Below are 56,678 nucleotides of genomic sequence, written 5' to 3'. Positions count from 1 at the left end.
CATAATATGGCATTATGTCAAATTGAAATGGGTTGATTCTACACACAGCCAAATTAACTCAGATAACGAATTAGAGACGAGATTTGAAACGCAATTTATCCCAAAATGTTTTTCTACAAGCTCGTTATACGTAAATAATGATGCACGAATATCATAAGATTAAAAATGCAGTCGTAGAACTTATATCCCCCTTGGGCTACCAAGAGGATAAACCTGATACAGAGCTAGACTATTGCGGCTCAATGCATAGCATTTATGCATCAGGTGAAAAACGATTTATGATCCAGTGGGACGGCGAGGAAGGCTTCGGCTCAGTTGAAATTTGGCAAGGTAATAATACGTGGGTTCTATTAAAGCCCATAGTTCCTGAGGCAAAAGAAATAGATTTTAATAAAAACCTTACGGCTCTATGCCTTCAAATTAAGGCTCAGCTATGAGTCAACGTATAACAAGTTTAGGCAATATCGCCCTTCGGGCTGGACAGCCTACAGCGCGCTTCGCGCAGGCTGCCATTGCTAAAGGCGTTAAATGTACAACCCAGCACTCAAGGAGAGAAATGTGCAGTATGAAGAAATACCGTTTAATCACTATTTAAAAGATGGTGAGGAAACTCTCATTCGCTATGAAGAGTCTTGTGATTGGCTTGAGAGCTTAGGATTTAATTACAAGGCTTCTAGATATAATCAGTATAAGGATAGTATCGACAATCTTTCCAATGTATTGGAAGGAAGCCCTTCCGATAGTGATCTTGAAAAGTCATTCCATGCCTACTTGAATGCATATGCTGAGGCAATCGACCTTATTAGGGTTAAATCTGCGATGGATGGCGCTGACTTTGATTCATTCAAAGACAGGCTTAAAAAGGTAGTGTCAGGAAGTGCATTTAGAAACTCTTCAATGAAAGATCAGTCAAGAAACTTTTTATTTGAGCTAAACATAGCTGCAAGATTTATATCTGGCGGTTATGAAGTCGACCTCAATCATAAAGCAGATCTCGTTACATTTGTGGGGGATACAAAACTGTATGTAGAATGTAAACGAATACGCTCAATCAATAAAGTTTCAAGTAATATTAAAAAGGCTAACTCTCAAATACTTAATAGGCTAAAGAATGATAAATCTTCTAAATCTCGCGGTATGATAGCCATTAATGTTAATGATATTCTAAACCCCGACAATGATATGGTTGTTACAGAGAGCGTAGAAGACCTTCATAGGCTTAATTCGGAGCACTTAAATCAGTTCGTAGAATTCCATGAAGATAAGCTAAAGCCCAAGGAAAGCAAAAAAACGATTGGTGTATTCTGCGAATATATAAACCAAGCAATGGTAAATGAAAAAGATGAAATAAAGGCTTGTAACTGCCGGGGGGGAAAATTGTATCAATACCGAGAAGGCGGAATAAACGAGAAATTAGTTCGTGAAATTGCACAAAATATAGCTAATCAGCAACCTTGGAACTAGAGCATTTAACAAGTCAATCAATGTCGCCCCTTCGGGGCTGGACCTCCGCACTGCGTGCTCCGGCCCATTATTGAGGCGTTATAGGGCAAAGTGCTCCACCAATAGAGTGTCAAATAATTTATGAGCCACCCGTTATTTCCTATTATTGCAATCATTATCTTTGCTGTTGTATATGGTGCCGCAACGTTATTGGTTAAGCTGAGACCAAATGAGACAGAAAATTGGAAAGTGCTTACAGTAAGTCTCGCTATTTTTCTTATTATTATGTTTTCATGGAGGCATAGTGGAACTGCTCCACAGAGATGGGCTGTGGAGCAATGCAAAAATTCTAAATTAATAGTTTATGAAACTGTATTTGCGCAAGGATTTTACGAGTATTCGTTTAACATAAGTACTGATTTACTCAGAGCCATTATGGATGGCAGCTTTAGGTATGTGGAAGCGAAAGCGAAGCGAGAGTACTCCGATAAAACATTTGCTAAGTATTACATTTCAGACGTAGCGGATAAGAATTGCCAATCCACACTCTCAATAAAAATAACAGAAGGGGCTACCAGAAAAAGGCAGTATGCGCGTCGAAATTTGCCTTCACTAGAGAAAGGTCAATGTATAGCAGTTGAATTTAGTGATGAATTAGAGAGCAAATACGAGTATTACTCCAATACAAAAAATGCCTTCGGGAGGCCAGATCGAAGAGTAAGTACGAAACTGGTTAAGGAAATAGAAAGCAGAAAGGTTTTGGCTGAATGGAAGGGTTATTCAGGCAGCAGCATGTGGGGCGCATCTAAAAGCTGCGGATATATGGAAGAAGATCTCCCATTTAAAAAGGTACTTCTAATAGAGAGCGCGGCCTATAACAAGGCAAATCAGCAAGGGCCTGCGGCCGGGACGCGCTAACGCGCGCCCCTGTTTGCGGCGTTAAATGACCATGAAGAATCGAGCCATACTCATAATATTATCTCTGCTATTTCCACTTGTAGCCTGGGGTACTGTAACTTGGTCGGCCTATTGGCAAACCGTGACCATAACCGCGATAGGTCCAAAAACGGCAGGGACGATCACAGTTAAGGCCGCAAAGGATGAAAATGGATTCCTAAATCTCCATGTACAGTCAAATTATAGCGATAGTCTGTTTTCAGGAGAAATCAAAGATCCTCACATTGAATCCATCACAATCCATAGATACTCTGATTCAATTGAAGGCTACAAGGATCTATTCTATGTGTGCTTGTATTACGGTACGCGAGATAAAACAAATTATGGATCAGAAGAAAATCCATATATACAGTGGCAGTACAATAAAGTTGTTTATTCGTTCAGGTACAACAAAGTTGAAACAAAAATATTTAAAAATAATGAGCGTTGGTTCCCCTCCGATTGCATCCCGGGAAGCTTCATTTAACAAGGCTATCAAAAATCGTTCCGGCCAAAAAACGGCCTCCACTGGACGCGCTAACGCGCGCCTTTTATAGCGGCGTTATACCTAAATCATGAATAGACTAATTGCCAAATTATCAATCGCATTACTTTTAACAATAAGTATTGGTGCCGGCTGCTGGCTTACTGTTGGTGACTTTTTTTATGAATTGTCCGCTCAAGATAAAGAAAGCTCAGAGCAGCTATTCGAAATCGTACAAAAAATAGAAAGTGGCGAAATCACACTAACAAAAGATAAAGTCATATTCACATTAACTAATTTAGCTGAGTCAAACAAAGGTATGTCCCAAGCATCACTAAAGTTTCACGAAGAATTTGAACACTATCTTGGCTTTATCACTGGCATTGTTCTTATTCAGGCAGCGCTATTTATCAGCATATTTAGGTCAAGGTATAACAAAAATGGGCATGCAAGCCCTTCGGGCAGGACGGCTGCTGCGCAGCCGCCCATGCCATAAGCGTTATGTGTAAAACCCCTTAATCGTGCGAGCGCCGCCGATTATGGTCGCAGTAAAATTCATGCTCATCTTTCAACGTGCTACGTAGAAAAGCTGAGGCGGCGCAGGCAATATTGTGCCAAGCAATGTATGTGCAAAATTTTAATAGCAGTTTGTGCTGCTGAGGCAGCAAAAAAGTCAGTGCCAACACAGGGAAATACGTGCTAAATTTTACCCTCAATAAAATTAATAAAAGCCAGTGTGGTTCCACACATAACAAGGGTGGTCACACTCGTTACGTGCCTTCGGCACTCCACTGGACAAGCGGCTGCGCCGCTTGCCTGTGCCACCGGCGTTATGTATCTGGTGAGTAGAGAAAATTGAAAGCATTTTTGAAACACTCGGGTGGTTCGTTAGAAGATTCAACTGGGAGAGTGATTTTTTTCAGTATGGATAGATTTGTGTCTGATATCTGCCAAGGTGATTGCTGCTTCATGTGTGGCGCATCGCCAAATGATAAAGAATTTAACGAAGAGCATGTGATACCAAAGTGGATTCTCCGAATGCTAGATATCTATAAGTTATCTATTACTTTGCCAAATGATGCAAAAGTACGATACGACAAGTATACGGTGCCATGCTGCAAGGAATGCAATTCATTTCTAGGAAGTGAAGTTGAAGAAGAGATGAGGTCAGTAATTGACGGTGGCTTAAATTCCGTCAACTCATATATTCAAACAAATGGTCCGTGGAAGATATTTCTATGGTTATCCCTTATTTTCTTTAAGACACACCTTAAAGATAGTTATTTGCGAAAGAATTTGGATAAAAGATTGGGTGACGATCCAATATCCAGCGATTATGAATGGGGCTTACTACATCATATTCATTGCATGATTCGCGCTCTACAAAATGGAATTTCAATTAGTAATGAATGTCTTGGTTCTCTAATTGTTCTTCCAGCCAAAACTGCTGAGCACTTGGATAAATATGACTATAGAGATGTGTATGCCGCTAATACGATTCTGTTAAGAATTAATGATATTGCTTTTCTGGCGGTTCTGGACGATTCGTGCGCAGCGCTGAATTTCTTTTCGGATCATTTTAAACGTCTTTCGGCGCCATTGTCTCCTATACAGCTTCGAGAGGTGTTGTCTCATTTAACTCTATTAAACAGTAAGCTTAAATATCGCCCTAGCTACTCAACCAAGATTAACCCGACTACTGGTGAGGCAGTTATAATTGCTCAGTTGCCTGAGAGTATGGAGCTGGAAGATCATGCTAGAGAAGAACTTGGTGAGATATTGTATGCAAATGTTGCAGAATACGTCGAAAAAATGCCTAGTTCAGACAAAAATTTCACCAAAGAAAACGTGCTAAGTGGTTGTTACCATTTTCTATTCGATGAAAATCAAGAATTTATTTTAAACTCAATGGATTTAATTGAAATGGAAGCAATAGATAATAAGACACCCACTTTAATACCAAACTATAAAACACAAAAAATCACTATTGTTCACTAACAAGGATGTCGATATAAAAATATCATTAATGAAATCCTCAAAATCTGCTTAAAATAACCGCATCTACAATTTTCATGCAGCACAAATCTACCGTAACGGCATCGGTATTGATTAGAAGGGATCAACAGATAATAAGACACCAGCAACAGATAATAAGACACCCACTTTAATACCAACCTATAAAACACAAAATAATCTCTATAGTTCACTAACAAGGATGTCGATATAAAAATATCATTAATGAAACCCTCAAAATCTGCTTAAAATAACCGTATCTACAATTTTCATGCAGCACAAAATCTACCGTAACGGCATCGGTATTCATTAGAAGGGGGTTAGTTAAAACAAAGCAGCGCAATTCGCCAGACCTGGCGTGCGTTGGTAGCCCATAGCTGCGAGATAATAAGACACCCACTTTAATAACAGCCTATAAAACACAAATAAATCTCTATTGTTCACTAACAAGGATGTCGATATAAAAATATCATTAATGAAATCGTCAATATGCGATTAAAATAACCCCATCTACAATTTTCATGCAGCACAAATATGCCGTAACGGCATCGGTATTCATTAGAAGGGATTAGTTAAAACAAAGCAGCGCAATTCGCCAGACCTGGCGTGCGTTGGTAGCCCATAGCTAGGGCGATTTCTTTCAGTTTATTTTTAACACCCACTAAGCTTTTAAACCGACTTTCAAATTGTGTGCTTAACGTCAGCCATTGCTGAGGCTGTATTGCTAAGCGCTCAAGTATGGGCGGTAGCTGTTGGCTGATCGCCCCGCGTTTATCACTACGAATAATCCGCCCGGTCCAATCGACTAGTTCTATATAATCTTTTAGTTGAAAGGGGAGGCCTTGTGGCATGGGTTCTCTAGGGTTGCCAATAAACTTGGCTAGAGCTTTGGGTGGGCGTTGTTGCTGTTTCATAGCGCTTAGTCTTTTTTTAATGGAGGTGTGCTTTGATTGTTCTGGCGTCGCAGCTAGCTTGGCTCTTATGGGGTTAAGGTCCACATAGGCCATGCACGCGAGCAGGGCTTTTTCGTCTAGCAAAGCCTGTGATTTAAAGCGTGACTCCCAAAATCTGCCAGTACATTTATCTTCCGCATTGGCTAGCCTGGCAATTGGTTCATTGAGTGCTCGCATAAACCAACTGATATCACAAAGCTGGTTGCGCCATTGTTGTAATTTGTTATTAACAGAAGCCTGCTCAGCTTTAGTCAGTTTCTCGCCTCTGGCATAGCGTTGGGTCAGTAAGGTCCCTTTATACAATCTATGCCAGCGTTGGCAAACTGCCTTATTACTGAGTTGTTGTGACTGAATCTTATTGATGTGCAGCACTACATGGTGGTGGTTGCTCATCACGGCATAGGCACATACATCAATAGTAAAAATAGAGGCTAGCAATAAAATCCGTTGCTCAACCCATAGTCGGCGGTGCTCGTAACTTTTACCACTAAAGCTGTCAGTGCCGCATAAAAAAGCGCGCCGTACGCAGCGTGAGGTGCAGTGGTAATAAGGCGTTGCGTCTAAAGAGATCAGTTCCTTTCGGGGTTTAGGCATGATAACCGCTCCTTGGTTTATCAATATATTGGACTGTTTAAATATACAGTAATTTTGTTTGCTGTCAATTTTTATTGTGGGTGTCTTGATTAGATTTGTGGGTGTCTTAATAGAGGATAGTGGCTCTTATAGTGGGTGTCTCGATTAAAGAGGTGTCTGATATGGGTGTCTCAATTAGAGAGGGATATCTATGAAAAGGCCATTCAGGCCTTGTTCCAATCTTCTATTTGTTTACCAATATCACCCCAAAGCTAAGGTGCTTTGCACTTAAAGGAGATGGCACTTTTGCGCTTAAAGAGTTATAACTAGGAATAAGCGTCGCTGAGCGGCGCTCACTCATTTTTACAAGCTGTTACCAGGGTTGGTTTAGGTTTGTTGTTCTGCGTTCTCAAGCCTCTATGTAGTTCCCTGCTTTTTTAATACATCCAGTTGTATGCCAAAGCTAACGGGAGGCACTATGTTTAGTTATTTTAAGGACAATATAGGCACGATTGTTTTATTGGGTTTGTTTCTGATTATTGGGGCTGTGTTAGGTGTGTTGTGCAAGCCCGATTCGCAAGGGGTTTACATAACTTTTCATTATGAAAGCGGTGCCGAGTTATTTGCTTTAGGTAGAAACACTCAATCTGTTAAATCCATCGATGTGGCAACGCTGTCAGATGCCGAGGTCAGTGTTTTAATTTCCAAGATCGAAGCACTCAATAATACCCATAAGCTAGGCCGCAAGCTGCGCAATTTGGCCAAGCGTGAAGAGGGGCCTTTTCGGCCCATACCAGTAAATCTTAATATTCATTTTGTGGACGAACAAAACGTTACCGGTCCGGTGGCTAAAGCCTGCCGCGATACCCCATTGTTTGGCAATGCCTTGGTTGCCTATGAGGTGGCGCCACCCAATGCCAGCTTGGTCACTGCGCAGGGGCTAATGAATATACACGCAGCCCGCGAGCAACTCGCCAATTGTACAGGCCAAGAGCGCCCATTAGAGCACTATAACCTCTGGCTGAGTAAGCAGCATGTAGAGCAGTGGTTAGGGGCTAGTTTTGAGCAAAACAATATACTAGTTAAAGCCCGTATTGTTTTGGCCAGCATTACTATTTAAGCACTAAAACTTTAGAGGCTGATAATGATGAAAAAATTATTGATATTAGGGTTGTGGTTAAGCTTAACGGCCTATGCCCAGGCCGAGTGCTGGTACAACGGCCATATGTATCCAGTAGGTACGGTGATTGCTGGTTTGGCCTGTCACAGTGATGGCCGTTGGCGTTAATCATTAAATTACTGTAATAAGGAAATGAGTAATAAATATGAAAAAAAGAATAGTTATTTGTGCCGACGGCACTTGGAATAAACCCGAAGAAGACCCCAGTAAAGATTTCCCTACCAATGTGTTAAAGCTTGCCCGCGCTATCAAGCCGGTAGCTAAAAGTGGCCAGCTACTGGTGCCACAGCAGGTGTTTTATGATTGGGGCATAGGCTCATATCACGATGGCTTTGTGGCTGGTGCAACCGGGCGCGGCCTGCATAAAAATATTATGGATGATTATCGTTACATCGTACAAAACTACTCTCCCGGTGATGAGATATTTTTATTTGGCTTTAGTCGCGGGTCTTACACCATACGTTCGCTGTGCGGCTTGATAAATAATTGCGGTATCATCAAGCGCCCTGATGCCGCCCTTATACAAGAGGCTTTTAATCTGTATAAAAAAAGCGGTGCCGATTACGCACCCAGAGGCGTTAAAGCCATTGCCTTTAGGGAGCGGCATAGCCATCCTTCACGGGAGATCGCCTTTGTTGGCGTTTGGGATACGGTGGGGGCCATGGGTATACCCGTATCTTTTTTGGGTTTATTTGAAGATAAAGACGAGTTTTACGACACCAAAATAGGCAGCAATATACGTATTGCGCGCCACGCTATGGCCATAGATGAAAACCGTAGCGATTTTGAACCTACGGTGTGGCAGCCACAAGCTAACATGGACATGCAACAAGTGTGGTTTGCCGGCGCTCACAGCAACGTAGGTGGTAGTTATAAGCCCGATAAGGACGGCAGCTTATTGTCGGATACGCCGCTGTTGTGGATGCTACAAGAGGCTGCCAGAGCGGGCTTGGAGGTGGAGCCGCATATCAAAGCGAATGCTAGCCCCAATCCCAATGCAACACTGCACAATTCGCGGCGCAGTTTTTATAGGGTTAAAAAAACTTACTGGCGTGAAATTGATCACGGCCTGGATAAGGTATTGATACATAGTTCGGTTAAACAGCGTTGGTTAGCCAATGAAAAATACCGCCCTAAAAACTTGCAAGCCTATCTCGATAAGCATGGCTGGCCTCAACAGCTCATAACTTGATCAATCTGTCTTAAGTTTTCAACGGCCCTAAAAGCTTGTAAGCTTATTGCCCGCTTAACCGCCGCTAAGCTTAGTGGTGGTTAAACCGTTAACCGATAAGCCGAGATTTTATGAGCGCACAGCCCGATTCTTTAGTACAACGTTTTTTTCAGTTTGAGGCCGCTGGCGGCATTATATTGATGATAGCCGCAGCCCTGGCACTGATTTGTGCCAACACCCCGTTATCCGTTTATTATGATTTATTACTCGATACCCCAGTAGAGGTACGCGTAGGGGCTTTAGAAATTGCCAAGCCTTTATTGCTATGGGTAAACGATGGCCTTATGGCCATATTCTTCTTTTTAGTGGGTTTGGAGTTAAAGCGCGAGCTTATAGAAGGTGAACTTAGCGACAAGCGTAATATTATTTTACCTGGCATAGGTGCGGTAGGGGGCATGCTGGTGCCCGCCCTGATTTATTTATACTTCAACAGTGATGACCCGGTAGCTGCTCAGGGCTGGGCCATACCCGCTGCCACGGATATTGCATTTGCGTTAGGTGTTTTATCGCTGCTGGGCTCTAGGGTACCGGTAAGCGTGAAAATCTTTTTAACTTCCCTGGCCATTTTTGATGATATAGGCGCGATATTAATTATTGCGGTTTTTTATACCTCAAAAATTTCTACTTTAGCCTTAATTGTTGTTGGCTTGTGTATTCCTTTATTGGCCTTTATTAACCGCCGCCATGTTGAGTCGCGCAGTATTTATATTTTTATAGGCTTGGTGATGTGGGTGGCGATGCTAAAGTCTGGGGTGCATGCAACTTTGGCGGGCGTGATACTGGCGATGTTTGTACCTATGCGTTCTAAGCAGGACCCCAAGTACTCGCCCTTAAAAAGTTTAGAGCACGATTTGCACAGCCTGGTGGCCTTTTTTGTGTTACCCGTTTTTGCTTTTGTCAATGCCGGTATTAGTTTATCCGGGGTAGGGGTCGAGCAAATGATGCACGATGTACCTTTAGGCATAGCCTTAGGGCTGTTTGTAGGCAAGCAATTAGGAGTGTTTGTACTGTGCGGTTTGGCCATCAAATTAGGCCTTACCCGTATGCCTAATCAAATGAACTGGTTAAGCTTGTATGCTACTTCGGCCCTTTGCGGCATAGGTTTTACTATGAGCTTGTTTATAGGTTCATTGGCTTTTGAAGAAACCGGGGTAAACCTATTATTTGATGAGCGCCTGGGTATTATTGTTGGCTCTTTATTGTCCGGAATTGTAGGCTTTGTGATTTTGAACAAGAGCCTGCCAGCAAAGCAAGCGGGCGTTTAAGCATAGCCGCACAACGCTGATAAGGTGGCTTTTATGTTTGTGGTTTTTATTATAGTCACCTTAGTTGTGACGCTGGCGGTATTGATACATTACGAATTTTTATCGCGCATGTCGGTGCATTTGTTGCGGCCGTCACTCAAGCCGCGCTTTAAAATTATCACCGGCGTGTTATTGGCCTTAGTGGCTCACGCGATTGAAATCTGGCTGTTTGCCTTGGCATATTATGTTATGCATACGGCGGGTTTGTGGGGGCAGTTGCTAGGCCATACCGATGGCAGCTTGTTGGATTGTGTTTATTTCTCTTTCACCACCTATAGCACTTTGGGTTTTGGTGATATTTACCCCAGCGGCGGCTTGCGTTATTTGACCGGCATAGAGTCGCTAACAGGCCTGGTGTTGATTACATGGACGGCATCGTTTTTGTATTTGGCCATGGAAAAAGAGTGGGGCAAAGATTAAGTCTATACATGGCTGTATAACAGCCATTAAAAAAGCCAAGCGTCTCTGAATGAGTTTATGCTTGGCTTTTTGCTTATGATTTTTAGCTTTTTTACAGCCAGTCCAACTACATCTTTTTAAGGTACTTGCTCACTAAAACTATGCGAGTGCCGTTAACGCGGCCTTCTATATGCTCGGGATTATTAGTTAGTGATATACCGCGCACGGCAGTGCCGCGCTTGGCGGTAAAGCCTGCGCCTTTTACATCTAAATCTTTAATCAACACTACGTTGTCGCCGGCTTGCAGGCGTACACCGTTAGAGTCGTAACAAGGTTCACTGTCATCCACCTCATCGTTTATACCGGCTTCAGCCCAGGCCTTTACGTCTTCTTCTAAATACAGCATGTCCAGAGCATCTTGCGCCCAACTTTCACTGCTTAGCTGTTTGAGCAGGCGATAGCACATCACTTGCACGGCCGGAACAGTGCTCCACATGGTGTCGGGCAGGCTGCGAAAGTGGTTAAGGTCTAACTGCTCACTACTGATTTGTTCGCGACAAGTTTCACATAGCAAAATGTGGCTGTCTTCATTAGTTTGCGGGCTTTCAGGTATAGAGTGAGCGGCTAAGGCGCTGGTGGCGGTGCAAAGTTCGCACTTGGAGTCGGCGCGTTGCATTAGGGCTTGTTCGTATTTCATGCTGGTATCTCGTCTTAGCGGCCTCAGTAAAAGGGGGCAGATAATAGAGAGATTTGCACTGATTGAAAAGGGGGCAGCGGTATTTGGCTTGGTGTTGAGGCTACACAAAGCTGGCCGCAAGAGCAGAGCGAGTGCTGTGGGTCACCAGAGTCACAGCACTGCATAAAATCCATTGGTGGGGTCGTCACTGCGAGCATGTGTGCCCATGTGACGATTTGGGATTGAGGTTTTATTTAAACGCGAACGACTAGTCTAGGTGCGCACTACGTCTACCTGTACCGCGGCAATCTGTTTACCTTTTTCAGCGCTGGCTTGAAATTCGGCAATCTCGTCGAAGTTGAGATAGCGGTAAATCTCGGCCGACATGGCGTTTAGATTTTGCGCATATTCCATATATTCCTCAGTGCTGGGCAGTTTACCTAATATGGCACCCACTGCTGCTAGCTCAGCGGAGGTGAGGTAAACATTGGCACCATCGCCCAAGCGGTTGGGGAAGTTGCGGGTAGAGGTAGACAGCACTGTGCTGTTTGCTGCTACCCGGGCCTGATTACCCATGCACAGCGAACAGCCGGGCATTTCGGTGCGGGCACCGGCGCGGCCAAAGATATTGTAATAGCCTTCTTCCATGAGTTGGTGTTCGTCCATTTTGGTGGGTGGCACTATCCACAGGCGGGTAGCAATACCGCCGCTGTGCTGCTCTAGTAGTTTGCCTGCCGCGCGAAAGTGGCCGATGTTGGTCATGCATGAGCCTATAAACACTTCGTCCACTTTGTCGCCAGCCACCTCAGATAGCGGCTTGGCGTCGTCGGGGTCGTTGGGGCAGCAGACGATAGGCTCTTTCACCTCGGCCAGGTCTATCTCTATTACTGCGGCGTATTCGGCATCGTCATCGGCTTTTAATAGCTCGGGGTTGGCCAGCCATTTCTCCATGTTTTGAGCACGGCGCTCCAGGGTGCGGGCATCGCCGTAGCCGTCAGCTATCATGGAGCGCAGCAGGGTGATGTTGGATTTGAGGTATTTTGCAACCGAGGCCTGATCCAGCTCTATGGTGCAGCCAGCGGCAGAGCGCTCAGCTGAGGCGTCAGATAGCTCGAAGGCTTGCTCGGGGGTTAGGTTGGTTAAGCCTTCAATCTCCAGTATGCGGCCTGAGAAGATGTTCTTCTTACCCTTTTTCTCTACGGTAAGTAAGCCTTGTTTGATGGCATAGTAGGGGATGGCATGTACTAGGTCGCGCAGGGTAATACCGGGCTGCATTTGGCCTTTAAAGCGCACCAGTACCGACTCCGGCATATCCAAGGGCATCACCCCGGTAGCGGCGGCAAAGGCCACTAGGCCAGAACCGGCAGGAAAGGAAATACCCATGGGGAAACGGGTGTGCGAGTCACCGCCGGTACCGACCGTGTCAGGCAGTAGCATGCGGTTTAGCCAGGAGTGGATAATGCCATCGCCGGGGCGCAGTGATACCCCGCCGCGGTTGCGGATAAAGTCCGGCAGGCTGTGCTGGGTGTCTATGTCTACCGGCTTGGGGTAGGCGGCGGTATGGCAGAAAGACTGCATGGTTAAATCGGCGGAGAAGCCCAGGCAGGCCAAGTCTTTGAGCTCGTCGCGGGTCATGGGGCCGGTGGTGTCTTGCGAGCCTACGGTGGTCATTTTGGGCTCGCAGTAGGTGCCAGCGCGCACGCCTTGGCCTTCGGGCAGGCCGCAGGCGCGGCCCACCATTTTCTGCGCCAGCGTGAAGCCTTTGCCAGTGTCGGCGGGGGTTTCGGGTATGCGGAACAGGTCGCTAACGGGTAGGCCCAGTGATTCGCGGGCTTTACTGGTTAAACCACGGCCTATAATCAGGTTGATGCGGCCGCCAGCTTGTACTTCGTCCAGTAATACCTCGGACTTGAGCTCGAACTCGCTGATAGTCTTGCCAGCTTCGTTAAGGATTTTGCCTTCATAGGGGCGTATGTCTATCACGTCACCCATGTTGAGCTGGTCTACAGGCGCCTCAAATACCAGCGCACCGGCGTCTTCCATGGTGTTGTAAAAGATGGGCGCTACTTTGCCGCCTATGCACACACCGCCGCCGCGCTTGTTAGGTACGCCGGGTATGTCTTCGCCAAAGAACCACAGTACCGAGTTGGTAGCTGACTTACGGGATGAGCCGGTGCCGACTACATCGCCCACAAAGGCTACCGGATGGCCCTTGGCTTTGATATCGTCGATTTGGCTCATGGGGCCGGTAACGCCGTGTTCTTCAGGGGTTAGGCCTTCGCGGGTCATTTTAAAGGCGGCGCGGGCGTGTAGGGGGATGTCGGGGCGGCTCCAGGCATCGGGGGCGGGGGATAGGTCGTCGGTGTTAATTTCGCCGGTGACTTTAAAGATAGTCATTTTAATGCTGTCGGCAACCTTGTCGCGGCTGGTAAACCACTCACCGGCGGCCCAGGATTCCATCACGCTTTGGGCGTTGGCATTACCCGCTTGGGCTTTTTCTTCCACATCGTGGAAGGCATCAAACATCAATAGGGTGTGCTTAAGCTCGGTGGCCGCTAAGGCGCCTAGTTCATCGCAATCCAGGGCGGTGACTAAGGTCTCGATGTTATAACCGCCGTGCATATTACCCAGCAGTTTAATGGCATGTTCTTTGTCAATTAGCGCAGAGCTGGCTTCGCCCTTAACTATGGCTGATAAAAAGCCGGCTTTTACATAGGCGGCTTCGTCTACGCCGGGCGGCACGCGGTTGCTTATCAGGTCGATTAAGGTTTGTTCTTCACCAGCGGGTGGGTTTTTGAGTAACTCTACTAAGCCGGCTACTTGCTCTGCATTAAGTGGCTTGGGTGGTATGCCTTGAGCGGCGCGTTCTTCTACATGTTGGCGATAGGCTTCGAGCACGGTTATATCCTCTGGTCGCTTTTAGTGATGTAACTGTAGTATGTAAATGTAGCATTGATTGCATAATTCAACCCCTTTGTTAAGTTTGGGGAGCAATACTTAAAGTTGCTGCGCAAGCCTAGCCATGAGCGTCGCCTGCGACGGATTGTTGGGCGAAACCTTAAGGTGATAGCAGCTAGGATTATTGACAGGGAAAATGCATAAATAATTTAGCGATGGATTTTAGCGATGGATAGCGGCGTTTGCCGCTATGAAGCTAGAGTATATGACGGTAGCGTAACAGCATTATGCCTGCGCTTGCTTATCTAAATTTCAGGCAAAAAAAAGCCCCGCTTTGCGAGGCTTTTGCTAAAAATTTAAAACTGTAGTTAGCCTACAATTCTAATCGGCTCAACGCTGAGATCTTGTGAAGGCGGTACAAAAGACGTCAGGTTAATACCCGCTACGGCTTCTTTGTACTCTTCCAAGGTTGGGAAGCGCCCTAAAATGGTGGCCAGTACAACCATAGGGGTTGAGCCTAGTAGGGATTCACCTTTCTTCTCGGCGCTGTCTTCTACTACGCGGCCTTGGAACAGGCGAGTAGAGGTGGCCAGAACGGTGTCACCGGGTTCAGCTTTTTCCTGGTTACCCATGCACAGGTTACAGCCAGGGCGCTCCAAGTACATTTTGTTGTCGTACTTGGTGCGGGCTTCCTGCTTAGGGTTGCTGTCGTCAAATACAAAGCCAGCGTACTTCTCCAGTAATTCCCAATCCCCTTCGGCTTTTAGCTCGTCAACGATGTTGTATGTTGGTGGGGCTACGACCAAAGGTGCTTTGAATTCTATGGGGCCTTTCTTCTCTAAGTTGCGCAGCATCTGAGCGATGATTTGCATATCGCCTTTGTGAATCATACAAGAACCTACAAAGCCTAAATCCACCTGACGACCCTTGTAGTAAGAGGTGCTACGAATCACATCGTGGGTATAGCGCTTGGAGATATCTTCGTTGTTTACATCGGGGTCGGCGATCATGGGCTCGTCTATAGCGTCCAGATCCACAACTACTTCGGCGTAGTACTTGGCGTTGTTGTCGGGTGCCAGTGCAGGCTGCTCGCCAGACTTGATTTCGGCGATACGCTTGTCGGCTAGGTCGATCAGGCCTTGCAGCATGTTGGCGGCGTTATCCATGCCTTTTTCTATCATGATCTGGATGCGCGACTTAGCCAGTTCCAGCGACTTGATCAGGGTTTCATCGTTGGAAATACAGATAGAGGCCTTGGCCTTCATCTCTGCTGTCCAGTCGGTAAAGGTAAAGGCCTGGTCAGCCAGCAGGGTGCCGATTTGTACTTCTATCACGCGGCCCTGGAATACGTTTTCGCCTTTGAACTGCTTTAACATTTGCGCCTGCGTGGCGTGTACGATGTCACGGAAGTCCATGTGAGGGTGCATATTGCCCTTAAAAGTCACCTTCACAGACTCAGGTATAGGCATAGCACATTCGCCAGTGGCCAAGGCAATAGCAACTGTGCCGGAGTCAGCACCGAAAGCCACACCCTTAGACATGCGGGTGTGCGAGTCACCGCCAATGATAATGGCGCGATCGTCTACAGTGATGTCGTTAAGTACCTTGTGGATAACGTCAGTCATGGCGGGGTAAACGCCTTTGGGGTCACGGGCGGTGATAACGCCAAAGTCGCTCATAAACTTCATCAGGCGAGGGATGTTGGCCTGTGCTTTCTTGTCCCATACCGAGGCGGTGTGGCAGCCAGACTGGTAAGCACCGTCAACACTGGGTGAAATAACGGTCGCCGCCATGGACTCCAGCTCTTGCGAGGTCATCAAGCCAGTGGTGTCTTGTGAGCCTACGATGTTTACTTTAACGCGTACGTCAGAGCCGGTGTGCAGTGGCGTCTTAGAGGTTACCCCAACGGCGTTGCGGTTGAAGATTTTTTCAACCGCGGTGAGGCCTTGGCCGGGGTGAGAAATTTCTTTAGCCGGTGCAAATACGGTTGGCGCTTCTATGCCCAGTGCTGCGGCTGCAAAGGTTTGCAGCTTTTTACCGAAAGTCAGCGCGTAGGAGCCGCCAGCTTTCATGAACTCAACTTTTTGCGGGGTAAAGGCAGCCGATACGTCTACCAGCTCCTTGTCACCGTTGTATAGCTTCTTGGCTTTGGTATCTATGGTTAGTACTGTGCCGGTGGCTACTGAGTAGGCCTCTTCCAGTACTGGGTCGCCGTTGGCGTCTGTGACTATATTGCCGTTGGCGTCGGTTTTCTTAACCCAGTTTTTCAGATCCAGGCCTATACCGCCGGTTACATCAACCGTGGTAAGAAATATGGGAGCTATGCCGTTAGTACCGGCAACAACCGGTGCTTTGTTAACAAAGGGAATGTAAGGAGAGACTTTTTCGCCCGCCCACAAAGCCACGTTGTTAACCCCAGACATACGGGAAGAGCCAACCCCCATGGTGCCTTTTTCAGCGATTAGCATCACTTTGGCGTTAGGGTGTTTTTTGCCTAACTCAACGATTTCTTGTTGGGCCTTAGGGGTAATCATGCACTGGCCGTGCAGTTCACGGTCTGAGCGTGAGTGGGCTTGGTTGCCCGGAGACAGTAGGTCGGTAGAGATATCGCCTTCGCCAGCGATATAAGTCACTACGTCGATTTTTTCGGGGATATCGTCTAGCTTGGTGAAAAACTCGGCTTTGGCGTAGCTTTGCAAAATGTCTTTGGCGATGGCGTTGCCAGCCTTATAGGCGTCATTTAGGCGCGTGGTGTCGGCTTCATACAGGAATACTTGGGCTTTTAACACCTCGCCAGCGGCTTGAGCGTTGGCATCCTCAGACAGGGCTATGTCTAGCAGTACTTTAACCGAGGGGCCGCCTTTCATGTGCGACAGCTGTTCCAGGGCAAATTCGGGGCTGATTTCGGCAACAGTTTCTTTACCGAGTACGATGTCTTTTAAATACTGTGCTTTAACGCCTGCGGCAGGGGTAGTGCCTGGGAGAGTGTTGTAGATGAAGAACTTTAGGGAGTCTTCGCGGTGTTCATGGGTGCTGTCTTTGATTTGGTCGATAATTTCTGACAGCAGTTCGGCGCTATCAATCGGCTTTGGGTTTAAACCCAGGTCCTTTTTACGGATTGCGATTTCTTCCAGGTATTCTGAATATAAGCTCATTCTAAACTCTCATGGCAGGCAATTGTTATGGTTTACTTATCTCTTACGGCCAGGGTCGCTGGCGGATAAGGCTATCGGCGGCACACCACCGATCTATTTTGAGGGCTTTTTGTGTGTTTTTGCTCCAATTAGCCCTCGAAACGGCGCGCCGATTATACTGAAATTAGTGTTTTAAGTTAAGGTGAATTCTATTGACCTTAAGAATGCTCGCTATTCACCGAGATAATTCCGCAAGTTGATTCCGTTCAGCAGGGCAGCAGGGTAAGATAAGGCTTTAGCATTTTTCCTATTGCTAGATTACTTTTTAAACTAAATGACCTTAAAGATATCGCTGTGCCTACCAATCTTTTAGAAACTGTTAAAACGCCCTGTATAGGGGTTTGCTCTACCGGTATAGGTGATACCGTATGCCGTGGTTGCAAGCGCTTTGCCCATGAAGTGATACATTGGAATAGTTATAGCCAGCAGCAAAAACAGCTGATTGATAGCCGCTTAGCCAAGTTTTTATCGCAAATCGTAGCAAGTAAGCTAACCGTGACCGATGAAGAAAAACTGCGCTGGCACCTAGAGGCCCAGCAAATACCTTATGCTTCGGCCAAAGGCCCCTATATATGGGCTTATGAGCTACTCAGAGCTGGCGCTAGCCAAATTGAGCGGGTAGAGGATTATGGTTTAAGCTTGGATGCACAATACCGCGAACAAAGCTTAGTTGAATTGAGACAGACTATAGATCATGAATTTTTTATTTTGTCGCAGGCGCATTATGAGCGTTATTTTGATGTCGCGGCCTCGCAAATAGTGACGGTGTAAATGTTGTTATCCAAGCTTCACATTAGCCTTATTGCTGTAAGCCTGCTGCTATTACAAGCCTGCGGTGGCGGTGGCGGCGGCGGTGGTAGCGGTGGTTCTGCGCCAGTGGCTCCAGCGGTGGGGAATAACAGTAGTGCTGATAAGCACGATGCTTTTAGCGGCGGCTTTAAGGCCATACAAACGGTCATTAATAATAATGCGGCGATGAACTCTTGTACCAGTGTGGTGGGCGCGCCGGTTGGCAGTACCATTAGCGGTCAGATTTTATATGAGCGCGTGCCTTTGTTTGGGGCCGGTTTAAGCTATGCAGGCACAACTAATGCTCCCGCTAGAGGCGTAGTGGTTGAAGCCGTGGCGGCCAGTGGTGGCAGTTGTGGTACTACAGTGATTGATACCACCTTAACTGACGGTAATGGCGACTATGGTTTGATCGTACCGCTAACACAGCCGGTCTGTGTGCAAGTACGGGCACAAATGTACCGCTCTAGTGTGGGGGGTGGTGGCTCTTGGGATTTTCAAGTCAGCGATAATAGCAATAACAACTCCCCATATTATTTGCTAGACACTACGCCAGCTACACCAACGGCAGACCCAGTGCGAAACTTGCTTGCCGGTTCTGGTTGGAATAGTACGCAATCTCGTTATACCGGCTCCAGAAGTGCAGCTCCTTTCGCTATTTTAGATTCTAGCTGTCATGCCTTGGAGGATGTGTTAACCGCCGATAGTGATATTAATTTGCCCACGCTACATTTCCGCTGGAGTAAAAATAATAATGAGGCGGACGGCAATCTTTCTGATGGCGATGTGGGGGGGGCATTTTTTAGCATTACTAATAAAGTTAATGGCTCGGGCAGTATTATTGACCAAGCCATAGAAATATTTTTGCTGGGCGATGATGGCTTTGATACCGATGAGTATGACCAGCATGTTATTACCCATGAGTTTGGTCATTATATAACGGCAATGGAGGCGCGCTCGGACTCTTTTGGTGGCAGCCATGCTTTGGGTGACGAGCTGGATATGGCGGTGGCTTTTGACGAAGGTTGGGGGGATGCCTTCTCTGGTTTGGTGCTGGATACTGCCTCGGTTACGCATGTGCCCACGCCACATATCTATCAAGATACTTACGGCCCTGCACAGCAGCGGGTGTTTAAATTTAATTTAGAAACTGCTGGTGTGGGTACCAAGGGCTGGTTTAATGAATCCTCGGTATACAAGACTATTTATAATTTGTTTGATCCAGACGAAGGCTCTGGCTTTGATCGCTTACAATTGAGTTTTAGTCAGTTATACGATTCGTTGGTGGCTATACGCAACTCTAAGTCCATCATTTCCATTTATACCTTTATCGATAGGTTAAAAACCGATAACCCTGCTGACGCCAGTGCTATAGATACCCTAGTGGCCAATGAGTCAATAGTGGTAAATGACCAATACGGCAGTGGCCAAACTATCCCAGCCGGTTTGGCGGCCAATAACAACGATGATGTTATACCGGTATACCTCACTGCCAATGCGGGGGTTAATCAAACCGCTTGCTCGAACACCCAATTTGGGGCCTTTAATAAATTATCGGTGGGGCGCTATGTGCGGTTTAATGCGCCTTCTAGCCGTAGCTATACGCTTAGTTTAACTCCCGTTAGTAATGGCAAGCCGGGGGTGGAGATTTATAAGGCAGGTAATTATATTAGCGGCGCCGAAAGAGCGACTAGTGGCGGTTTAAGCTTTGATGTTTATTTATCTGCTGGCATGCATGTGTTGTTAGTTTATGATCTGGATAACATAGAAGATGATGCGCGTGTAGGTGTGCGTAAATGCTTTACTCTGAGAGTAAGTTAAGATGAGTTTAATTGAAAAAGTAATAATCGGTTTGCTGGTGTGTATGTTGGCAGCGTGCAGCGCAGATACCCAAAACCAAACTACAGTAGCTGAGCGCTCAGCCGTGACACTACAGTTAGCAAAAAAGAGTGTGATTAATAAAGGCGCTGGTATTAAGTTGAGTTTTAATAGCGAAGATGTCGTGCAAGTTGGCAGTGAGCTGCGTGTGGTTTTACTGTTTAAAGCTATGCCAAATCAACGTATAGATTTACAGTTTAGCGACAGTCCAGATGCACACTTGCTGATAGCTAAAGAGCAGAGCTTAATCACCAACCAGCAAGGTGAGCTAACCCTAGACTTAGTGTTAATTCCACTGCAGGCAGGCAAAATATATATTAAATTTTTTGCTCATGCGGAACGCGATGGCCAGCTAGTGCCGCAGGTGTTTAGCATACCCGTATATGTGGGGGATGAAGAGGGCGTAGTGCCTTACCAGCAAAGTACTGAATCGCAACCGGTGGTTATGCCGGCCAATCGTTTTTAATTCTACAGCTAATCAATAAACTATGACTGATATTTCTCATATACAGGCGTTTTTGCTTTGTGAAACGCCTGATGCCTGGGTGCAGGCCGCACTAAAAGATATGCGCACCGTGTTAATTGATCACGCGACCAATGAAATGAAAGCCGCGCAGTCAGCCATGACCTTGATCAGTAAAAATCCTCATAAGCTGGATATATTAAATAAAATGTCACGCCTGGCGCGGGAAGAGTTATTGCACTTTGAACAGGTGCTTAAAATTTTAAAAAAGCGCGGTATTTCTTACCAGTCTATCAAGGCTAGCAGCTACGCTGCTAAAATGGCCAAACACACCCGTAAGGGGCAGCAGGATAATTTAACCGATACCCTAATTATTGGCGCCATTATTGAGGCTCGCTCCTGTGAACGCTTTCATCGTTTGGCGCCTTTTTTAGATGCTGAGTTACAAAAGTTTTATCTGTCATTGCTAAAATCTGAGGCCCGACACTACCAGGATTACCTAGACTTGGCGCAGCAATACAGTGCTGAACCCATAGCCGCTAGAGTGGATTATTTTTTGGCCCTAGAGCGCGAAGCGATACTGGGTCCAGATCCCTTGTTTAGATTTCACAGTGGCGTGCCGGTTTAATTTCTAACTTGTCGCCAGCCCATATAAGGCTATTCTTAAGCCTTGTTATTATGCATTAATCACAGCTTAAGGAGACTATGGATGGGATTTAACGAATACTTGCGCATTCTTGCTAGCCAAGATGGTTCAGATTTGTATTTGAGTACCGGCGCGCCACCCTGCGCAAAGTTTCAAGGGGTGCTAAAGCCCATAGACAAAGTTGCCATGAAACCCGGCGATATCGCCGCCATAGCCCATGAGATTATGGATGAGGAGCAGCGCACAGAGTTTGAGCATGAGCTAGAGATGAATCTAGCTATATCTATACCCGCGGTGGGTCGCTTCCGTATTAATATTTTTAAACAGCGTAATGAAGTCGCTATAGTTGCTAGAAATATTCAAACCGAAATTCCCAAATTTGATGATCTTAAACTACCAGCAATTCTAAAAGACGTAATCACAACCAAACGCGGCTTAATTCTTTTTGTGGGGGGCACGGGCTCGGGTAAGTCTACCTCTTTGGCGGCATTAATTGATCATCGCAATAGCAGCAGTGGCGGCCATATCATCACCATAGAAGACCCGGTTGAATATGTGCACAAGCATAAAAAATGCATAGTTAATCAGCGTGAAGTTGGGGTGGATACCCGCAATTGGCACAACGCTTTAAAAAATACTTTGCGACAAGCGCCTGATGTTATCCTAATTGGCGAGATACGCGATAGAGAGACTATGGAGCATGCATTGGCTTTTGCTGAAACTGGTCACTTAGCCATTTCCACTTTACATGCCAATAATGCCAATCAGGCTTTAGATCGCATTATTAATTTCTTTCCTGAAGAGCGTAAAGCGCAATTGCAAATGGATTTGGCGATGAACTTACGTGCTTTTGTTTCGCAGCGTTTGGTGCCTACGGTTGATGGCAAACGTTGTGCTGCTGTAGAGATTTTACTGGGCACCCAGACCATACAAGAGCTGATCTTACGGGGTGAGTTTGAAAGCATTAAAGAAATTATGGCTAAGTCGGAAAATCTGGGCATGCAAACCTTTGATGCGGCCCTATTTAAACTCTACCAAGAGGGCAGGGTCTCCTTGGAAGATGCACTTAAAAACGCTGACTCCGAGAACAATTTACGCCTACGTATTAAGCTGGCTGATAAGGGCAAAGAGCAGGGGACTGAAACGACTACTGCATCCAGCAGCCCATTGGCTGGAGGCCTAAGCTTAGAGGCTATAGCTGAGCCTGAGCCAGAAGAAGACCCCTTTGCCGACTTTAAGCCTAAGTCATAATAGGCTATGTGAAATTACCTATATTAAGCATTAGGCTTTATATGATTTAATTTCATTTATTGTTGCCATATTAAACCAGATGATTATATGAAAGATGACAGCCCAATTACGGACAAGACGGATGCCCAGCAAGGCAGCACTGATATCAGTGGTCATTGCCGCGATCATGGTGGGGCGCTGTTAGCTAGGCAACCTATATTCAACGATAAGCAGGTACTGCTGGGTTACGAGTTACTGTGCCGTTCTGCGGACAAAACCCTCAGTAATGCGCAGGCCACTGCCGATGTGATTGTTAATGCCTTTTCAGAAGCGCAGATGCAGGATGTGGTGGGTGAAAAGCTGTGTTTTATTAACTTTTCCTCTGATTTATTGCATGTGTTATTACCGCTGCCTTCCAAGCGGGTGGTGATAGAAATATTAGAGTTCACCCAGGTCGACGATCAATTAATTAGCACCATTAAATTATTAAAAGAGCGGGGTTATTTAATCGCGCTAGATGATTTCCATATAGATAGTGAATCTATCAAGCTATTACCTTATGCCGATATTATTAAGCTAGATGTTTTGGCTTTGGGCGAGCAGGCAACTGTTGAGCATTTTAAAAAGCTACGGGACTTGGAAGGGGTTAAGCTACTAGCCGAAAAAGTTGAAGATCATCAAACCTATAATTATTGCTTAGATTTAGGTTTTGATTATTTTCAGGGCTATTTTTTTGCTAAGCCCGATCTTATTAATGGCAAACGCATTAAAGAAAACAAACAGGTGTTGTTGCATTTAATGGGCATGTTAAATAATCCCGATGTAATGGTGGATGAGGTTGAGCAGGCCCTAACCCTGGACCCAGTGCTGAGCTTTAAAGTTTTGCGTTTGGTTAACTCGGCGGGTATGGGTTTAAGTAATAATGTTGAGTCCATTAAGCATGCCATAACCATTATCGGTTTAGAGCGCCTGCGTTCTTGGGTAATGCTGTTGGCCTTGGCCAATCTATCCAGTAAGCCTGAGGCCTTATCCCTAAAAGCCTTGGAATACGCCAAAATGTGCGAGCGTTTGGTAGAGCGTATACACGGCGAAGAGCATGCCAGAAATGGTTTTTGTCTAGGTTTATTTGCCTTGTTAGATGCTTTTTTAGATGTGCCTATGGAAACTATCATCCCCAATTTGTCGCTGTCGCATAGTTTGTCGCAAGCTTTGCTGGGTCGCCAAGGCGAGTATGGCGTTTTACTGGCCATGGCCGAAGCTCTGGAAGAGGGGCGCTGGGATGAGCTGGATGAGGGCTATCTGGCAGAGCATGAGCTATGCTTTGATCAATTAATGCATATCAAATTAGAGGCCCAATATTGGGCAGAGCAAACCCTAGAGCTTATTAATCAGTTATAAGCTCACTGCCTGCTAATACTGAGGCTCTGTGCCCATCATATTTAAGTTTAGAGTTTAAAAGCTTGCAGCTCGAGGCTTTGAGCTTGGGCTTTTAGTATCCAGGCCTTGTCGCACCAATCCCCTAAAACAATGCGCTCTGCTTTTTGACCATCCAAGTTCATGGCATGTCTGTGGGGTCTGTGGGTGTGGCCGTGGATTAGCCTGAGGCATAGCTGCTGGCGCATAACTTGTTCCACTTCGGCCGGGGTGACATCCATGATGTCTTCGGCTTTAAGGGCGTTCATGGACTGGCTTTGTTCACGCAGTTGCGTGGCTAGGGCACGGCGAGCTGCTAAGGGCTGGCTGAGCAGTTGTTGTTGCCAGCTGGCTGAGCGTGCTTGCTGCCTAAAGGCCATGTATTCCGTGTCTTGGGTGCATAGGCTGTCGCCATGCATCAGCAGGGTGCGTTGGCCGTACAGGTCTATCACTGTAGGGTCGGGCAGTAAGGTGGCACCGGTTTGTTGGCAAAAGCTCTCGCCCAGTAAAAAATCGCGGTTGCCGTGCATAATGTACAAGGCTGAGCCGCTATCGCTAAAGGCTTTTAAGGCTTTGATGATGGCCAGCGCCAAGGGGGCGTCGTCGTCATCGCCCACCCATACCTCAAAGAAATCACCCAATATATACAGGGCGTCGCAGTGGCCTGCCCATTGCTGGAGGTAGTGCAAAAACGCCCGGGTTACTGCCGGGCGTGTTTCGTCCAAGTGTAAATCGGAAATAAAATAGCAGGTCATAGCCTATTTATTCGCCAGTCCACTCGGCTGATTCAATCACTACGTCTTCTACAGGTACGTCTTGATGGCCGGCCTTAGTGGTCGTGGCAACGGCTTTGATTTTCTCAATAACATCCATGCCTTCGGTAACTTTGCCGAATACACAGTAACCCCAGCCCTGGGCGTTTTTGCCGCTGTGGTTGAGGAAGTCATTGTCTTTAACATTGATAAAAAACTGCGAGCTAGCTGAGTGTGGCTCCATGGTGCGGGCCATGGCGATAGTGCCATTGTCGTTGCTCAGGCCGTTGTCAGCCTCGTTTTCTATGCAGTCGCGGGTTTCTTTTTGGCTCATGTCTGCCTCAAAACCGCCGCCTTGTATCATAAAGTTATTGATTACGCGGTGAAAAATAGTGCCGTTGTAAAAGCCATCTTTAACATACTGGGCAAAGTTTTCGGCTGTTTTAGGAGCCTTGTCAAAGTCTAGTGCTAGGGTGATATCACCGTAATTAGTTTTAAGAATAACCATTTGATGCGCCTATATTGTTAAAACGTCAGAAGAAAGCCGGTATAATACGTCTTTTGCCTCGCCTGCGGAACCGCCTAAACGCTGGAATCATCGCAAACGGTCATCTTTTATAGCTTGCCCGCGAGGTTGTGTTTTGACCATCTTAGACCTTTAACTGAGCAAGCCCTTAATGAGCAACACCGAAAAAGCCAAGCCCGTCAATTTTATCCGCGCCATTGCTGAACAAGATTTAGCCGAAGGCCGGGTTGCCAAAATCATTACCCGTTTCCCCCCTGAGCCCAATGGCTATTTGCACATAGGCCACGCCAAATCTATATGTGTGAATTTTGGTATGGCCGAGGAAATGGGAGGTGAGTGCAATCTGCGCTTTGATGACACCAATCCCAGCAAAGAAGAGCAGGAGTATGTGGACGCCATTAAAGAGGATGTGCAATGGCTGGGCTTTCAGTGGGCAGGTGATGTGCGCTACGCCTCTAGCTACTTTGATACCTTTTATGAGTGGGCGCTGCATCTGATCAAGGCCGGCAAGGCCTATGTTTGTCATCTTAGCCCCGAGCAGGCCAAAGAATACCGCGGTTGGGCCACCGAACCTGGCAAACCCAGCCCCTACCGTGAGCGTAGCGTGGATGAAAACCTGGCCTTGTTTGAGCAAATGCGCGCCGGTGAGTTTGCCGAAGGTGAGTGTGTGTTGCGCGCCAATATCGATATGAGCTCGCCCAATATGAATATGCGCGATCCTATCTTGTATCGCATACGCAAGCAGTCTCATCATCAGACCGGAGACAAGTGGTGCATTTACCCCAGCTACGATTTTGCTCACGGCCAAGAAGATGCCATAGAGGGCGTCACCCACTCCATCTGTACGTTGGAGTTTGCCGATCATCGCCCCTTGTACGAATGGTTTATAGAAAACCTGCCGGTGCCCAGTAAACCGCGCCAGTATGAGTTTGGTCGTTTAAATATCAATTACACGGTCACCAGCAAGCGCAAGCTTAAGCAGCTAGTGGATGAAGGTATAGTGCAAGGTTGGAATGACCCGCGTATGCCTACGGTGGCGGGTATGCGCAGGCGCGGTTATAGCCCGGCGGCGATACGTAATTTTTGCGACAGCTTGGCCGTTGCCAAAACCGATGGCGTAGTCGATATGGCGCAGCTGGAGTTTTTTATACGCGACGACTTAAACAAAACCGCACCACGTGGTATGGCAGTGTTAAAACCTTTAAAGGTGGTGATTAGTAATTATCCCGAAGATCAGGTTGAAATGCTCACGGCCCCTAAGCACCCCGATTTGGATTTAGGTGAAAGACTACTGCCGTTTACCCGCGAAATTTATATAGACCAAGACGACTTTAAAGAAGAGTACAGCAAAAAATTTAAGAAAAAATTAACTCCGGGTAAACGCATACGCTTACGCAATGCCTATGTAATTGAAGCCGATAGCTACGACAAAAACGAAGCGGGTGAAGTAGTACAGATCAACGCGAGTTTAATCCCCGATACGTTGGGTAAAAATCCGGCCGATGAGATTAATCCTAAAGGGGTAGTGCATTGGGTGTCGGCCAGTCACGGCAAGCAAGCGACTATACGTTTATATGACAGGTTGTTTACCGTGCCTACTCCAGACAAAGGTGAGGAAGATTTTCTTAGCCATGTTAACCCTAATTCGTTAACTATTGTTGAGGGCTGCTGGATAGAACCGGATTTGGCTAATGCTGCTAATGAGCAGGGCTTTCAGTTTGAGCGTGAAGGATATTTTGTGGCGGATCGCTACGATCATTCGCCAGAGCAGCCGGTATTTAATATGACCATAGGTTTGCGCGACACCTGGTCTAACGACTAAGCCTAGGCTTAGCGATAAATACTTATTCGATAGATTTAATCAGATTGACCTAACTAGAAAGAACAGTATGAGCTTAAAAATTTATAACACCTTTACTCGCAGTAAAGAGGTTTTTACCCCCATAGAGGCGGGTAAAATTAATATGTATGTCTGTGGTATGACAGTTTACGATTACTGTCACTTAGGTCATGCCCGCGTATTAGTGGCTTTTGATGTCATCAGCCGTTACCTGCGCAATGCGGGTTATGCTGTGAACTATGTACGTAATATTACCGACATAGACGATAAGATCTTAAATCGCGCCGATGAAAACGGTGAGCCCTATACCGATTTAACCGCGCGTTTTATCGACTTAATGCATCAGGATGAAGCTAGGCTTGGTGTGCAGCGTCCTGATCAGGAGCCGCGCGCTACGGCTTATATAGCTGAAATTATTGCCATGGTTAGCAGCCTGATTGAAAAAGGTTATGCCTACGCCGCTGATAATGGTGATGTGTATTATTCGGTCGCAAAGTTTGGGCCTTATGGTCAACTTAGCAATAAAAATCCTGATGAATTGTTGGCCGGTGCCCGCATAGATGTGGAGCAGGCCAAACAAGATCCCAGAGATTTTGCGCTATGGAAAGCGGCGCAAGCCAGTGAAGTGCACTGGGATTCGCCCTGGGGCAAAGGTCGCCCGGGCTGGCATATAGAGTGCTCGGCTATGTCTACCTGTTGCTTGGGCAATAGTTTTGATATACATGGCGGCGGTCCCGATTTACCTTTCCCTCATCACGAAAATGAAATCGCTCAATCAGAAGCTGCTACCGGTGAGAAATACGCGCGCTACTGGATGCATGCGGGTGCGGTGCGGGTAGACGGCGAAAAAATGTCTAAATCCTTAGGCAACTTTTTTACCATACGGGAAATACTCGATAAGTATCATCCCGAAGTAGTGCGCTACTTACTGATTGCCAGCCATTACCGCAGCGCAATAAATTATTCTGAGGACAGCCTGCAAACGGCCAAAACTGCTTTAGAGCGCTTTTATAAAGGCTTAAAAGGTTTTGAGGCTTTCGCACCAGTTGCCTTGGCTGATTTACCAGCACCCTCCGAATACATCGCGCGTTTCCATGAGGCTATGCAGGATGACTTCAATACTCCTGTAGCTTTGGCAGTGATGTTTGATTTGGTAAGAGCCTTAAATACTGCAGTTAAAGATGGTGATGAGCTACAGCAGCAAAAGTTAGCCTTGGAGCTAAAGAGCCTAGGGGCGCTGTTGGGTTTGCTGCAATCCAAGCCCGATGATTTTTTGCAAGCTGGCGGCGAAGATGAATTATCTGCCGAGGCTATAGAGGCCAAAATTCAGCAACGAGTTGAAGCCAAGGCCAACAAAGATTACACGCTATCCGATAAAATTCGCGATGATCTAAAGGCTCAGGGCGTTATCCTAGAAGATACCGGCGGGGTGACTACTTGGCGCCGAGGCTAATTTTAGCCTTTAAGCTAAGCTGCTGAATTGATTGTATTTTGTGCATGTTGCTGGCGTCTGGCTGGCTTTTATACAAGGTTAAAAAATGCCTATAAAAAATGGCTTTTAACGTTGACGAAGCTAGGGTTGATCAGTATCATGCGCACCTCATCTGGCAGAGAGCTTCTCTGTGATATGTCGGGGTATAGCGCAGTCTGGTAGCGCGCCTGCTTTGGGAGCAGGATGTCGGGAGTTCGAATCTCTCTACCCCGACCATTTTTTTGCCTTATGTGTTAATTGCATGCGGCCGTAGGTGTTTATGGTGGGCGTAGCTCAGTCGGTAGAGCGCAGGATTGTGATTCCTGTGGTCGTGGGTTCGATCCCCATCGTCCACCCCATATTTAAAAAGGCCTGTAGATAACTGCAGGCCTTTTTATTATGTATAGCTTTTAGCTTATACATAAAAGCTTGTTGTGGTTTAGCAGGCTACAGAGTTATGCGCCCGTAGCTCAGCTGGATAGAGCATCCGCCTTCTAAGCGGATGGTCACAGGTTCGAATCCTGTCGGGCGCGCCAACAATAAAAAACCCGGCCTAGCGCCGGGTTTTTTATTGTTAGTGCGTCCGGCGGAAAGATGGCCAAAGCGCTGCGCGGGCCACGCTGGCCTGTCGTTCGACAAACTCCAAAGGAGTTTGATCCGCCGTGACGTCCCTAAGGGATTCAAATAGCCTTAAGCTATTTGAAGATAAAAATTACGCCTAGGGCGTAATTTTGTACCCAAAGCGCTGCGCGGGGCATGCAAACAGCCGAATGGCTGCCCCGGAGGGGTGCTTGCAGCCTCAAGCTGCAAGCATCAATCCTGTCCTCCGATATCAGCTTCCAGTTAAGTCTAGTTACAAGTACTGCGTCTGCTTTCAAAATGCCCTCAAGGCATTTTGATCAATCCTGTCCACCGATCTGGGCTTTCAACCAAGCATTTCCTCAAGTGACACGCTGATTAACCTCAAAGATGTTTGATTCACGTTGTGCCACAAGATAGGGCCTGATTTATTCTGTTTCCCACAGGGCTGCGTGCATGTGCTGCGAGCCAGCGAGCTATTAATCAAGTAAACCACACCCGCAAATCCTCCACACCCAGCCCCACCAGGCTATCAAGCACCCAAAAAACCGACTATGATAGCCTCATCTAATAATCAATAAGGGCTTAATATTATGCAGGAAGAGTCAGTCGTTTACGGTTGTATTAAAGATACCGTTTATTCGGATGAGTCCGCTCAATTTCATTTGCATAGGGCAACCAATCAGCAGGTGATGCAGCAATTACCCAGCGTAGAGGATTGGCCCTTGTTGAGCCGAGAGATGTTCTCTATGCCTGAGCTGGCCACTGACTTGGATGGCAGTAATACCAATGTAGTGCATTTTGGCACCTCTTACAAAGCGGTTGAGTACGAATGGGAGCAATGGATAGGTAAGTTTGAGTCCATGCTTAAGCAAATGTATTGGGTGAGCGCTACGGTGCACTTAGATACCGAGCTTAACGGTCGCCATACTTTTATATGGGAGTCTGAAGAGGAGTTTCATGTGCCTAATAGTGGTGACTTATCGGTGCGCTGTGAATGGAGTCGCGAATCTCTAGTTTTTTAAATTTTATATATTGAGTTGTTATGATTTCTATTTTTAAGTCCGGTCACAAACGTACAATCTTCTTAGCCCTTTTGGCGACATTTACGTTTGTTGGTGCTGCAATTTTTATGTTCGATGTGGATAAAAAAGAACTGTTTGAGTTTTTTGTGGTCTCTGTTTTTGGTTTGGGGCTAATTATTTTAGCGGCTTTGCTGTTAACGGCGCTAAGGTTGTTATTACGTCGTTTTTTCTAATATTTAAACAATAACCTGGGGATGACTATGAAAATCATTAAAACGTTTTGCCTATTAGCTAGTTTTATCGTTAGCACTTGGGTGCAAGCCGGTGGTAATGACGAAGTCTGGCGGCAGGCCTTGACCGGTGAGCATCGCACTCCAGCGTATGTGCAGCGTGACGTATACAGGCATCCACAGGCGACCTTAGAATTTTTTGCCATCACCCCGCGCTCTACTGTGGTTGAGATTTGGCCCGGTGGCGGCTGGTATACCGAAATACTAGCGCCTTTGTTAAAAGATCAGGGCTTGCTATATGCGGCACATTTTAATATTGATTCCAGAGTGGCTTATTTCCGTAATAGCCGCAGTGCCTTTGACAGCAAACTAAAAGCTAACCCCACTGTTTATGGCAAAGTGGTGACTACCGATTTAATGCCTCCGCAGCATGTCGTAATAGCGCCAGCGGCCAGTGCCGATGCGGTGCTTACTTTTCGCAATGTGCATAATTGGATGAAGTCAGGTAAAGCTGATGCGGTGTTCGCGGCTATGTATCAAGCGTTAAAGCCTGGCGGTGTATTGGGTGTGGTTGAGCATAGGGCTAAGCCCGGCACGACAGAGCAGGCTATGATAGCCTCGGGCTATGTGACTGAGGCCAAAGTTAAAGCCTTGGCGCAGCAAGCGGGTTTTGAGTTTGTTGCCAGTAGTGAGATAAATGCTAACCCTAAAGATAGCGCTAACCATTCTGAGGGAGTATGGACTTTACCGCCTTCATTGCGTTTAGGGGATGAGCAAAAAGCCCATTACCTAGCCATAGGTGAGAGTGACCGCATGACCCTAAAATTTACTAAGCCGAAATAAATATGTCCGATGTTGTCGAGGTGCCTTATCAGCAGCTAAGTGATGCTGCTTTACAGGGTTTAATAGAAGAATTTATTAACCGTGAGGGCACCGACTATGGCGCCACCGAATATAGCTTAGCCGATAAGGTGGCGCAGGTTCATTTGGCCCTAAAGTCTGGCAGGGCGGTTATTGTTTATGATCCCGTATTGGAAAGCTGCACACTGTTGCCCAAAAGCTAATGACTAAATACTGATTGCTGTATACGCTGAATTTAGATAGGAAATGTTGTATGTATGATGAGGCAGCAGTGCTGGATACCAGCGGCCTAATGTGTCCAGAACCCGTCATGATGTTGCACAATGCGGTGCGCGACTGTGTCACCGGAGGCGTTATTAAGGTGATAGCCACAGACCCTTCCACCCAGCGTGATATCCCCAAGTTTTGTAGTTTTTTAGGGCATGATTTGCTGGCGCAAGAGCAATCCGATAAACACTATATTTATTGGGTACGTAAGCAGGCGCTTTAAGTTAGCGGCTGAAGGCTATTGTTAGTGTTTCTCTAGCTGCTGGTTGATTTATTGATCCAGTAGCAGTGCTATTGCGGCCAAGGCGTCTGGATCTTCCGCTTTGATTTGGTTGGCTATGTGATGTTGAAAGAAATAGCGAAACTCCGGGTTTTTAGAGGCGGGGTATAGGCAGCGTGCCCCAGTCAAAATAGGTGTCTCGTCCACTAGCTCTTCATCGATAATCATGGCCTCTAATCGACCATCACCATAAAGCCGCCAGCTTAACACATCGGTTAGCACCAAATGGCTACGGCAGCGGCTGTTAAGCATGGCATGAGTGCCTATGTTATCGGGTATTTCCTGGGTGATACTGTTGCTGTTGCCATCCAGGCCGCCAAAATATTGCGCGGCACTGGTCAGCTCTAGCACTTTATGTGCCGGTGGCTCATCAAATAGGTCCTCGGTAGCGGGGTTGTAATATCCCTGCCATTGGCCGTAATACTCATCATTAAGCTCTGTGCAGGCAGTGACCTTATTCATCCATGGCACCAAGGCGGTTACGCTGCCGTCTTCACGCAGGGCCCAGCACAATATTTTCATGCTGTAGTATTTGTGTTGATGGCTGTATTTGTTGGAATAGAGTATAGAGAGGTGATCTGTTTCAGTGGCCAGACGCACCCAGCGCTGCGGGCTTTGGGTTTTGTGTTGGAAGTCAGCAAGCTGTACGACATTATTAGCCTTATTACTGACCGATGGCGCAGACGGTTTCATAAGTGAACCCCCGTTTATTGCCAGCTTATAATTCCAGCGGATACCCGCCATTAATGCTTAAGACTAAACTGAGTATAGTTAGTTCATGGCAGCTTGCTAGTACTGGCTAGTTATTATTTATCCTTGGTAACGGCTTGGGCGGGCCTAATAACATGATAGAATAAGCTTTTTTTGTAGCTGTAGGCATAATGCGGTGTTAACGCAATTAATAGAATTATTTGATCGTTGCTTTTTTCAAAACTACAACACTAGGCTGGTAAAAGGTGATGCCGAGCCACTTTATAGCCCGGCAGATCATAGCTGCGATTATCATAGAGTGATTTTTGCCCATGGTTTTTTTAGCAGCGCCTTGCATGAAATTGCTCACTGGTGTTTGGCGGGTGAGCAGCGCCGCCAGCAAGTGGATTACGGCTACTGGTATACCGAAGATGGCCGTACAGCTGAGCAGCAAAAGATTTTTGAGTTGGTAGAGGTAAAGCCGCAAGCTATAGAATGGATGTTTAGCTTGGCCAGTGGGCAAAAGTTTTCGCTGAGTATAGATAATCTTAACGGCGAATCCAGTGATCCTATGCCATTTAAACTCGCTGTGTTGGCGCAGGCTAAAGCATATTGCGTGCATGGCTTGCCACAGCGAGCGGCTTTATTTCATCGGCAATTAGTGGCGCAATTTAATCCAACTTATCAGCTGTCAGCTGAAAATTTCTCACTGGATAAACTTTAAATGGCTAACACGCTACATATAGTTGCAGATGAAAACATTCCCTATGCTGATGAGTATTTTTCACATTTAGGGACTGTAAAAAAAGTGCATGGTCGCAGCCTGTGTGCAGAGCAAGTGGCGCAGGCTGATGTATTATTAGTACGCTCTGTTAGCCAGGTAAATGAAGCGCTGCTAAATAATTCAGCTGTAAAATTTGTAGGCACTGCCACCATAGGGGTGGATCACCTAGACACCGCTTATTTGGATCGCAAGCAAATCAGCTGGGCCAATGCACCCGCCTGTAATGCCCACTCGGTGGTGGACTATGTATTTTCCTGTATTAGTCAGTTTGCGGGTTTATGGCAGCAGTTACTCATGGATGGCCATAGTGTAGGGATTATTGGCTTAGGCAATGTGGGCAGCCGCTTGCAGCAGCGGCTTTTGGCGCTGGGCATTAAGACAAAAGCCTACGACCCTCTGCTGTCTGATACTTCTTTGCCTTTGGACCAGTTAGAGCAAGTGTTGGCCTGCGACGTAGTTTGCATGCATGCGCCACTAACTAACAGTGGGCCTTACCCCAGTTACCATATGATAGGTATGACGCAATTGCAGCAGCTTAAGCCACAGGCTGTGCTAATTAATGCGGGCAGGGGGGCGGTAGTTGATAATCAGCAGCTGCTAAGTTTTTTGCAGCAGCGGCCCCAGCAGCGGGTGGTATTGGATGTGTGGGAAAACGAACCGCAAATAGATTTGCCCTTGTTGCCAGCCATAGCCATGGCTAGCCCCCATATTGCTGGTTATAGCCTGGACGGTAAAATTTTAGGTACCGCTATGATCTATCAGTCCTGTTGTAAGGCGTTGGCTATAGCGCCTAAGCCCTTAGCTAATGAGCAGCCCTTGATCCCTTTCGAAATTCCCGCCCATTTAACGGCAATAGCGGGTTTAAGCTATGCCATTAAGCAAGTGTATGATGTTAGCGAAGATGACAGGCGTTTTCGCGCGGCGATGACTGCGGCAGCTGGCGATGCGGCGCTCGCGGGGCAGTACTTTGATGAGCTGCGTAAAAACTATCCTGAGCGCCGCGAGTTTTCCTGTTATCAAATTACCAATAGCCCGCAATTAAATCAGCAGTTGCAAAATTGGTTAGGTGCCAGCGGTTTTGTTTTAGCCGCCAATTAACTGAAACCCAGCATTAATGAAATCCAAATTTTATGAATAGAGTGATACAGGCCATAGAGCAAGGCTTAGCCAGTGATGATAATAGCAGCGCCAACTCACGGCGATTATTTCATGGCCGCGGCCATTGTTACCCTGGTTTGGAGGCCATTAATGTTGATTTTCATCCCGGCTTATTATTGATTACCCTTTACCAGCCATTGCCTGAAGATGGCTATCAACAGCTGCTGGACTTTATCAATGCCAAGCTAGAGCTTTGTGTGGTGGTGCAGCGCCGCTATTTGCCTAAATCCCCCTCTGAGGTCATTAAGGGGGAAGTGCCTGAGCCTTGCTATGCGCAAACCGATGGTATGCGCTTTGCGTTAAATATCGCGGGCAATCAAAATATTGGTTATTTTTTAGATATGCAAAATACCCATCGTTGGCTGCGTGAGCACGCCGAGGGATTGCATGTGCTCAATTTATTTTCTTATACCTGTGCATTTTCTGTGGCGGCCCTGTGTGGCGGTGCTCGCAGTGTGGTTAATGTGGATATGAGTGCCGGTGTTTTAAAAACCGGGCAAAAAAATCATCAAGGCAATGAGCTGGATAGTCGCGCCAGCCGTTTTATGAAGCTGGATATACTCAAATCCTGGGGGCGCATCAAAAAGCCTGGCCCCTATGACTTGCTGGTGATTGATCCGCCCAGTAATCAGCGTGGTAGCTTTGTGGCCGAGCAGGATTACGGCAAGGTGTTGCGGCGGATACCGCAATTGCTGGGCGAGCAGGGTCAGGTGTTGGTTTGTTTAAATGCGCCGCATTTAGCCAGTGATTTTTTAGTGCAGTTAATGGCGCAGGAATGCCCAGATTGTGAGCTGCAGCAGCGCTTTGCGGCCTCGGCAGATTTTCCCGAGTCCGCCCCCAATCGTTCGCTAAAAGTAATGCTATTTAATTACCGGCGCCCACAGTAAGTAGGGCTGTCACCTGTTGCTCTATTAATAGCGATGAGCCGCTGCTAAGGGCTTTGCGTAGCAAATTAATGCTGCGCTGGGATTCACGTATTATCGAGGTAGGTAATTCAACTGTGGGCTCTTCCTCCAGCTCTATAGGGGCATGGGTAGAGCGAGTTGATAGTAATATAAAACCTTTTTCACTCAGTACCGCCTGGTCTAAGGCCTCTTGCTTAATGCAGCTGCTATAGTGGATATAACCGCTGTCTGCCAGCCACAACATGGTGCTTAATGCCGAGAGGTAGCGTTCGCTATAAAGCCCAAATTCATCTTGCTGCACTGAGCCGGTAATATCATCGACATACAGCACCGTTTTATTAGGAAAGCTGTTATACAGTTGGATAAAAATTTTGGCTACGTCTTTGTAAAAGTCATCTATGTGCAAGTCGGTCATAGCTACAGCCATTAGTTATTGATAGTGCCAGCGCTTGGCTATAGGGGCAAGGCTGTTAGTTATTACTGTAATAGTTTAACCTAAATGCATGGCGGCCTTAATAGGCAGTGGTGAAATAACCGCCAGGCTTTAGTTGATCTGAGTAGGAGGGATGGTCATGGCAAAAATTAGCAAAAGTGAGCAGCAGTGGCGCGAGCAATTAAGCGAGCAGGAGTATGCCATCTGCCGAAATAAAGGCACCGAACGAGCTTTTACGGGTGAGTATTATGAGAACAAGGCGAAAGGTTTATACCGCTGTAAGTGCTGTGGTGAGCCTTTGTTTGATTCGGCAACTAAGTATGACTCGGGCTCGGGTTGGCCCAGTTTTTATCAGCCCATCAATGAACAGGCTATTTTAGAGGGTAGAGATACTAGCCACGGCATGTTGCGCATAGAGGTGATGTGCCAAGCTTGCGAGTCACACTTGGGACATGTTTTTAATGACGGCCCGCAGCCTACTGGCTTGCGTTATTGCGTGAATTCGGCCTCATTAAATTTTGAGCCTCAGGACGATTAGATGCGTGATTTTGAGGATATGCACCAGCAGTTGATCAGTCGCTTTGGTAGCGCCAAGGCTGTACAGGGCCATTTAATAGAGCCTCTATCTGAATCAGCGTTAAGCGCTGCCAGTGACAATTTTTATTTATCGAATATGAGTAGGCGGGTGTTTAGGGCAGGCTTAAAACACAGCCTGGTCGATGCCAAATGGCCTGCTTTTGAGCAGGCTTTTTTTAATTTCTCACCACTGCGCGTCGCCATGATGAGTGATGAAGAGCTGGATGAGCTTATGGCAAATAAAGCTATTATTCGTCACTGGGGAAAAATTAAGGCGATGCGGGTGAATGCCTATATGGTTTATGAGCTTTCCGAGCAGCATCAAGGTTTTGGTCGCTGGCTAGCGCAGTGGCCGGTTGATGATATTGTGGGCCTGTGGTTGTTGTTAAAAAAGCAGGGCGCGCAATTGGGAGGCAATTCGGCAGCATCGTTTTTGCGTATGGTGGGCAAGGATACTTTTGTGTTGTCCGCTGATGTGATAGCCGCATTAATCTCGCAAGATATAGTGGCTAAAGCGCCTACTAGCCAAAGAGATTTACGTGCCGTGCAGTATGCTTTTAATCAATGGCGGGAGCAGAGCGGTTGGCCGCTGTGCAAGCTAAGCCGAATGTTGGCAATGACGGTGAATTATTGATGTTCAGTCTCTAGTTTCTAGTCGCTAGCATCTAGAGACTGTTTATTAATCATAAATAGCGTTTTTCTTCCAGGTGCTATCGTCTTCAGTGGCGTTTTCCCATTCCTCAGCCACTTCTTGCATGTGCTCATCATGGGCTAGGGCTTTTTGTTCTAGCTCTGTGATTTGCTGCTTATAGGCTGCGATCTGATCGCTGTACTGGCCGCTGTTGTTTTCTTTATTGAGCTTATCGATAATCATGTGCAGGTAATGTATAGCAAGGCGGGGTTTGTTTCGGTTGGTAGCATCGTTTACGCCGCTAATTAATACATCTAGGCTGGTGCGGATAATAAGATTACGTACCTGCTGAGCGTAGGCTTTGGCCTGGTCATTGGGTAGTTTTTTACTTTTGTTGAGCTTGCCAATAAAACCGTGCAGGCTTTGCAGCAATTTTTGCACTTCTTTAATTTGTGCTGGGTCGCTTAGGCGCACCACGTTATTATTGTCAGCCTGATTTTTAACCGCTGCTACTTGCTGATCAACGGCTGCTAGGTTTTTAGCGTAGGTAGCATTTTTGGGGTCTAGGTTTTTAAGCTGCTTATACACTTCCGATAAGCATTTGCAGACTAATAGGCGCAGGTCTTTGTTTAAAAAGCCTTCGGGGAAACTTTCCAGCATATGTTGAAAGTTGCGAGCGCGATTTTTTAAGGCAGCTTCTATACGGCGTTTTTCTTTATTATTCTTTTCTATGGTTTGCAGCATAATGGCAACGGCAATTAGTACCGCTAGCAGTAGGGCGACAAGACCAATGATAATCGTGGTGGACATACAGGTTCTCGCTGGGTGAACTAGCTTAGCTATCTACATACCTATGTATCTATCTAGCTTGTCCCTACAGTTTAGCTGTTTTTGCTCGCTTTTTAAGCCTCTATTTTCAATATAAGCAGTTTTTTTTAATCAGCTCTTGACCTTTAGGGCTAACATCCATAATATGCGCGCCTCTTGAGTAGCAATGCTCAGGTTGCTTACTTAGTCCCCTTCGTCTAGAGGCCTAGGACACCGCCCTTTCACGGCGGTAACAGGGGTTCGAACCCCCTAGGGGACGCCATTTTTACCCTCAAACAGGGTGCGTCAGTAAGCGGGAATAGCTCAGTTGGTAGAGCGCGACCTTGCCAAGGTCGAGGTCGCCGGTTCGAACCCGGTTTCCCGCTCCAATTTCTCTCCTTTTTAAACCTGCGTTATATTAGCGCCACCTAATTGCTGTGTTAGTGCAGTTTTAGCACCTTAGCTTTGGCTTCTTGAAAGCTTAGTGGTGTATTATTGCTGTCGGCTTCGTGCAGCAGTTCGTCTATGCGCTGATAGTCGCTAAGCTCATCATCACCCAAATAATGCATGCAGTTGCCCCCTAATAGCCACAATATGTCGCGGTTTAAAGCTGGCACTAGCATGGGGTAATTGGCGATAATGTTTTCTATTAATAGCTGGCCTTTCTCATACAGCGTTTCATCGCTTAAGCTATTATTGGCCAGCAGCTCTAGGGTGTTGATAAAGCTTTGCTCGCTTTCGCTGAGTTCGTCGTTGCAAAAGGGGGGCTGTACAGCGCAGTGTTTATAAAGTGAGCTAAACAGGTTTTTTATATATAGGGTATTTTCTGACATAAGGGTGTCCGCGGTTATCAGGGCGCTAGTAATAAGAGAGTGAATAAATTGATATGACAGTGGCGCTAAGCATCAAGCAATTAAGCAAGACCTATAATAATGGCTTTCAGGCCTTAAAGGGAATTGATTTTGAGGTAAAGGAAGGGGATTTCTTTGCTTTGCTAGGCCCCAACGGTGCCGGCAAATCCACCACCATAGGGATTATATGCTCGCTGGTTAATAAAACCGGCGGCCAAGTCGAGGTGTTTGGCTACGATATAGACAGTGACTTCCCTATGGCTAAAAAGCAGCTAGGGGTGGTGCCACAAGAGTTTAATTTTAATAATTTTGAAAAGCCCCTGGATATATTGATACATCAAGCGGGTTATTACGGTATACCGAGAAAACTGGCAGAGGAGCGCAGCGAGTTTTATTTAAAAAAATTGGGGCTGTGGGATAAGCGCGACACGCCGTCACGTAATTTATCGGGGGGGATGAAGCGTCGCTTAATGATTGCTAGAGCCTTAATTCATGAGCCCAAATTACTGATTCTGGATGAGCCCACAGCGGGTGTGGATATAGAAATGCGTCGCTCTATGTGGGCATTTTTACAAGAAATTAACGCCCAGGGCACCACGATTATTTTGACCACGCATTATCTGGAAGAAGCTGAAAGTCTGTGTAAAAACATAGCCATTATTAACCATGGGGTGATTGCCGAAAATACCAGTATGCGCACCTTGCTGCAGAAGCTACACCAAATGGTGTTTGTTATAGATGTGAAAACTTCACTAGAGCACGCCCCAGTGCTTAGTGGTTTTGATTGCGTGTTGGTGGATAAGCAAACCATAGAGGTGGTGGTGCAGCAATCGCAGTCCTTAAATGAGCTGTTTGCTTTACTGAGCGAGCAGCAGATAGAGGTAGCTAGCCTGCGCAATAAAACCAATCGTTTAGAAGAGCTATTTGTCGATTTAGTCGCCAAGCCATCGGCTTAATGCCAGCAGTAAAAAATATAGAGATCAACAGCATGAATTTAACAGAGCAGTGGATAGCCTTTAGCACCATACTTAGCCGTGAAATTAAGCGCTTTATGCGCATATGGATGCAAACATTACTGCCACCGGTAATCACTATTACTTTGTATTTTATTATTTTTGGCAGTCTTATCGGTGCTCGCATAGGTGAGATGGGCGGTTTTAGCTACATGGAGTTTGTGGTGCCGGGCCTGATTATGATGGCGGTTATTACTAACTCCTATTCTAATGTGGTGTCCTCGTTTTATGGTGCTAAGTTTCAGCGCTTTGTTGAGGAACTGCTGGTGTCACCCACCCCTAATTATATAGTGCTTTGGGGGGTAGTTATGGGTGGGGTATGCCGCGGCTTGCTGGTGGGCTTGATCGTGACTATAGTCGCCACATTTTTTGCGGATCTGCGCGTGGAAAGCCCGCTGTTAACGATTACTATTGTGTTGATGACCTCGGTGCTGTTTTCGCTGGCGGGCTTTATTAATGCGGTATTTGCTAATAGTTTTGATGATATTTCTATAGTCCCCACCTTTGTGCTCACGCCACTGATCTATTTGGGCGGGGTGTTTTACTCCACGGAGCTATTACCCGAGTTTTGGGCGGGGGTCAGCCAGCTCAACCCTATGCTATATATAGTTAATGCCTTTAGGCATGGCGTGTTAGGGGTATCTGATATTAATATAGAGCTGGCTTTGATAATTGTGGCAGGCTTTACCGTAGTGGCTTATAGCTACGCTATGCACCTGCTTAATAGTGGTAAGCGCCTGCGTCAGTAGGTGCAGCGAGTAGCAGTAGATCAATAGAGAATAGTAATGAAGTTTGAAGAAGGCATATCCCTAGGGGCTGAGGTTGAATATATCAGCGAATACAGCCCAGATTTATTGTTCCCTATTGCCAGGCAGCAAACCCGCGATAATCTGGGTATCAGCAATGAAACCTTGCCATTTAAAGGCGAAGATATATGGAATGCTTATGAGCTTTCCTGGTTAAATCCCAAGGGCTTACCACAGGTGGCCGTAGCTGCTTTTTATTTTCCCTGTGATTCGGTCGCTATCATAGAGTCAAAATCATTCAAGCTGTATCTTAACTCCTTTAATCAGACCATCTTTACTAGTGTATTAGATGTACAGCAGCGCCTAGTGGCGGATCTCAGTAAAGCTTGTGGGGGAGGGGTAAAAGTACAGCTAACAACTCCGGATCAGTGGCGGTTTGAGCAGCTCGCAGGTGAGCCTGAGTGGCTGACTATAGATCAGCAAGACATTAGTACAAACATTTATAACACCGATAGCTCGCTATTGATCGTGGACAGCGAGCAAGTGGTAACAGAGCAGCTACAAAGCCATTTGCTGCGCTCGCTGTGCCCGGTAACCGGTCAGCCAGACTGGGGTTGCCTGCAAATCAGCTATAGTGGCCAGCAAATCAATCACCAAGGCCTTTTACGTTACATAGTCAGCTACCGTGAACATCAGGAGTTCCACGAGCAATGTGTAGAACGCATCTTCGTCGATTTAATGGCCACTTATCAGTTGGATGAACTAACGGTATATGCGCGCTATGTGCGCAGGGGGGGCTTAGATATTAATCCTTACCGCAGTACCGCCGATAAGCCCTTGGCAAACACCAGGTTTTTCAGGCAATAAGCAATAAACAGTCAATAATAATATTAATTTGCTATATGCACCGTGGTTGCTTGTTAGGCTCTAGCCAAAAATGCCTATCTAGACCATACTCTAACAAATAATAAAGCGGTAACAATCAGAGAGTTAGCGCGTTTTTTAGCAGTAATATTTTAACTTTACCGACGATAATCGGATATTTAAATGCAAGAATCGAATTTAGCCCTCTATATGGCCAGTGAGCTAGCGGCCTTGTTGTTGCTAGTTACCATCTTTTTGCTGGTGCACGTGAGCAAATTAAAAAAACTGATAGCTAAGCTAGAGGAGAAAATTCAATCCCTGCGTCAGGCTATGGGGGTTGCCAAACAGGGGGCGGCGGATTTAGCCAAAAAGCTGGCTGAGGCGAAAAAAATCAAGCCCATGGCTTATATGGATTACCTGGACGCTCAAATTGAGGATACCCGTGAGCACCACAGCGGCCTTAACCCCGACCGCGACATCGTTTTAGATATCAGCACCGATGCGCCATTGGAGCGGCAAGCAGCCGCCTTACGCCATGCCTTTTTAATTGCCGAGAAAGAGGCCGATTACTCGGGTGAAGGTCAGGGCTCAGATTGGGATGTGTTGCAAAGCAAATTTCAGCAAATCATCCAATTTTACGAGCAGGCGGCAGAGCCCGAACAGCCTCCCCAGCCCGAGGCGGATGATCAAGAAGAAGTGATGGCGCTTAAAAAGCGTATAGAAAACCTAGAGCGTTTTAAAAAGCTGTTTTTTGATATGGAGTCTAAGTGGAGCAGCGCCAAAAAAGAAGCGAAGGGCTATCAGGAGCAGTTGCTGACGATGGGCTCGGAACTGGGTGCCAGTGCAGAGTTTGAAGGCTTGATTAATAAATACGCCAATAGCTATGGCCAAATAGACACCCTGATAGAGCAGGGCAGTGGTAAAACAGTGGTGGAGGTAGATGCCCGCACTACCGGCGATAACCGCACCATTATAGCCAACCAAGAAGAAATGATACGGCTGCGCAATATGGCCGTAGACCAGCATAAAGTGATTACCGAGTTACAGCGCCAGCTTGCCGATGCCTCAACAGCCGAAGAGCAGCAAGCGGTAATGGCGGGCTTGGTTGATCAACTAGAGCGCCAAGACAGGTTTATTAAAGAGGCAGAAACTTGTGCCCAGTTATTAGAGGACGAACTCAACCGCGCCTTAGAAGAAAATCAAATGCTGCGGGAAAAATCTGAATCTGCAGGCAGCAATGAAAACCAGGAGCAGCTAGAAAGCCTAGTCGCCGACCTTACCGATAGCAGCCGTGAAATGCTAAAAACTATAGCCGCCCTGGAAGATGAAAACACTTTATTGCAACATAAAATTGTTGATGCAGCAGCCGGTGCAGCTGCCTCCGCTGGAGGCGCTGAGGTAGAGGCCCTAAACATGAAGCTGCAAGAAACCCAGCAAGAGCTGCTCAATTTACAAACCCAGCATATAGAGCTAGAAGAGCGCTATTTGGAATTAAAAATGGAAAGTATGTAGGGGGGCGGTAGTCGCTAGTGTAAAGTCTCTAGTTCCTAGTTGGCTAGTCGCTAGGATAAAGCCAGTCCGGTTTGGGCTGGCTTTTTTGTTGGAGTGTCCCGTATCGAAAAAAGTTTACTGCTTAGCGTTGACAGAAAATCCAGGCCGGTAAAAATCTGTAGTCTGTAGTCTGTAGTCTGTAGTCTGTAGTCTGTAGTCTGTAGTCTGTAGTCTGTAGTCTGTAGTCTGTAGACTGTAGACTGTAGACTGTTACCCAATCAGCCGTTCTATATGTTTTAGCAGTGCAAAATCCCTCTCAGTTACACCATTCGCTTCATGAGTAGTTAAAAATATATCCACCGTGCGATAAACATTGGCCCACTCGGGGTGGTGGTTGGCTTTTTCTGCCAGTATGGCGATTTGGGTGATAAAGCCCATGGCGTGGACAAAGTCTTCAAAGGTTAAGCGTCTATACAGTTTGCCATTTTGTAATTGCCAATGGGGGTAGGCTTTTAACTGCTCGCTTATTTGTTCGTCGCTGAGTTTACTGATGGTCATGGCTTTGTCCTTAGCGTCGTGTGGGTGATTAGCGTTTACATAAAACTAGGCCGCTCTCAATATGATCGGTGTAGGGGAATTGATCAAATATAGCGAACTGCTCTATATCGTGAGTAAGGCTGAGTTGCTTCATATTGTCATGCAGGGTGTTGGGGTTGCAAGAAATATAAATAATGCGCTGATACTGGCTAATCAGTTTAATGGTATTGTCGTCTAGGCCAGCTCTGGGTGGGTCTACTAGCACGGTAGTTATGTTATAACTGCTTAAATCTATATCCGCTAAGCGGCGATATTCGCGCTCACCCATTAAGGCGCTGGAAAATTCCTCACTGGACATGCGGGCGATTTTTACATTGTGCACCTTATTTAAATTAAAATTATATTCCGCCGAGCGCACCGAGGTTTTAGCAATTTCTGTAGCCAGTACCTTGTCAAAATTTTGCGCTAGTACCGCAGTAAAATTACCGTTGCCGCAATACAGCTCTAACAAGTCGCCTTGGTAGTGTTTACTGTGCTGTAAGGCCCAGCTCAACATTTTTTCATTGACCTTGGCATTGGGTTGGGTAAAGCCGCTTTCTACTTGTTGAAAGTGAAAGTGCTGTCCTGCTACATCTAAGGTTTCAGTGACAAAGTCATCCTTTAAAACCAGTTTTTGCTTTTTGCTGCGGCCTATAATACCGGCACCTAATTGTTTTTGTAATAGCTCGGCGGCTTGCTGCCAATCTTGCTCTAATTTTTTGTGGTAAATCAGGGTGATTAAGGCTTGGCCACTAAGGGTGGTTAAAAACTCTACTTGAAATAGGCGTTTTCGTAATAGTGGTTCTGCTTGTATGGCGGCCATTAGGCGTGGCATAAGCTTATTAATGGTTTGGGAGCCTATAGGGAAGTCGTCAATAAAATGCGGCTGCTTGGGTGTTTCTTTTTTGAACATGGCGTAGTGGCTATGTTCACCTTTATGCCAAATTTTAAATTCCGCACGCATTCTAAAGTGCAGCGGTGGAGACGGATAAACCTCTAAGGCTGGTGGTTTAAACTCACTGAATAATTGGCTGACGCGCTGGGCCTTGTCATCCAATTGTTGTTGGTAATGTTGGGGGTTGATGTTGCTAAGAGGCATGGGCAGTTCACGATAAGAGGGTGCGATAAGAAAGCAGATAAATAAAATCAGCGGCCATTATAGTGAAATTGTGCGCTCAGTGTTACTGCTAGGCGGTGATTGGGTTATAGTTGCTAAAAATAGCCGTTTTAGTCGTATAATTTAAGGCTTAAAGACCAAATAAAGAGGGGATGTATGAAGGTTTTGGTAACCGGTGGGGCAGGCTATATAGGCAGTCATACCTGTGTCGAGTTGTTGGCAGCGGGCCACGAAGTGGTGGTGGTGGATAATCTTAGCAATAGCCAGCATGAATCCATACGCAGGGTTGAGCAGATTAGCGCTAAGTCGCTGAGTTTTTATGCTTTAGATATCTGTGATGTTGCTGCCCTGGGCCAAGTCTTTGAGCGCCATAGTATCGATGCGGTAATTCATTTTGCTGGCCTTAAAGCAGTCGGTGAGTCCGTTGCCAAACCCTTATGGTATTACCACAACAATGTGCATGGCACGCTTTGCCTGCTAGAGGTAATGCAACAGCATCAGGTGTACAACTTAGTGTTTAGCTCTTCGGCTACGGTATATGGTGATCCCGCTACCGTGCCCATAGATGAAAGTTTTCCGCTGTCAGCTACTAACCCCTATGGTCGCTCAAAGCTAATGATAGAAGAGATCATGCGTGATCTGTATGTGGCTGATCAAAGCTGGAATCTCATTATGTTGCGCTACTTCAACCCGGTGGGCGCACACGAAAGTGGTTTAATTGGTGAGGATCCCAACGGCATCCCCAATAATTTAATGCCCTTTATTTCGCAGGTGGCGGTAGGCAAGTTGGATTGTTTATCGGTATTTGGCGATGACTACGATACGGTGGATGGCACCGGCGTACGTGATTATATACATGTGGTGGACTTAGCTAAGGGCCATATTAAAGCGTTGGATAAGCTTAGCCAGCAGCCCGGTGCGGTTGCTTATAACCTGGGTACTGGCCAAGGGTATTCTGTGTTACAGATGATAGCGGCCTTTGAGCAGGCCTCGGGTAAATCAGTGAATTATCAGATTGTGGCAAGGCGGCCCGGTGATGTGGCCAGTTGCTACGCTAATCCGGCTATAGCGCTAAAAGAGTTAGGTTGGCAGGCTGAGTTGGGTATAGAGGCTATGACCCGCGATACCTGGCGTTGGCAGAGCCAAAATCCTAATGGCTATAACCCTGCATAAGCTGCTGGCATAAGCTCCTGTTATAGACAGTTATCGGGTTTAGGCAGGCCTGCAATTTTGCTAGCCAATTTGGCGGGGCTGCCGGGAAATAGTTTTAGCAGGTACATGCTTTTGCCCTTGTCGGCTCCTAGGTGCAGGCCTACATATTTCACTAGGGGGCGCATGGCAGGGGACAGCTGGAACTCTTGGTAAAACTGCCTAAGCAGCTGTATCACCTGCCAGTGCTCTTCGCTTAGCGTTATGCCTTCGGCAGCAGCCAGTTCGCTGGCTACACCCTCATTCCAGTCGTGAAGATCAACTAAAAAACCCTCTTTATCTACAGCAGCCATTAAAACCAACTTATGCTTTTGGGGTGTTTTACGCAAAGATCAACAAAGCCAGTATCGTCACAGCTTTGAAAGGGCGGCAGCAACCTAGTGCTTAGTCCTCTGGCGGCTACATCGGCAGCTAGTACATAGGGCTGCAGGCCTAAGGCGTTTAGTTTATCCAGCTGTTGGGGCTTTAGGCTGCTCAGTGCCAATACCCCATCTTCTATCAATAGCAATTCATCCCCCTGCTGGCAGCAGCTTAGGCACTCATCCAGACAGCTGTGGCTAAGGGGTGATTTGTTGACGATGTGCAAGCTGGACATAGCGGTGGGGCCTAAAAATTCAATACGGTATCAGCGCTATCTATTAGCGCGGTGATTTCTGCTGGGCTAAGGGCTTTGACGGGCAATAATAGCTCGTTCTGGCTTAATTGCCGTTCAGCTAAGGCATCGGCCTGCACATAGATATCGTCTATGCCATATAGCGGTAACGCTGCCAGTGCTTTACCGTGGTTTTTTAGGGCTAGCTCCTGGCTATCTTGCTCAGCCATTAATTGCCATAGGCCGTCGCCACAAAACAGTAGGCTAACATCTTGCTCAAAGGCACCGGCGGCTAGGGCGATATCAATAGCCTCACGGGCCAGGCTATTACCGTAGGGGGGCTTGCGGCAAATAATCAGTAGCTTTTTATTCATGCGCCAAAGCTCACTACGCGGTCTGATTGAGCGCTAGCCTCTACTAGCTGGCCTAGACCGGAAAGTTCAAAGCCTGCGATTAAATTGTGGCAGGGCTGATCATAACGCTGGGCCTCGCTTTCATCTAAGACTCCGCGCTTTAGGGCGCTGGCTATGCAGCTCACCATATCTATATTGTGATCTTGAGCTAATTGCTGCCACTGCCGGGGGATGTTGGCTTCGTCTTGCGGGGCCGTGCTAAGTGCGTTACTGGCGTAAACGCCATTGTGATAAAAAAACACCCGAAATATCTCATGGCCCTGCTGCAATAGGGTTTGGGCAAAGCGCAGTGCGGTACCTACCGATTGGTCGGAATAGGGAGCTGCCAATACCAGTAAAGAGAATTTCATGATTACTACCTAAAGCGCTATCTAAGATAAGGCTGATTAGTCTGTGTAAAAGCCGTAGTTAAAAAAAAGCCCCGCTTAAAAGCAGGGCTGTATTCTATAGCTGCTTGCTTAGTCTTCGCCACCGAAAACACCCAAAAGGTGTAGCAAGCTAGTGAACAGGTTGTAGATGTTTAGGTATAAGGCAACCGTTGCACGTATATAGTTAGTCTCGCCACCGTGTACGATACGGCTAGTATCAAACAGGATTAGACCCGACATAATCAACACTACCGCCGCCGATAAGGCTAAGGATACTGCCGGCACTTGGAAGAAGATGTTCGCTAGGCCAGCAATAACCACGACTACCAAACCTACCATTAAAAAGCCGCCCATAAATGAGAAGTCTTTACGGGTGCTTAGGGCGTAACCCGATAGCGTGAAAAACACCAAGGCAGTACCGGCTAAGGCTTGCATGACCAAGCTGGGGCCATTGGCCAGTGCTAGGTAGTGGTTAAGCATGGGGCCTAAGGCCGCACCTAATACGCCGGTAAAGGCAAATACCATCACTAGGCCTTTGCCTGAGTCAGCAGTTTTGTGTACGGCAAAAATTAACCCTAGGCCTATCAGTGAGAGTACCAAGGAGGTGCCGCGGCTGATTTCCATAGCCATGGCTAGGCCAGCGGTCATCGCACTGAATAATAAAGTCGCAGAAAGCAGCAGGTAGGTATTACGCAACACTTTATTGGTGGCTAATACCGATTCTGTGCTCTGAGCTTGTGAGCCAAAAAGTGGTTGGTTTTGCATGTATTCGATCTCCGATCAAAAGTCAGTTGCATGGTTTGCCCAACATCATAACGCCTTAGGGACTAAAAGCAAGCCTTACTGATGCTGTATAAATAAGCGCCAAGCTATTGATTTTAAAAGGGCTTTTTTAGCCTAAGTTGAGCTGGTGGCGCTTGCAGCATATGACTGCAAAAGACGCCTTGAGTTCTATTGGTGGGTGATATGCACAGATAAATAAAGTAAAGAGTTAGCAGGTGAAAATCCTGCCAACTCTTTATAAAACAATAGCTTATGGCGTGTTGTTAATGTTGTTGATAAGTGATTATGCGTGCTTAGGTACGGGGCTATTGGTAATTTCCTCGTTGTCAGCAGCGTTGCTTTCTTCTAAGGGGGCAATTTTAATATTTAAAAAGCCATAGCTTAGCGCTATTAGCGGGTTGATGAAGTTGAAGAAACAAAAAGGCAAATAGGCCAAGGTGCCTACACCCAAGGTGCTGGCCATAAAGACACCACAGGCATTCCAAGGGATCAAGGGGGATGTAATCGTGCCGGAGTCTTCTAAGGTGCGCGATAAGTTAATCGCGGCTAATTTGCGCTTTTTATATTCTTCTTTCCACATTTGACCCGGCAATACGATGGAGAGGTATTGATCGCCGGTTAAAACGTTTACGCTCAAACAAGTAGCCATAGTTGTAGCAATTAGCGAGCCTGTAGAGCTGATAAAAATTACCAGCAGGTTCATGATTTTTTGTATATAGCCCACTTTTTCCAGCACGCCGGTCATCATCATAGAGCATAGCACTAACCAGACCATATTGATCATAGAGGCCATGCCGCCCCGTGACAGCAGTTCGTTAACCGCTTGGTTTTCGGTATGAATTTCAAAGCCATTGACCAGTGCTGCCAATAGCGTCTTGCAAAAGTTAAGCAGGTTTACGCTGGCCTCGGGTTGCACGATGTGGGCAAAGGTGAGGATAACATCGTTTTGAAAGAGTATGGCAAATACGATGGCGATCATAGTACCGCCGACTATGGCTAAAAAAGCCGGCACTTTCATTATAGCCATGGCCAATAACAATATGATGGGTAACAGGTTATACCAGGCAATATTGTAGTGATGGTCCAGGGTGGCTAAAAAGGAGCTTATTTGCTCTTGGCTGCCAGCCTCTAGTGAACTGCTAAGGCCTATACCTGTAAAAATAACTAAGCAGCTAATAAAGCTGGGGCCAGACACCCATATCATGTGATGTATGTGAGGGAATAAAGAGCTACCCGCTACTGCAGGGGCCAAGTTAGTAGTTTCTGATAGCGGCGACATCTTGTCACCAAAATAGGCGCCAGAAATTATTGCCCCAGCAGTAATCGCCGGTGACAGAGAAAAACCGTAGGAGACACCGATCAAGCCCACCCCTATGGTGGCCGCGGTAGTCCATGAGCTGCCTATGCTTAAGGCCACTAAGGCGCAAATCAAGCAGCATAGTGGGTAGAAAAAAGTAGGCGATAAAATGCTAAGGCCAGCGTAGAGCAGGGTGGGCACGGCGCCCGATAGCATAAGCGCGCCTATCAGTGAGCCTATAGATAAAAAGATGAGGTTGGGGCCTACTGTGCGCGAGGTGCATTCTACTATGCGTTGTTCTATAGCCTCCCAGCCTATGCCGTTTTTAAGCCCCACCATGGACCCAATAAAACCTATTAACAGCATGGCTACTTGTGTGGGGCCAGTAAGTGCGTCGCCACCAAACAGCGATATAGCGCCGCCCAATAAGGCCAGCAGCGCAAAGCTAATAATTAGAGTGTCCGTTAAGCTAAGGGGCTTATTGTTCATGTACTACGCCTAATCAATTTATTAGGTTAAACAATGCTGCGCTGTTAACGCAGTTTAACCTTTCTCTAGCTAATGATTATTACTTTGATATGTAAGCTGCACTTTAAAATACTGCATAAAGATGTAATGTAAATGTTAAAACGGCTGCAACATTTATGTGTTGCATAAGGGCTTAAGCGCCAGATAAATAAGCCGGTAGCTGATTAAAGCTTTGTTCTAGAGCCTGTGCCAGTAGCGTAAATTGCTGCAGTGCGAGTTGGCCTTGTTGGCTTTCGGCCTGCCTTTCTATTGTTCTGGCCTCAACTGCCACAGCGCGTAAGCCCAGGGTATCAGCGCCACTGGCTAGTTTGTGGGCTAAGGCTGCAGCCTCAAATAAATCGGCTTGCTCTAGGGCCTCTTGCAATTGTGGGCTGAGTTGTAGACTGAGCTGTTGGTAGTCGGCCAGTAATTTGCTGACCTTGTTTAAGCCTAGGGCATTAATATGTGAACGCAATAATTGCTGGTCTAGCAGGCTATTGAGTGGTTGCTTGTCATCTTCGTTAGGGCACAGCGGGCTGCTCTTTTTATCTAGGTTGTTAAGCGCGGCTATGAGTTTGTCGGCGGCTATGGGTTTGGCAATCACATTGTGCATACCCGCATCTAAATATTTGCGTATATCATCGGGATGTACGCTGGCCGTTAGGGCGATGATAGGGCAGTTTTTATTCAGCGATAGCGGGTCTTGCTGTATTTGGGTGCAAACATCTACGCCACTAACACCACCTAAATGTACGTCCATTAATATCACATCATAACGCTGACTTTGGCATAGGCTTACAGCACTTGGCCCAGTACTGGCTATGGTGACGTGGTGGCCTTCACGGCTTAATAAGCCCTGCGCTACATCCTGATTAATTTGCATGTCTTCCACCAGCAAAATAGCTAAGCATGGCTGCTTGCTGTGGCTGGTTGTAGTAGCCGGTAGCGCCGGCGGTTTGCTGGCAATGCTTAGTGGCAGTTGAAACCAAAAATGGCTGCCTTCACCGGCATGGCTAATGACGCCTATTTCACCGTTAATAGACTCCAGCATTTTTTTGCTCACAGCTAGGCCCAGGCCTGTGCCACCATAGCGACGTGATACGGTGTCGTCGGCTTGGATAAAACGGTCAAAAATACGTTGCTGCTGCTCTTGGCTAATGCCTATGCCGGTATCGTCCACTGAAAAATAGAGTTGCTGTACGCCATTAGCTTGCGATTTTAGTTTAATGGCGACGGTGACTTCACCGTGTTCAGTAAATTTGATGGCGTTAGCGACTAAGTTGATCAGCGCCTGCCTAATATATTGGGCGCAGCCCCAGCAGGCGTCAGCTACTTTTGGGTCTATGTGATAAGACAGATAAATATTTTTATCTTGAGCACTAGGGGTAGAGGCAAGAATAATCGAGTTCAACATTTCATCTAGGGAAAATAAGGTCTCCTCTGGGGTGTGTGCGCCTTCTTCCAGTTTGGCAAAGTCCAGTACCTCATTGAGTATGCTTAACAGCCCTTCGCTGGAGTCGTGTATCGCTTTTAAATATTTTTTATCCTGCTCATCTAAGTGTGAGCGATTTAATAACTGCGCCATGCCCATGATGCCATTGAGCGGGGTGCGTATCTCGTGGCTCATGGTGGCTAAAAACCGTGACTTAGCTAAGTTCGCAGCCTCAGCGGCCTCTTTGGCTTTTTGCAGGCTTTCAGTGCGTTTTTCTACTTGTAACTGCAGCTGGTCGCGGTTGTATTTAAGCTGATTTTTAATTTCTTCACGGCGCCGTAAATCAGAGATAATGGATAAGCGCATTTCGTTTAAGGCATGGGCTACTTGATCGATTTCGTCAGCGTGGCTCTGTTCTTTTTTCTCTAGTTTCAATGGTGTGGCTAAATGGCCTTGGCCGATGAGACGAGTATAGTCAGCCATGCTTTGTAGATGGCGAGTGACTAAACGGTGGAAAATAATAATGAGGGTAACCGCGATTAAGAAAATCAAACCGGTTTGCATGATTAAGGTTCTTAAACCGCTATACCATAGTTGTTGATAGGGACCGTTTAAATCCATGGTGATCATCAGGTCACCTAGCTTTAACCGCTGTTTCAGTACGCTATCGTGGATAAGCTCAAATGTTTCGGTTAAAGCCAGCGGGCTATTTTCGGCCATGGGTTTGCCTAGGGTGATGCTATCTATATGCGGGGCGTTGCTGAGCTTGATATAGGCAACCCCGGGGAAGTCTTTAATACTGCGTAGTTGTAAGTGCAAATCATTGGTGTCTAAATCCCACACGCTTTTGGCTAGGCTCGCTAAGTAGCCGGTACGTACCAGTTCAAAACGTGACTCAATTTCTGATATGGCGCGGTTATAATCTACCCATATTTGCAGGCCGGTAGAGAGTAGGGAGAATGACAGGCTGCAAAATAAAATATAAACCATTAGTCGCCTAATGAGTGTATGTTTTTTAGTGGCAGGTATCATAAGGCGCTATTACAGCTGTATGTCGGCGGGTGGCTTGGGCCTAAGGCTGGAGCCTTTAGGGTAAGCCTGTAAATATTGCTGCCGGCTTTTTTGGGTAAAGCGAGCCACTGCATCACCAGCCTTTAGGGTTTTAATGCTGGCATCGAGTTGTGGCATAAGCTTAAGAATTTTTTGATTGTTAATAGCCGTAGTAAGGTACAAATAATCGGTAGTGGCATTGTTAGCTAGCGGCATGATAACGGATTCGTAACCATGGGCTTGCACTTGTAATATGCCGCTGTTGCGCTCAAAGGGCATAAAATCTATACGGTTAAGCGCTAGCTTGGTGATGTTTTGAAAGTTACTGGAAACCCGCTCTATATGTGTGTTGCTTTCTAGAAAATGGTCAAAGTCGTCGCCATAGCTATACCCCAACACCATGCCGCCGCGCTTGCCTTGTAAATCTTGCCAGCTATCAAATTTAAAACTGTTGTTTTTGTGTACGAAAATAGCGATTTTTTCTTCTATTAAATACTCTTTACTAAAAGCAAAGCTTTTAGAGCGCTCGGGGGTTTTAAACGCCAGGGCGATATCAATATTGCCCATTTCAACTTCTAGCATGCAACGCTTCCAGCTTTCTAGTACATACAGGGTAACTTGATAGCCCTGATCTTTAAAAACATGCTGAATAATATCTTTGGTAACACCGACCAGTTCATTATCTTTTAGCCAAGATAGCGGTGGGTATGAAGCATGGTCACAGTAACTAATAACCTTGTCGGTATCGGCATGGCTGCTAGTGCTGCTGAGCAACACTAGCACGCTTAGCACTAAGACCTTTAGGTGCATGGCTTATTGACGTTGCTACTGGATTGAGTGAACAAATAGCCGGTACCATGGATGGTGGTAATCATGCTGGGTTTGGCTGGGTCATCCTTAATTTTACGGCGTAACCTGCCTACCAATACATCTATCGTTCTATCGCTGGGCACCCATTCGCGGTTGCGAATTTGATCCATGAGCTGATCGCGGGTGAGGGTGCGGCCAGCATTATTAATAAACACAATCAGCAGCTGAAATTCACCGTGGGTTAGTGAGGTTTCTTCTTGCTCACTATCGATTAATACACGTCGGTTGAGATCCAGAGTCCAGTTGTGGAAGTGCTTAATAGCGCTTTCTTCATTGCTGGTTTGTGTGGCTATTTTGCTGTGCTGCACTCTGCGTATTAGGTTTTTTGCTCTGGCTAGCGTTTCGCGCATATTAAAAGGTTTGGTGATGTAATCATCGGCCCCACACTCTAAGCCCACTATGCGGTCTATTTCGTCTTGGCGACCGGTGACTAGCATAATGCCCACCTCTGAGCGCACTCTTAACTCGCGGGTAAGGGTAAGGCCATCCTTACCAGGTAGGCGTATATCGAGCAACACTAGGTCTATAGGAGTCTTGGCGAGTATCTCTTCGCCTTCTTCTGCGGTGCTTACGGGGTGTACGGTAAAACCCTCTTTTTCAAAATAGCTGGCTAAGCTCTCTAGGGTTATAGGGTCGTCGTCGACTATTAATACAGCAGCTGGGTCATTCATAAAGGTTCATTATTATTAAGAAGGTGATTGAGCTCAAGGCTTCTTTAGCAAATATAACAAGATTTAATATTAGGGTGTGCAAAATCTTGCGGTTAAACGTAGCTAGTTTGTAAGCATAGTTTATGGTCTTGTTACATTCCATTTACTTTTGCGTTGTCTGTATGGTTATTAAACCGGGTTAATAGCTAGCGGTTGATAGCGCGCTATTATTGGCTAGCATTGAGGTATATATAGGCACAACCGTCTAAAGTTATATTGCCTGGCCTGACAGGCGCGCAAGCATAGTCAAAATTTTTATTAAACATTAATTGGACTCAACAATGAGAAAACACAGTGCATTAATTGCTTTGCTGGCCGCGGTATCGCTGGTTTTATCTGCCTGCCAGGGTGATAAAACGAAAGCCGCTAAACCTGAGCTACCTAACCCCAACCCTTATCCATCTACCTACCAATTACCCGCTACTGAACCGACCTTAATCCAAAATGCTACCGTCTTAGATGGGCTGGGCAAGCAGTGGGATAAGGCTGATGTATTGCTGCAAAACGGTAAAATACAGCAGATAGCTACTGATATTTCGCCTCCAGCTGGCGCACAGCTAATCGATGCTCAAGGCCAATGGCTAACCCCGGGCTTTATAGATGTGCATTCACACCTAGGTTTATACCCAGCACCTGAAACGGCTAATCATGCTGATGGCAATGAAATGACCAGCCCAGTGACGGCAGAGGTGTGGGCCGAACACTCGGTATGGCCGGGTGACCCACAGTTTGAAAAAGTGCTGGCGGGTGGGGTAACAACATTACAGGTGCTGCCGGGCTCTGGTAATTTGATAGGTGGCCGTGGTGTGACCTTAAAAAACATCCCCGCCATTACCGTGCAGGCCATGAAGTTTCCCGATGCACCTTACAGCTTAAAAATGGCCTGTGGTGAAAACCCTAAAGCTGTTTATGGTGAGAAGGGCGTGGCGCCTTCTACCCGCATGGGCAATATGGCAGGTTTTAGAGCGGCATGGATACAGGCCAAGGCTTATCAAAAATCCTGGCAAGATTATGTGGCTGACACAGTAGCGGGCGAGGAGGTCGATGCCCCTGAGCGCAACTTGCAAATGGAAACCCTCGCCGCCGTGCTGGACGGCCAGATACGTATACATAATCACTGCTATCGTGCCGATGAAATGGCGCAAATGATCGATATGTCTAAAGAGTTTGGCTATAGCATCGCCGCCTTTCATCACGGGGTAGAGGCCTACAAAGTCGCTCCCTTATTAGCGCAGGAAAATATTTGTGCAGTTGTCTGGGCCGATTGGTGGGGCTTTAAGCAAGAGGCCTACGACATGGTGCCCGAAAACCTAGCGCTATTAGAACATGCCCAAGCCTGCGCGATTATTCACTCCGATGACCCCATACAAGCGCAGCGCTTAAACCAGGAAATTGCCAAAGCTATGGCTGCAGGCAATCGCATGGGTATGAATATTAGCCGCGCCCAGGCTATACGCTGGGTGACTTCTAATGCTGCCATTAGCTTGGGCTTGGAAGATCAAGTTGGCGCTATCGCCGCGGGCAAAAATGCCGATTTAGTGCTGTGGGACGGTGATCCTTTTAGTGTCTACAGCCATAGCAATAAAGTATGGATAGACGGCAAGTTACGCTACGACCGCAACAATCCTGCGGTCGCACCCACCAGCGATTTTAACTTAGGCATGCTACAGGGGCAGGAGAATTTACCATGAGACTAAAGAGCGTTTTAAGCTGTTTATTGTGCCTGTGGATTAATAATGCAGCTGCTGAAAGTTACTTAATCAAAAATGCCCGTTTATACACAGCGGCCGGCACAGATAGCAGCGCCGATGTATTACTGGTTGATGGACGCATAAAAACCATAGGCAATAATATTAACGTGGATGAAAAAATAACCACAATTGCAGCCAATGGGGCTGTGTTAACACCGGCGCTATTTAACAGCTACACCCATTTGGGTGTTTCCGAAATAGACGCTATAGCCAGTACCGTTGATACCTATAGTCAAAATAGCCAATTAACTGCAGCACTTAAAATAGCCGATGCCTTTAATCCTAGTTCTGTGATGATCCCGCATAACCGCAGCAATGGTTTGCATTACGCGCTAGTTGTGCCAGAAAGTGCTGCCGGTTTATTTGCCGGCCAAGCGACATTAGTAAAACTCGCGAGCCAGGCCTATGTGGTTGACGATAGTGTTGCTGTGGTCGTGCAGCTGGGTGAGCAGGGGCAAGCTTTAGCGGGTGGATCACGTGCCGCGGCTATGGCTTTATTACGCCAGGCCTTAGATGAAGCCCAGCACTACGCTAGCAATCAAGCCGCGGCTAACAAAGGGCAGCGCTGGCAGTATAGCAACAGTTATGCAGATCTAGCTGCCTTGCAGGCGGTGGTTAAAGGCCGCAAGCCCTTGTTGGTCAAGGTTAGCCGCGCAGCGGATATACAACAGGTATTAGTTTTGGCAAAGCAATACCAATTAAACATTATCTTAGCGGGTGCACAAGAGGGCTGGAAAGTTGCCGAGGCAATTGCGGCAGCAAAAGTGCCAGTCATTATGGACCCTATAGAAAATCTACCCCTAGCCTATGAAACCTTGGCGGCGCGCCTAGACAATGCCCAACTGCTACAACAAGCTGGTGTGACTTTATTGTTTACTGGTATGAGCTGGCACAACACCCATAATGCCTACTTGGTAAGGCAGTCAGCGGGTAATGCGGTGGCTAACGGCTTAACCAAGGCGTCGGCCATGGCAGCTATAACAGCTAATCCGGCCGCAGTGTTTGGCTTAAATAAACAGGGTGACATCAAAGAGGGTTATGCAGCCGATTTGGTTTTATGGAATGGCGATCCATTAGAAGTAATGAGCTACCCCCGCATGGTGTTTGTTGATGGTAAGCCCGTATCACAGCATAGCCGCCAGCAACAATTACGTGACAGGTATTATTCTAGGGCGCAACGAGCAAAACCATAAATCGTAGGCCAGTTTGAAAGCTGTGAAAAACTTACAACTTTTCACAAGCCTGCCATGTTGCATTTACAGTAGCTTGCTAGAGTCTTTAAGTCAGCTATCTGTAGTAATACATTTAGTTGTGGTTCTGTAGTCCATAGGGCTTATGAATGTAGGGTTGCCGCAAAAGGTGCTTGCACTTTTTGCGGCTTTTTTTTGCCTGATGTCCCGTCCTGAAATAGGTTTACACATTGAGGACCTATTAATGGACAACTCTACACCTAAACGCCGGAAGCGCACTCAGCGCGATTACAACTTGGGCTTTAAATTAGCCGTAGTCGAACAGATCGA

General features: G+C 46.6%; 57 protein-coding genes and 5 tRNA genes. 41 read left to right on the top strand and 21 right to left on the bottom strand.

What is annotated here, in order from left to right:
* The first annotated feature begins 137 nt into the window (after positions 1-137).
* The 6 genes from NO559_RS16300 (at position 138) to NO559_RS16275 (ending at position 4,861) form a co-directional block, all read left to right on the top strand.
* On the top strand, positions 138-437 hold the full coding sequence (locus NO559_RS16300) for a hypothetical protein (RefSeq protein WP_258332940.1): 300 nt from the start codon (positions 138-140) through the stop codon (positions 435-437).
* 121 nt (positions 438-558) lie between these two features.
* Positions 559-1,464 (top strand): hypothetical protein, encoded by a 906-nt coding sequence (locus NO559_RS16295; protein WP_258332939.1) that lies wholly within the window; start codon positions 559-561, stop codon positions 1,462-1,464.
* A gap of 120 nt (positions 1,465-1,584) precedes the next feature.
* On the top strand, positions 1,585-2,361 hold the full coding sequence (locus NO559_RS16290; protein ID WP_258332938.1) for a hypothetical protein: 777 nt from the start codon (positions 1,585-1,587) through the stop codon (positions 2,359-2,361).
* 25 nt (positions 2,362-2,386) lie between these two features.
* Complete coding sequence (locus tag NO559_RS16285; RefSeq protein ID WP_258332937.1) at positions 2,387-2,866, top strand: hypothetical protein; 480 nt, start codon at positions 2,387-2,389, stop codon at positions 2,864-2,866.
* Between the two features lie 88 nt (positions 2,867-2,954).
* Complete coding sequence (locus NO559_RS16280) at positions 2,955-3,359, top strand: hypothetical protein (protein ID WP_258332936.1); 405 nt, start codon at positions 2,955-2,957, stop codon at positions 3,357-3,359.
* A 440-nt stretch (positions 3,360-3,799) separates the two neighbouring features.
* A complete protein-coding gene (locus NO559_RS16275) occupies positions 3,800-4,861 on the top strand; it encodes a hypothetical protein (RefSeq protein WP_258332935.1) in 1,062 nt (353 codons plus the stop codon).
* Between the two features lie 587 nt (positions 4,862-5,448).
* Here the strand turns inward: NO559_RS16275 and NO559_RS16270 are convergent.
* Positions 5,449-6,423, bottom strand: coding sequence for a transposase (locus NO559_RS16270; protein ID WP_258332934.1), 975 nt, complete (start codon positions 6,421-6,423; stop codon positions 5,449-5,451).
* A gap of 457 nt (positions 6,424-6,880) precedes the next feature.
* On the opposite strand from NO559_RS16270, the gene NO559_RS16265 reads away from it, so the two are divergent.
* The 5 genes from NO559_RS16265 to NO559_RS16245 all read left to right on the top strand — a co-directional run bounded on the left by NO559_RS16265 (position 6,881) and on the right by NO559_RS16245 (position 10,537).
* A complete protein-coding gene (locus NO559_RS16265) occupies positions 6,881-7,522 on the top strand; it encodes a hypothetical protein (RefSeq protein ID WP_258332933.1) in 642 nt (213 codons plus the stop codon).
* Between the two features lie 24 nt (positions 7,523-7,546).
* The gene (locus NO559_RS16260; protein WP_258332932.1) at positions 7,547-7,690 is read left to right on the top strand and encodes a hypothetical protein; all 144 of its coding nucleotides are present in this window, start codon (positions 7,547-7,549) and stop codon (positions 7,688-7,690) included.
* A gap of 37 nt (positions 7,691-7,727) precedes the next feature.
* Positions 7,728-8,774: a DUF2235 domain-containing protein gene (locus NO559_RS16255; protein ID WP_258332931.1), complete on the top strand. Its 1,047-nt coding sequence runs from the start codon at positions 7,728-7,730 to the stop codon at positions 8,772-8,774.
* A gap of 110 nt (positions 8,775-8,884) precedes the next feature.
* The gene (gene nhaA / locus NO559_RS16250; RefSeq protein ID WP_258332930.1) at positions 8,885-10,078 is read left to right on the top strand and encodes a Na+/H+ antiporter NhaA; all 1,194 of its coding nucleotides are present in this window, start codon (positions 8,885-8,887) and stop codon (positions 10,076-10,078) included.
* A 33-nt stretch (positions 10,079-10,111) separates the two neighbouring features.
* On the top strand, positions 10,112-10,537 hold the full coding sequence (locus NO559_RS16245; protein ID WP_258332929.1) for a potassium channel family protein: 426 nt from the start codon (positions 10,112-10,114) through the stop codon (positions 10,535-10,537).
* Between the two features lie 106 nt (positions 10,538-10,643).
* Here the strand turns inward: NO559_RS16245 and NO559_RS16240 are convergent, their stop codons facing one another.
* The 3 genes from NO559_RS16240 to NO559_RS16230 form a co-directional block, all read right to left on the bottom strand.
* On the bottom strand, positions 10,644-11,213 hold the full coding sequence (locus NO559_RS16240; protein ID WP_258332928.1) for an alkylphosphonate utilization protein: 570 nt from the start codon (positions 11,211-11,213) through the stop codon (positions 10,644-10,646).
* A gap of 252 nt (positions 11,214-11,465) precedes the next feature.
* Positions 11,466-14,090: a bifunctional aconitate hydratase 2/2-methylisocitrate dehydratase gene (locus NO559_RS16235; protein WP_258332927.1), complete on the bottom strand. Its 2,625-nt coding sequence runs from the start codon at positions 14,088-14,090 to the stop codon at positions 11,466-11,468.
* Positions 14,091-14,458: 368 nt separating this feature from the next.
* Complete coding sequence (locus NO559_RS16230; RefSeq protein WP_258332926.1) at positions 14,459-17,245, bottom strand: bifunctional aconitate hydratase 2/2-methylisocitrate dehydratase; 2,787 nt, start codon at positions 17,243-17,245, stop codon at positions 14,459-14,461.
* Between the two features lie 333 nt (positions 17,246-17,578).
* Between NO559_RS16230 and NO559_RS16225 the strand changes: the two genes are divergently transcribed.
* The 6 genes from NO559_RS16225 (at position 17,579) to NO559_RS16200 (ending at position 23,688) form a co-directional block, all read left to right on the top strand.
* The gene (locus NO559_RS16225; protein WP_258332925.1) at positions 17,579-18,055 is read left to right on the top strand and encodes a DUF1289 domain-containing protein; all 477 of its coding nucleotides are present in this window, start codon (positions 17,579-17,581) and stop codon (positions 18,053-18,055) included.
* Positions 18,056-19,894, top strand: coding sequence for a hypothetical protein (locus NO559_RS16220; protein ID WP_258332924.1), 1,839 nt, complete (start codon positions 18,056-18,058; stop codon positions 19,892-19,894).
* 1 nt (position 19,895) lies between these two features.
* Positions 19,896-20,417 (top strand): hypothetical protein, encoded by a 522-nt coding sequence (locus NO559_RS16215; RefSeq protein WP_258332923.1) that lies wholly within the window; start codon positions 19,896-19,898, stop codon positions 20,415-20,417.
* 22 nt (positions 20,418-20,439) lie between these two features.
* Complete coding sequence (locus NO559_RS16210; RefSeq protein ID WP_258332922.1) at positions 20,440-21,042, top strand: tRNA-(ms[2]io[6]A)-hydroxylase; 603 nt, start codon at positions 20,440-20,442, stop codon at positions 21,040-21,042.
* 81 nt (positions 21,043-21,123) lie between these two features.
* Positions 21,124-22,311: a PilT/PilU family type 4a pilus ATPase gene (locus NO559_RS16205; protein ID WP_258332921.1), complete on the top strand. Its 1,188-nt coding sequence runs from the start codon at positions 21,124-21,126 to the stop codon at positions 22,309-22,311.
* A gap of 87 nt (positions 22,312-22,398) precedes the next feature.
* On the top strand, positions 22,399-23,688 hold the full coding sequence (locus tag NO559_RS16200) for an EAL and HDOD domain-containing protein (protein WP_258332920.1): 1,290 nt from the start codon (positions 22,399-22,401) through the stop codon (positions 23,686-23,688).
* 47 nt (positions 23,689-23,735) lie between these two features.
* Here the strand turns inward: NO559_RS16200 and NO559_RS16195 are convergent, their stop codons facing one another.
* On the bottom strand, positions 23,736-24,458 hold the full coding sequence (locus tag NO559_RS16195; RefSeq protein WP_258332919.1) for a UDP-2,3-diacylglucosamine diphosphatase: 723 nt from the start codon (positions 24,456-24,458) through the stop codon (positions 23,736-23,738).
* Positions 24,459-24,465: 7 nt separating this feature from the next.
* The gene (locus NO559_RS16190) at positions 24,466-24,963 is read right to left on the bottom strand and encodes a peptidylprolyl isomerase (protein WP_258332918.1); all 498 of its coding nucleotides are present in this window, start codon (positions 24,961-24,963) and stop codon (positions 24,466-24,468) included.
* Between the two features lie 169 nt (positions 24,964-25,132).
* Between NO559_RS16190 and NO559_RS16185 the strand changes: the two genes are divergently transcribed.
* The 10 genes from NO559_RS16185 to tusA all read left to right on the top strand — a co-directional run bounded on the left by NO559_RS16185 (position 25,133) and on the right by tusA (position 31,477).
* Positions 25,133-26,803, top strand: coding sequence for a glutamine--tRNA ligase/YqeY domain fusion protein (locus NO559_RS16185; protein ID WP_258332917.1), 1,671 nt, complete (start codon positions 25,133-25,135; stop codon positions 26,801-26,803).
* A 67-nt stretch (positions 26,804-26,870) separates the two neighbouring features.
* Positions 26,871-28,274: a cysteine--tRNA ligase gene (cysS, locus tag NO559_RS16180; RefSeq protein WP_258332916.1), complete on the top strand. Its 1,404-nt coding sequence runs from the start codon at positions 26,871-26,873 to the stop codon at positions 28,272-28,274.
* A gap of 178 nt (positions 28,275-28,452) precedes the next feature.
* Positions 28,453-28,529 (top strand) — tRNA-Pro (locus NO559_RS16175).
* Between the two features lie 46 nt (positions 28,530-28,575).
* Positions 28,576-28,651, top strand: a tRNA-His gene (locus NO559_RS16170).
* Between the two features lie 100 nt (positions 28,652-28,751).
* Positions 28,752-28,828: transfer RNA gene (locus tag NO559_RS16165), tRNA-Arg, on the top strand.
* Between the two features lie 636 nt (positions 28,829-29,464).
* Positions 29,465-29,896, top strand: a complete 432-nt coding sequence (locus NO559_RS16160) for a hypothetical protein (RefSeq protein ID WP_258332915.1) — start codon at positions 29,465-29,467, stop codon at positions 29,894-29,896.
* 20 nt (positions 29,897-29,916) lie between these two features.
* The gene (locus tag NO559_RS16155) at positions 29,917-30,129 is read left to right on the top strand and encodes a hypothetical protein (RefSeq protein ID WP_258332914.1); all 213 of its coding nucleotides are present in this window, start codon (positions 29,917-29,919) and stop codon (positions 30,127-30,129) included.
* Positions 30,130-30,156: 27 nt separating this feature from the next.
* Positions 30,157-30,969 carry a class I SAM-dependent methyltransferase gene (locus NO559_RS16150; RefSeq protein ID WP_258332913.1) on the top strand — a complete coding sequence of 271 codons (813 nt, stop codon included), beginning with the start codon at positions 30,157-30,159 and terminating at the stop codon, positions 30,967-30,969.
* Positions 30,970-30,971: 2 nt separating this feature from the next.
* Positions 30,972-31,190, top strand: a complete 219-nt coding sequence (locus NO559_RS16145; protein WP_258332912.1) for a YheU family protein — start codon at positions 30,972-30,974, stop codon at positions 31,188-31,190.
* A gap of 50 nt (positions 31,191-31,240) precedes the next feature.
* The gene (gene tusA / locus NO559_RS16140) at positions 31,241-31,477 is read left to right on the top strand and encodes a sulfurtransferase TusA (protein WP_258332911.1); all 237 of its coding nucleotides are present in this window, start codon (positions 31,241-31,243) and stop codon (positions 31,475-31,477) included.
* 48 nt (positions 31,478-31,525) lie between these two features.
* Here tusA and NO559_RS16135 read toward each other — a convergent pair whose 3' ends face one another.
* Positions 31,526-32,227, bottom strand: a complete 702-nt coding sequence (locus NO559_RS16135; RefSeq protein ID WP_258332910.1) for a hypothetical protein — start codon at positions 32,225-32,227, stop codon at positions 31,526-31,528.
* Positions 32,228-32,420: 193 nt separating this feature from the next.
* Between NO559_RS16135 and NO559_RS16130 the strand changes: the two genes are divergently transcribed.
* From NO559_RS16130 to NO559_RS16120, 3 genes are read left to right on the top strand one after another with little or no spacing between them, the layout of a single operon-like run.
* The gene (locus NO559_RS16130) at positions 32,421-32,948 is read left to right on the top strand and encodes an elongation factor P hydroxylase (RefSeq protein ID WP_258332909.1); all 528 of its coding nucleotides are present in this window, start codon (positions 32,421-32,423) and stop codon (positions 32,946-32,948) included.
* Positions 32,949-34,106, top strand: a complete 1,158-nt coding sequence (locus tag NO559_RS16125) for a 4-phosphoerythronate dehydrogenase (protein WP_258332908.1) — start codon at positions 32,949-32,951, stop codon at positions 34,104-34,106.
* 32 nt (positions 34,107-34,138) lie between these two features.
* Positions 34,139-35,053 (top strand): class I SAM-dependent methyltransferase, encoded by a 915-nt coding sequence (locus NO559_RS16120; RefSeq protein WP_258332907.1) that lies wholly within the window; start codon positions 34,139-34,141, stop codon positions 35,051-35,053.
* On the opposite strand, the gene NO559_RS16115 is transcribed toward NO559_RS16120, so the two are convergent.
* Positions 35,031-35,486 carry a hypothetical protein gene (locus tag NO559_RS16115; RefSeq protein ID WP_258332906.1) on the bottom strand — a complete coding sequence of 152 codons (456 nt, stop codon included), beginning with the start codon at positions 35,484-35,486 and terminating at the stop codon, positions 35,031-35,033. The two genes, NO559_RS16120 and NO559_RS16115, sit on opposite strands and share 23 nt — an antisense overlap.
* 157 nt (positions 35,487-35,643) lie before the next feature.
* Here NO559_RS16115 and msrB point away from each other — a divergent pair, with 157 nt between their 5' ends.
* Together msrB and NO559_RS16105 are read left to right on the top strand one after the other, a co-directional pair.
* Positions 35,644-36,042: a peptide-methionine (R)-S-oxide reductase MsrB gene (gene msrB, locus NO559_RS16110; protein ID WP_258332905.1), complete on the top strand. Its 399-nt coding sequence runs from the start codon at positions 35,644-35,646 to the stop codon at positions 36,040-36,042.
* The gene (locus NO559_RS16105) at positions 36,043-36,714 is read left to right on the top strand and encodes a DNA-3-methyladenine glycosylase I (protein WP_258332904.1); all 672 of its coding nucleotides are present in this window, start codon (positions 36,043-36,045) and stop codon (positions 36,712-36,714) included.
* Positions 36,715-36,759: 45 nt separating this feature from the next.
* Here the strand turns inward: NO559_RS16105 and NO559_RS16100 are convergent, their stop codons facing one another.
* A complete protein-coding gene (locus NO559_RS16100; RefSeq protein WP_258332903.1) occupies positions 36,760-37,521 on the bottom strand; it encodes a hypothetical protein in 762 nt (253 codons plus the stop codon).
* Positions 37,522-37,725: 204 nt separating this feature from the next.
* Between NO559_RS16100 and NO559_RS16095 the strand changes: the two genes are divergently transcribed.
* Positions 37,726-37,801: transfer RNA gene (locus tag NO559_RS16095), tRNA-Glu, on the top strand.
* 30 nt (positions 37,802-37,831) lie between these two features.
* Positions 37,832-37,907, top strand: a tRNA-Gly gene (locus NO559_RS16090).
* A 51-nt stretch (positions 37,908-37,958) separates the two neighbouring features.
* Here the strand turns inward: NO559_RS16090 and NO559_RS16085 are convergent.
* Positions 37,959-38,351: a PA2817 family protein gene (locus NO559_RS16085; protein WP_258332902.1), complete on the bottom strand. Its 393-nt coding sequence runs from the start codon at positions 38,349-38,351 to the stop codon at positions 37,959-37,961.
* 53 nt (positions 38,352-38,404) lie between these two features.
* Between NO559_RS16085 and NO559_RS16080 the strand changes: the two genes are divergently transcribed.
* The 4 genes from NO559_RS16080 to NO559_RS16065 all read left to right on the top strand — a co-directional run bounded on the left by NO559_RS16080 (position 38,405) and on the right by NO559_RS16065 (position 42,504).
* A complete protein-coding gene (locus NO559_RS16080) occupies positions 38,405-39,325 on the top strand; it encodes an ABC transporter ATP-binding protein (RefSeq protein WP_258332901.1) in 921 nt (306 codons plus the stop codon).
* A 32-nt stretch (positions 39,326-39,357) separates the two neighbouring features.
* Positions 39,358-40,131, top strand: a complete 774-nt coding sequence (locus NO559_RS16075) for an ABC transporter permease (protein ID WP_258332941.1) — start codon at positions 39,358-39,360, stop codon at positions 40,129-40,131.
* Positions 40,132-40,167: 36 nt separating this feature from the next.
* The gene (queF, locus tag NO559_RS16070) at positions 40,168-40,995 is read left to right on the top strand and encodes an NADPH-dependent 7-cyano-7-deazaguanine reductase QueF (RefSeq protein WP_258332900.1); all 828 of its coding nucleotides are present in this window, start codon (positions 40,168-40,170) and stop codon (positions 40,993-40,995) included.
* A gap of 180 nt (positions 40,996-41,175) precedes the next feature.
* Positions 41,176-42,504: a hypothetical protein gene (locus NO559_RS16065; protein WP_258332899.1), complete on the top strand. Its 1,329-nt coding sequence runs from the start codon at positions 41,176-41,178 to the stop codon at positions 42,502-42,504.
* 249 nt (positions 42,505-42,753) lie between these two features.
* Here NO559_RS16065 and NO559_RS16060 read toward each other — a convergent pair whose 3' ends face one another.
* Positions 42,754-43,041, bottom strand: a complete 288-nt coding sequence (locus NO559_RS16060; protein ID WP_258332898.1) for a 4a-hydroxytetrahydrobiopterin dehydratase — start codon at positions 43,039-43,041, stop codon at positions 42,754-42,756.
* Positions 43,042-43,069: 28 nt separating this feature from the next.
* Positions 43,070-44,158: a tRNA (uridine(54)-C5)-methyltransferase TrmA gene (gene trmA / locus NO559_RS16055; RefSeq protein WP_258332897.1), complete on the bottom strand. Its 1,089-nt coding sequence runs from the start codon at positions 44,156-44,158 to the stop codon at positions 43,070-43,072.
* Positions 44,159-44,332: 174 nt separating this feature from the next.
* On the opposite strand from trmA, the gene galE reads away from it, so the two are divergent.
* Entirely contained in the window at positions 44,333-45,349 is a 1,017-nt protein-coding gene (galE, locus tag NO559_RS16050) for a UDP-glucose 4-epimerase GalE (RefSeq protein ID WP_258332896.1), read from the top strand.
* Positions 45,350-45,369: 20 nt separating this feature from the next.
* On the opposite strand, the gene NO559_RS16045 is transcribed toward galE, so the two are convergent.
* From NO559_RS16045 to NO559_RS16005, 9 genes are all read right to left on the bottom strand, one after another.
* Positions 45,370-45,678 carry a TusE/DsrC/DsvC family sulfur relay protein gene (locus tag NO559_RS16045; protein WP_258332895.1) on the bottom strand — a complete coding sequence of 103 codons (309 nt, stop codon included), beginning with the start codon at positions 45,676-45,678 and terminating at the stop codon, positions 45,370-45,372.
* On the bottom strand, positions 45,678-45,980 hold the full coding sequence (tusB, locus tag NO559_RS16040; RefSeq protein ID WP_258332894.1) for a sulfurtransferase complex subunit TusB: 303 nt from the start codon (positions 45,978-45,980) through the stop codon (positions 45,678-45,680). Before tusB ends, NO559_RS16045 begins: the two co-directional genes overlap by 1 nt.
* Positions 45,981-45,991: 11 nt before the next feature.
* Entirely contained in the window at positions 45,992-46,351 is a 360-nt protein-coding gene (gene tusC / locus NO559_RS16035; RefSeq protein ID WP_258332893.1) for a sulfurtransferase complex subunit TusC, read from the bottom strand.
* Complete coding sequence (tusD, locus tag NO559_RS16030; RefSeq protein WP_258332892.1) at positions 46,348-46,740, bottom strand: sulfurtransferase complex subunit TusD; 393 nt, start codon at positions 46,738-46,740, stop codon at positions 46,348-46,350. Before tusD ends, tusC begins: the two co-directional genes overlap by 4 nt.
* A 108-nt stretch (positions 46,741-46,848) precedes the next feature.
* Complete coding sequence (locus tag NO559_RS16025; RefSeq protein WP_258332891.1) at positions 46,849-47,523, bottom strand: Bax inhibitor-1/YccA family protein; 675 nt, start codon at positions 47,521-47,523, stop codon at positions 46,849-46,851.
* Positions 47,524-47,824: 301 nt separating this feature from the next.
* Entirely contained in the window at positions 47,825-49,327 is a 1,503-nt protein-coding gene (nhaC, locus tag NO559_RS16020; RefSeq protein WP_258332890.1) for a Na+/H+ antiporter NhaC, read from the bottom strand.
* Positions 49,328-49,499: 172 nt separating this feature from the next.
* A complete protein-coding gene (locus NO559_RS16015; RefSeq protein WP_258332889.1) occupies positions 49,500-51,767 on the bottom strand; it encodes an ATP-binding protein in 2,268 nt (755 codons plus the stop codon).
* A 51-nt stretch (positions 51,768-51,818) separates the two neighbouring features.
* Complete coding sequence (locus NO559_RS16010) at positions 51,819-52,604, bottom strand: ABC transporter substrate-binding protein (RefSeq protein ID WP_258332888.1); 786 nt, start codon at positions 52,602-52,604, stop codon at positions 51,819-51,821.
* Positions 52,605-52,627: 23 nt separating this feature from the next.
* A complete protein-coding gene (locus NO559_RS16005; protein WP_258332887.1) occupies positions 52,628-53,368 on the bottom strand; it encodes a response regulator in 741 nt (246 codons plus the stop codon).
* A gap of 320 nt (positions 53,369-53,688) precedes the next feature.
* Here NO559_RS16005 and NO559_RS16000 point away from each other — a divergent pair, with 320 nt between their 5' ends.
* Both NO559_RS16000 and NO559_RS15995 read left to right on the top strand, forming a co-directional pair.
* Positions 53,689-55,098: an amidohydrolase gene (locus NO559_RS16000; protein ID WP_258332886.1), complete on the top strand. Its 1,410-nt coding sequence runs from the start codon at positions 53,689-53,691 to the stop codon at positions 55,096-55,098.
* Complete coding sequence (locus tag NO559_RS15995) at positions 55,095-56,351, top strand: amidohydrolase family protein (protein ID WP_258332885.1); 1,257 nt, start codon at positions 55,095-55,097, stop codon at positions 56,349-56,351. The genes NO559_RS16000 and NO559_RS15995 overlap by 4 nt, the downstream gene beginning before the upstream one ends.
* Positions 56,352-56,678: the final 327 nt, after the last annotated feature.

Source organism: Dasania sp. GY-MA-18 (genome assembly GCF_024734385.1).
GTDB classification, from domain to species: Bacteria; Pseudomonadota; Gammaproteobacteria; order Pseudomonadales; family Dasaniaceae; genus Dasania; species Dasania phycosphaerae.
This window is presented reverse-complemented; position numbering and strand designations above follow the sequence as displayed.

Bases quoted from the DNA above. Each gene is read 5' to 3' on its own strand.
- NO559_RS16300 (WP_258332940.1), top strand. From the start codon at position 138: ATGATGCACGAATATCATAAGATTAAAAATGCAGTCGTAGAACTTATA.
- NO559_RS16290 (WP_258332938.1), top strand. From the start codon at position 1,585: ATGAGCCACCCGTTATTTCCTATTATTGCAATCATTATCTTTGCTGTT.
- NO559_RS16285 (WP_258332937.1), top strand. From the start codon at position 2,387: ATGACCATGAAGAATCGAGCCATACTCATAATATTATCTCTGCTATTT.
- NO559_RS16280 (WP_258332936.1), top strand. From the start codon at position 2,955: ATGAATAGACTAATTGCCAAATTATCAATCGCATTACTTTTAACAATA.
- NO559_RS16270 (WP_258332934.1), bottom strand. From the start codon at position 6,423: ATGCCTAAACCCCGAAAGGAACTGATCTCTTTAGACGCAACGCCTTAT.
- NO559_RS16265 (WP_258332933.1), top strand. From the start codon at position 6,881: ATGTTTAGTTATTTTAAGGACAATATAGGCACGATTGTTTTATTGGGT.
- NO559_RS16260 (WP_258332932.1), top strand. From the start codon at position 7,547: ATGATGAAAAAATTATTGATATTAGGGTTGTGGTTAAGCTTAACGGCC.
- NO559_RS16255 (WP_258332931.1), top strand. From the start codon at position 7,728: ATGAAAAAAAGAATAGTTATTTGTGCCGACGGCACTTGGAATAAACCC.
- nhaA (WP_258332930.1), top strand. From the start codon at position 8,885: ATGAGCGCACAGCCCGATTCTTTAGTACAACGTTTTTTTCAGTTTGAG.
- NO559_RS16245 (WP_258332929.1), top strand. From the start codon at position 10,112: ATGTTTGTGGTTTTTATTATAGTCACCTTAGTTGTGACGCTGGCGGTA.
- NO559_RS16240 (WP_258332928.1), bottom strand. From the start codon at position 11,213: ATGAAATACGAACAAGCCCTAATGCAACGCGCCGACTCCAAGTGCGAA.
- NO559_RS16230 (WP_258332926.1), bottom strand. From the start codon at position 17,245: ATGAGCTTATATTCAGAATACCTGGAAGAAATCGCAATCCGTAAAAAG.
- NO559_RS16220 (WP_258332924.1), top strand. From the start codon at position 18,056: ATGTTGTTATCCAAGCTTCACATTAGCCTTATTGCTGTAAGCCTGCTG.
- NO559_RS16215 (WP_258332923.1), top strand. From the start codon at position 19,896: ATGAGTTTAATTGAAAAAGTAATAATCGGTTTGCTGGTGTGTATGTTG.
- NO559_RS16210 (WP_258332922.1), top strand. From the start codon at position 20,440: ATGACTGATATTTCTCATATACAGGCGTTTTTGCTTTGTGAAACGCCT.
- NO559_RS16205 (WP_258332921.1), top strand. From the start codon at position 21,124: ATGGGATTTAACGAATACTTGCGCATTCTTGCTAGCCAAGATGGTTCA.
- NO559_RS16200 (WP_258332920.1), top strand. From the start codon at position 22,399: ATGAAAGATGACAGCCCAATTACGGACAAGACGGATGCCCAGCAAGGC.
- NO559_RS16195 (WP_258332919.1), bottom strand. From the start codon at position 24,458: ATGACCTGCTATTTTATTTCCGATTTACACTTGGACGAAACACGCCCG.
- NO559_RS16190 (WP_258332918.1), bottom strand. From the start codon at position 24,963: ATGGTTATTCTTAAAACTAATTACGGTGATATCACCCTAGCACTAGAC.
- NO559_RS16185 (WP_258332917.1), top strand. From the start codon at position 25,133: ATGAGCAACACCGAAAAAGCCAAGCCCGTCAATTTTATCCGCGCCATT.
- cysS (WP_258332916.1), top strand. From the start codon at position 26,871: ATGAGCTTAAAAATTTATAACACCTTTACTCGCAGTAAAGAGGTTTTT.
- NO559_RS16160 (WP_258332915.1), top strand. From the start codon at position 29,465: ATGCAGGAAGAGTCAGTCGTTTACGGTTGTATTAAAGATACCGTTTAT.
- NO559_RS16155 (WP_258332914.1), top strand. From the start codon at position 29,917: ATGATTTCTATTTTTAAGTCCGGTCACAAACGTACAATCTTCTTAGCC.
- NO559_RS16150 (WP_258332913.1), top strand. From the start codon at position 30,157: ATGAAAATCATTAAAACGTTTTGCCTATTAGCTAGTTTTATCGTTAGC.
- NO559_RS16145 (WP_258332912.1), top strand. From the start codon at position 30,972: ATGTCCGATGTTGTCGAGGTGCCTTATCAGCAGCTAAGTGATGCTGCT.
- tusA (WP_258332911.1), top strand. From the start codon at position 31,241: ATGTATGATGAGGCAGCAGTGCTGGATACCAGCGGCCTAATGTGTCCA.
- NO559_RS16135 (WP_258332910.1), bottom strand. From the start codon at position 32,227: ATGAAACCGTCTGCGCCATCGGTCAGTAATAAGGCTAATAATGTCGTA.
- NO559_RS16125 (WP_258332908.1), top strand. From the start codon at position 32,949: ATGGCTAACACGCTACATATAGTTGCAGATGAAAACATTCCCTATGCT.
- NO559_RS16120 (WP_258332907.1), top strand. From the start codon at position 34,139: ATGAATAGAGTGATACAGGCCATAGAGCAAGGCTTAGCCAGTGATGAT.
- NO559_RS16115 (WP_258332906.1), bottom strand. From the start codon at position 35,486: ATGACCGACTTGCACATAGATGACTTTTACAAAGACGTAGCCAAAATT.
- msrB (WP_258332905.1), top strand. From the start codon at position 35,644: ATGGCAAAAATTAGCAAAAGTGAGCAGCAGTGGCGCGAGCAATTAAGC.
- NO559_RS16105 (WP_258332904.1), top strand. From the start codon at position 36,043: ATGCGTGATTTTGAGGATATGCACCAGCAGTTGATCAGTCGCTTTGGT.
- NO559_RS16100 (WP_258332903.1), bottom strand. From the start codon at position 37,521: ATGTCCACCACGATTATCATTGGTCTTGTCGCCCTACTGCTAGCGGTA.
- NO559_RS16085 (WP_258332902.1), bottom strand. From the start codon at position 38,351: ATGTCAGAAAATACCCTATATATAAAAAACCTGTTTAGCTCACTTTAT.
- NO559_RS16080 (WP_258332901.1), top strand. From the start codon at position 38,405: ATGACAGTGGCGCTAAGCATCAAGCAATTAAGCAAGACCTATAATAAT.
- NO559_RS16075 (WP_258332941.1), top strand. From the start codon at position 39,358: ATGAATTTAACAGAGCAGTGGATAGCCTTTAGCACCATACTTAGCCGT.
- queF (WP_258332900.1), top strand. From the start codon at position 40,168: ATGAAGTTTGAAGAAGGCATATCCCTAGGGGCTGAGGTTGAATATATC.
- NO559_RS16065 (WP_258332899.1), top strand. From the start codon at position 41,176: ATGCAAGAATCGAATTTAGCCCTCTATATGGCCAGTGAGCTAGCGGCC.
- NO559_RS16060 (WP_258332898.1), bottom strand. From the start codon at position 43,041: ATGACCATCAGTAAACTCAGCGACGAACAAATAAGCGAGCAGTTAAAA.
- trmA (WP_258332897.1), bottom strand. From the start codon at position 44,158: ATGCCTCTTAGCAACATCAACCCCCAACATTACCAACAACAATTGGAT.
- galE (WP_258332896.1), top strand. From the start codon at position 44,333: ATGAAGGTTTTGGTAACCGGTGGGGCAGGCTATATAGGCAGTCATACC.
- NO559_RS16045 (WP_258332895.1), bottom strand. From the start codon at position 45,678: ATGGCTGCTGTAGATAAAGAGGGTTTTTTAGTTGATCTTCACGACTGG.
- tusB (WP_258332894.1), bottom strand. From the start codon at position 45,980: ATGTCCAGCTTGCACATCGTCAACAAATCACCCCTTAGCCACAGCTGT.
- tusC (WP_258332893.1), bottom strand. From the start codon at position 46,351: ATGAATAAAAAGCTACTGATTATTTGCCGCAAGCCCCCCTACGGTAAT.
- tusD (WP_258332892.1), bottom strand. From the start codon at position 46,740: ATGAAATTCTCTTTACTGGTATTGGCAGCTCCCTATTCCGACCAATCG.
- NO559_RS16025 (WP_258332891.1), bottom strand. From the start codon at position 47,523: ATGCAAAACCAACCACTTTTTGGCTCACAAGCTCAGAGCACAGAATCG.
- nhaC (WP_258332890.1), bottom strand. From the start codon at position 49,327: ATGAACAATAAGCCCCTTAGCTTAACGGACACTCTAATTATTAGCTTT.
- NO559_RS16015 (WP_258332889.1), bottom strand. From the start codon at position 51,767: ATGGTTTATATTTTATTTTGCAGCCTGTCATTCTCCCTACTCTCTACC.
- NO559_RS16005 (WP_258332887.1), bottom strand. From the start codon at position 53,368: ATGAATGACCCAGCTGCTGTATTAATAGTCGACGACGACCCTATAACC.
- NO559_RS16000 (WP_258332886.1), top strand. From the start codon at position 53,689: ATGAGAAAACACAGTGCATTAATTGCTTTGCTGGCCGCGGTATCGCTG.
- NO559_RS15995 (WP_258332885.1), top strand. From the start codon at position 55,095: ATGAGACTAAAGAGCGTTTTAAGCTGTTTATTGTGCCTGTGGATTAAT.